Origin of the sequence: Microbacterium sp., assembly GCF_031988965.1 — a bacterium.
Classification (GTDB): Bacteria; Actinomycetota; Actinomycetes; order Actinomycetales; family Microbacteriaceae; genus Microbacterium.
In genome coordinates this window covers 1-43,807 of sequence record NZ_DALZXX010000012.1, presented here as the reverse complement: position 1 = coordinate 43,807, position 43,807 = coordinate 1, and the positions used below count along the sequence as shown (strand labels likewise).

At 68.2% G+C, this 43,807-nt stretch carries 45 protein-coding genes; 19 read left to right on the top strand and 26 right to left on the bottom strand.

From position 1 onward, the window contains the following. The 4 genes from RTM68_RS05145 to RTM68_RS05130 form a co-directional block, all read left to right on the top strand. Positions 1-884: hypothetical protein (locus RTM68_RS05145; RefSeq protein WP_312168901.1), on the top strand; the 884-nt coding region annotated here is incomplete at its 5' end. 4 nt (positions 885-888) lie between these two features. Further along, entirely contained in the window at positions 889-1,221 is a 333-nt protein-coding gene (locus tag RTM68_RS05140; RefSeq protein WP_312168898.1) for a thiamine-binding protein, read from the top strand. 9 nt (positions 1,222-1,230) lie between these two features. Beyond that, positions 1,231-2,451: an MFS transporter gene (locus tag RTM68_RS05135; protein ID WP_312168895.1), complete on the top strand. Its 1,221-nt coding sequence runs from the start codon at positions 1,231-1,233 to the stop codon at positions 2,449-2,451. Positions 2,452-2,479: 28 nt separating this feature from the next. Beyond that, positions 2,480-3,103, top strand: coding sequence for an NUDIX domain-containing protein (locus tag RTM68_RS05130; protein WP_312168893.1), 624 nt, complete (start codon positions 2,480-2,482; stop codon positions 3,101-3,103). Positions 3,104-3,112: 9 nt separating this feature from the next. Here RTM68_RS05130 and RTM68_RS05125 read toward each other — a convergent pair whose 3' ends face one another. Beyond that, positions 3,113-4,321, bottom strand: a complete 1,209-nt coding sequence (locus tag RTM68_RS05125) for a homoserine O-acetyltransferase (RefSeq protein WP_312168891.1) — start codon at positions 4,319-4,321, stop codon at positions 3,113-3,115. Between the two features lie 119 nt (positions 4,322-4,440). Next, positions 4,441-5,763, bottom strand: a complete 1,323-nt coding sequence (locus tag RTM68_RS05120; protein ID WP_312168889.1) for a bifunctional o-acetylhomoserine/o-acetylserine sulfhydrylase — start codon at positions 5,761-5,763, stop codon at positions 4,441-4,443. Between the two features lie 170 nt (positions 5,764-5,933). Here RTM68_RS05120 and RTM68_RS05115 point away from each other — a divergent pair, with 170 nt between their 5' ends. From RTM68_RS05115 to RTM68_RS05105, 3 genes are read left to right on the top strand one after another with little or no spacing between them, the layout of a single operon-like run. Next, the gene (locus RTM68_RS05115; protein WP_312168887.1) at positions 5,934-6,716 is read left to right on the top strand and encodes an SDR family oxidoreductase; all 783 of its coding nucleotides are present in this window, start codon (positions 5,934-5,936) and stop codon (positions 6,714-6,716) included. Positions 6,717-6,719: 3 nt separating this feature from the next. Next, positions 6,720-7,430, top strand: a complete 711-nt coding sequence (locus tag RTM68_RS05110) for a uracil-DNA glycosylase (protein ID WP_312168885.1) — start codon at positions 6,720-6,722, stop codon at positions 7,428-7,430. 4 nt (positions 7,431-7,434) lie between these two features. Then, positions 7,435-8,052, top strand: a complete 618-nt coding sequence (locus RTM68_RS05105; protein WP_312168883.1) for an N-acetyltransferase family protein — start codon at positions 7,435-7,437, stop codon at positions 8,050-8,052. A gap of 40 nt (positions 8,053-8,092) precedes the next feature. On the opposite strand, the gene RTM68_RS05100 is transcribed toward RTM68_RS05105, so the two are convergent. From RTM68_RS05100 to RTM68_RS05075, 6 genes are all read right to left on the bottom strand, one after another. Then, a complete protein-coding gene (locus RTM68_RS05100; RefSeq protein WP_312168882.1) occupies positions 8,093-8,887 on the bottom strand; it encodes an ABC transporter ATP-binding protein in 795 nt (264 codons plus the stop codon). Continuing rightward, the gene (locus RTM68_RS05095) at positions 8,884-9,696 is read right to left on the bottom strand and encodes an ABC transporter ATP-binding protein (protein ID WP_312168881.1); all 813 of its coding nucleotides are present in this window, start codon (positions 9,694-9,696) and stop codon (positions 8,884-8,886) included. Before RTM68_RS05095 ends, RTM68_RS05100 begins: the two co-directional genes overlap by 4 nt. Beyond that, on the bottom strand, positions 9,693-10,562 hold the full coding sequence (locus tag RTM68_RS05090; protein ID WP_312168878.1) for an ABC transporter permease: 870 nt from the start codon (positions 10,560-10,562) through the stop codon (positions 9,693-9,695). Before RTM68_RS05090 ends, RTM68_RS05095 begins: the two co-directional genes overlap by 4 nt. Continuing rightward, positions 10,559-11,509 carry an ABC transporter permease gene (locus RTM68_RS05085; RefSeq protein WP_312168876.1) on the bottom strand — a complete coding sequence of 317 codons (951 nt, stop codon included), beginning with the start codon at positions 11,507-11,509 and terminating at the stop codon, positions 10,559-10,561. Before RTM68_RS05085 ends, RTM68_RS05090 begins: the two co-directional genes overlap by 4 nt. Positions 11,510-11,525: 16 nt before the next feature. Beyond that, entirely contained in the window at positions 11,526-13,040 is a 1,515-nt protein-coding gene (locus RTM68_RS05080; RefSeq protein WP_312168874.1) for an ABC transporter substrate-binding protein, read from the bottom strand. Between the two features lie 92 nt (positions 13,041-13,132). Then, a complete protein-coding gene (locus RTM68_RS05075) occupies positions 13,133-14,053 on the bottom strand; it encodes an alpha/beta hydrolase (protein ID WP_312168871.1) in 921 nt (306 codons plus the stop codon). Positions 14,054-14,224: 171 nt separating this feature from the next. Between RTM68_RS05075 and RTM68_RS05070 the strand changes: the two genes are divergently transcribed. The 3 genes from RTM68_RS05070 (at position 14,225) to RTM68_RS05060 (ending at position 15,947) form a co-directional block, all read left to right on the top strand. After that, positions 14,225-14,701 carry a carboxymuconolactone decarboxylase family protein gene (locus RTM68_RS05070; protein WP_312168868.1) on the top strand — a complete coding sequence of 159 codons (477 nt, stop codon included), beginning with the start codon at positions 14,225-14,227 and terminating at the stop codon, positions 14,699-14,701. Beyond that, positions 14,698-15,408: a tyrosine-protein phosphatase gene (locus tag RTM68_RS05065; RefSeq protein WP_312168865.1), complete on the top strand. Its 711-nt coding sequence runs from the start codon at positions 14,698-14,700 to the stop codon at positions 15,406-15,408. The genes RTM68_RS05070 and RTM68_RS05065 overlap by 4 nt, the downstream gene beginning before the upstream one ends. A gap of 68 nt (positions 15,409-15,476) precedes the next feature. After that, positions 15,477-15,947, top strand: coding sequence for an SIP domain-containing protein (locus tag RTM68_RS05060; protein WP_312168862.1), 471 nt, complete (start codon positions 15,477-15,479; stop codon positions 15,945-15,947). On the opposite strand, the gene RTM68_RS05055 is transcribed toward RTM68_RS05060, so the two are convergent. The 4 genes from RTM68_RS05055 to RTM68_RS05040 form a co-directional block, all read right to left on the bottom strand. Further along, positions 15,905-16,384, bottom strand: coding sequence for a Fe-S oxidoreductase (locus RTM68_RS05055; RefSeq protein ID WP_312168860.1), 480 nt, complete (start codon positions 16,382-16,384; stop codon positions 15,905-15,907). The genes RTM68_RS05060 and RTM68_RS05055 overlap by 43 nt on opposite strands. Further along, entirely contained in the window at positions 16,381-17,184 is an 804-nt protein-coding gene (locus RTM68_RS05050) for an arginase family protein (protein ID WP_312168857.1), read from the bottom strand. The genes RTM68_RS05055 and RTM68_RS05050 overlap by 4 nt, the downstream gene beginning before the upstream one ends. Positions 17,185-17,253: 69 nt before the next feature. Then, positions 17,254-17,997: a PspA/IM30 family protein gene (locus tag RTM68_RS05045; protein WP_312168856.1), complete on the bottom strand. Its 744-nt coding sequence runs from the start codon at positions 17,995-17,997 to the stop codon at positions 17,254-17,256. Positions 17,998-18,055: 58 nt separating this feature from the next. After that, positions 18,056-20,107, bottom strand: a complete 2,052-nt coding sequence (locus RTM68_RS05040) for a TPM domain-containing protein (protein WP_312168854.1) — start codon at positions 20,105-20,107, stop codon at positions 18,056-18,058. Between the two features lie 122 nt (positions 20,108-20,229). Between RTM68_RS05040 and RTM68_RS05035 the strand changes: the two genes are divergently transcribed. From RTM68_RS05035 to RTM68_RS05015, 5 genes are all read left to right on the top strand, one after another. Continuing rightward, on the top strand, positions 20,230-21,069 hold the full coding sequence (locus tag RTM68_RS05035) for a DUF3097 domain-containing protein (protein ID WP_312168851.1): 840 nt from the start codon (positions 20,230-20,232) through the stop codon (positions 21,067-21,069). Positions 21,070-21,112: 43 nt separating this feature from the next. Beyond that, the gene (gene trmB / locus RTM68_RS05030; RefSeq protein ID WP_312168850.1) at positions 21,113-21,838 is read left to right on the top strand and encodes a tRNA (guanosine(46)-N7)-methyltransferase TrmB; all 726 of its coding nucleotides are present in this window, start codon (positions 21,113-21,115) and stop codon (positions 21,836-21,838) included. Continuing rightward, entirely contained in the window at positions 21,835-22,692 is an 858-nt protein-coding gene (locus RTM68_RS05025; RefSeq protein WP_312168848.1) for a CPBP family intramembrane glutamic endopeptidase, read from the top strand. Before trmB ends, RTM68_RS05025 begins: the two co-directional genes overlap by 4 nt. Before the next feature lie 26 nt (positions 22,693-22,718). After that, the gene (locus RTM68_RS05020; RefSeq protein ID WP_312168846.1) at positions 22,719-23,111 is read left to right on the top strand and encodes a DUF1304 domain-containing protein; all 393 of its coding nucleotides are present in this window, start codon (positions 22,719-22,721) and stop codon (positions 23,109-23,111) included. 61 nt (positions 23,112-23,172) lie between these two features. Then, positions 23,173-24,249 (top strand): DNA polymerase IV, encoded by a 1,077-nt coding sequence (locus RTM68_RS05015; protein WP_312168844.1) that lies wholly within the window; start codon positions 23,173-23,175, stop codon positions 24,247-24,249. A 19-nt stretch (positions 24,250-24,268) separates the two neighbouring features. On the opposite strand, the gene RTM68_RS05010 is transcribed toward RTM68_RS05015, so the two are convergent. The 3 genes from RTM68_RS05010 to RTM68_RS05000 all read right to left on the bottom strand — a co-directional run bounded on the left by RTM68_RS05010 (position 24,269) and on the right by RTM68_RS05000 (position 29,517). Continuing rightward, positions 24,269-24,670, bottom strand: a complete 402-nt coding sequence (locus RTM68_RS05010; RefSeq protein ID WP_312168841.1) for a RidA family protein — start codon at positions 24,668-24,670, stop codon at positions 24,269-24,271. 76 nt (positions 24,671-24,746) lie between these two features. After that, positions 24,747-27,263: a X2-like carbohydrate binding domain-containing protein gene (locus RTM68_RS05005; protein ID WP_312168839.1), complete on the bottom strand. Its 2,517-nt coding sequence runs from the start codon at positions 27,261-27,263 to the stop codon at positions 24,747-24,749. A gap of 46 nt (positions 27,264-27,309) precedes the next feature. Next, entirely contained in the window at positions 27,310-29,517 is a 2,208-nt protein-coding gene (locus tag RTM68_RS05000; RefSeq protein WP_312168838.1) for an alpha-galactosidase, read from the bottom strand. A 166-nt stretch (positions 29,518-29,683) separates the two neighbouring features. Between RTM68_RS05000 and RTM68_RS04995 the strand changes: the two genes are divergently transcribed. The 3 genes from RTM68_RS04995 (at position 29,684) to RTM68_RS04985 (ending at position 33,364) form a co-directional block, all read left to right on the top strand. After that, positions 29,684-30,673 carry an ABC transporter permease subunit gene (locus tag RTM68_RS04995; RefSeq protein WP_312168836.1) on the top strand — a complete coding sequence of 330 codons (990 nt, stop codon included), beginning with the start codon at positions 29,684-29,686 and terminating at the stop codon, positions 30,671-30,673. Further along, positions 30,670-31,647 (top strand): carbohydrate ABC transporter permease, encoded by a 978-nt coding sequence (locus RTM68_RS04990; protein ID WP_312168834.1) that lies wholly within the window; start codon positions 30,670-30,672, stop codon positions 31,645-31,647. Before RTM68_RS04995 ends, RTM68_RS04990 begins: the two co-directional genes overlap by 4 nt. A gap of 88 nt (positions 31,648-31,735) precedes the next feature. Then, positions 31,736-33,364, top strand: coding sequence for an extracellular solute-binding protein (locus tag RTM68_RS04985; protein ID WP_312168831.1), 1,629 nt, complete (start codon positions 31,736-31,738; stop codon positions 33,362-33,364). Between the two features lie 101 nt (positions 33,365-33,465). Here the strand turns inward: RTM68_RS04985 and RTM68_RS04980 are convergent, their stop codons facing one another. From RTM68_RS04980 to RTM68_RS04955, 6 genes are all read right to left on the bottom strand, one after another. After that, entirely contained in the window at positions 33,466-34,632 is a 1,167-nt protein-coding gene (locus tag RTM68_RS04980; protein WP_312168829.1) for an ROK family transcriptional regulator, read from the bottom strand. 22 nt (positions 34,633-34,654) lie between these two features. After that, positions 34,655-35,638 (bottom strand): acetylxylan esterase, encoded by a 984-nt coding sequence (locus RTM68_RS04975; protein WP_312168827.1) that lies wholly within the window; start codon positions 35,636-35,638, stop codon positions 34,655-34,657. Then, positions 35,628-38,075, bottom strand: a complete 2,448-nt coding sequence (locus RTM68_RS04970; RefSeq protein WP_312168825.1) for a glycosyl hydrolase family 95 catalytic domain-containing protein — start codon at positions 38,073-38,075, stop codon at positions 35,628-35,630. Before RTM68_RS04970 ends, RTM68_RS04975 begins: the two co-directional genes overlap by 11 nt. Before the next feature lie 98 nt (positions 38,076-38,173). Next, the gene (locus RTM68_RS04965; protein WP_312168823.1) at positions 38,174-39,151 is read right to left on the bottom strand and encodes a zinc-binding dehydrogenase; all 978 of its coding nucleotides are present in this window, start codon (positions 39,149-39,151) and stop codon (positions 38,174-38,176) included. A 38-nt stretch (positions 39,152-39,189) separates the two neighbouring features. After that, positions 39,190-39,612, bottom strand: coding sequence for an organic hydroperoxide resistance protein (locus tag RTM68_RS04960; protein WP_312168820.1), 423 nt, complete (start codon positions 39,610-39,612; stop codon positions 39,190-39,192). A gap of 31 nt (positions 39,613-39,643) precedes the next feature. After that, positions 39,644-40,108, bottom strand: coding sequence for a MarR family transcriptional regulator (locus tag RTM68_RS04955; protein ID WP_312168817.1), 465 nt, complete (start codon positions 40,106-40,108; stop codon positions 39,644-39,646). An 86-nt stretch (positions 40,109-40,194) separates the two neighbouring features. On the opposite strand from RTM68_RS04955, the gene RTM68_RS04950 reads away from it, so the two are divergent. Continuing rightward, complete coding sequence (locus RTM68_RS04950; protein WP_312168815.1) at positions 40,195-40,614, top strand: hypothetical protein; 420 nt, start codon at positions 40,195-40,197, stop codon at positions 40,612-40,614. 23 nt (positions 40,615-40,637) lie between these two features. On the opposite strand, the gene RTM68_RS04945 is transcribed toward RTM68_RS04950, so the two are convergent. The 5 genes from RTM68_RS04945 to RTM68_RS04925 form a co-directional block, all read right to left on the bottom strand. Beyond that, complete coding sequence (locus RTM68_RS04945) at positions 40,638-41,429, bottom strand: polyprenol monophosphomannose synthase (RefSeq protein WP_312168813.1); 792 nt, start codon at positions 41,427-41,429, stop codon at positions 40,638-40,640. Between the two features lie 18 nt (positions 41,430-41,447). After that, entirely contained in the window at positions 41,448-42,071 is a 624-nt protein-coding gene (locus tag RTM68_RS04940; RefSeq protein ID WP_312168810.1) for a class F sortase, read from the bottom strand. Next, positions 42,071-43,228: a glycosyl hydrolase family 8 gene (locus tag RTM68_RS04935; protein ID WP_312168808.1), complete on the bottom strand. Its 1,158-nt coding sequence runs from the start codon at positions 43,226-43,228 to the stop codon at positions 42,071-42,073. The genes RTM68_RS04940 and RTM68_RS04935 overlap by 1 nt, the downstream gene beginning before the upstream one ends. Next, on the bottom strand, positions 43,228-43,467 hold the full coding sequence (locus RTM68_RS04930) for a hypothetical protein (protein WP_312168805.1): 240 nt from the start codon (positions 43,465-43,467) through the stop codon (positions 43,228-43,230). The genes RTM68_RS04935 and RTM68_RS04930 overlap by 1 nt, the downstream gene beginning before the upstream one ends. Beyond that, positions 43,455-43,807 (bottom strand): DUF4397 domain-containing protein (locus RTM68_RS04925; protein WP_312168803.1); only part of this gene is annotated, 353 nt, incomplete at its 5' end. The genes RTM68_RS04925 and RTM68_RS04930, both read right to left, overlap by 13 nt.

Below are 43,807 nucleotides of genomic sequence, written 5' to 3'. Positions count from 1 at the left end.
CACGCCGCGCAGCTGCGTGGTTCTGGACCGCCGCGCTGCTCCTGCTGGGGCCCATCGCGATGTACCGCATCGACGCGATCGCGGTGCCGCTGGCCGTGGTCGGGGGACTGTGGCTGGCCCGTCGCCCCGCCGTCGCGGCCGCTCTGCTCACGATCGGCGCCTGGATCAAGATCTGGCCGGCGGCTCTCGTCCTCGCGGCGGTCGTGGCCTCGCGACACCGCATGCGCATCGCCCTCACCGCAGCCGCTGTGACGGCGGGCGTCATCGGAGCGCTCCTGCTCCTCGGAGCCGACACCGAGATCTTCGGCTTCCTGACAGCGCAGACCGGGCGCGGCCTGCAGATCGAGGCCGTCGCCGCGACGCCGTTCCTCTGGATGGCGCTCGTCGGTGCGGCCCGCATCGAGTACAGCTTCGACATCCTCACCTTCCAGATCGTCGCGCCGGGCGCCGACGCGGTCGCGGCCGTGCTGACACCGCTCATGGTCGTGCTCGTCGGGGTGGTCACCGCGATCGGCGCCATGAAGACGATGCGAGGAGCATCCTTCTCGCGCCTCTTCCCGCCCCTCGCCCTCTCTCTCGTGCTCGCGCTGATCGTGATGAACAAGGTCGGTTCTCCGCAGTTCCAGTCGTGGGTGATCGCTCCGGTAATCCTCTGGTTCGTCGTCGACCGGACGAGGGCCGCGACGTCGGCCGTCATCGCACTCGCCCTGTGCGCGCTGACCTGCCTCGTCTACCCGCTGACCTATGACGCTCTTCTGCGCGCGGATCTCGTCCCCATCGCGATCCTGACCCTCCGCAACGTCCTGCTCGTGGTCGGACTCGTCGTCGGCATCCGTGCCCTCGTCGCCGTGCCGACTCCTGGCCCCACCCACCCCAAGGAGTGAACCCATGCTGATCGCCTTCTCCGTCGCGCCGAGCGGTACCCCTGCCGACGGCTCCGAGCGCTCCGACGCCTCGGTGCACGACGCCGTCGCCGCCGCCGTCAAGGTCGTGCGCGAGTCCGGGCTGCCTCATCGCACGACGAGCATGTTCACCGAGATCGAGGGGCCCGACTGGGATTCCGTCATGGACGTCGTCAAGCGCGCGACCGAGGCGGTGCTGCCGTTCGGCTCTCGAGTCTCGCTCGTGCTGAAGGCCGACATCCGCCCCGGATACACGGGCGAGCTGGACGCGAAGATCGATCGCCTGGAGTCGACGATCGAGGAGTCCGACGGCCGGTAGACTCGACGGGTGAATCCCTCGACTGAATCGAGGGGTGCGGCGAAGTGGGCGCTCCTCTCCCTCGCCATCGGCAGCTTCGGCATCGGCATGACCGAGTTCGTCATCATGGGCCTGCTGCCCGACATCGCGACCGAGCTGCTCCCCACGCAATGGGCCGCCAGCCCGGAAGACGCTCTGAGTCAGGCCGGCTGGCTGATCTCGCTGTATGCGCTGGGCGTCGTCGTCGGTGCTCCGACGATCGCCGGTTTCGTGGCGCGGTTCCCCCGGCACCGGGTGATGATCGGACTCGCGCTCGCGCTGACGCTGTTCAACGCCCTCACCGTGGTGCTGCCGACCTTCGAGCTGGTCGGCGCATCGCGGTTCCTCGCCGGTCTGCCGCACGGCGCCTACTTCGGCATCGGTGCTCTGGTCGCTGCGGACGTGATGGGGCCCGGCAAGCGTGCGAAGGGCGTCGCGTTCATCCTCACCGGACTCACGATCGCCAACGTGGTGGGGGTGCCGTTCGGCACGTTCCTCGGCCAGCAGTTCGGCTGGCGCGCCGCGTTCGCGGTGGTCGCTCTCGTCTTCGCGCTCGCGACGCTGTGCATCGTGTTCTTCGTGCCTGCGCATCCTGGATCGCCCGGTCGGACGATGCGGGAAGAGCTGGGGGTCTTCCGGATTCCGCAGGTCTGGTTCGCGCTCGGAATCGGAGCGATCGGATTCGGCGGCTTCTTCGCGGTCTACAGCTACATCGCGCCGCTCGTCACGGACGTCGCAGGCTCGCCCGAGTGGGCGGTGCCGATCGTCCTCGTGCTGATGGGCCTCGGGATGACCGCGGGCAACATCGTCGGCGGGCACCTCGCCGACATCGATCTGCGCCGCACGCTGCTGATCGGCCTCGCGGTACTGGCTCTCGTCCTCGCTCTCCTGGGCGCGCTGTCCTTCTGGATCGTCACGCTCAGCGTCCTCGTGTTCGTGGTCGGCTTCGTGTCATCGGTGCTGAGCCCCACGATCCAGACGCGGCTGATGGACGTCGCCGGAGACAACCAGTCGATCGCCGCCGCTCTCAACCACTCGGCGCTGAACATCGGCAACAGCCTGGGCGCGTTCCTCGGCGGCGTCGTGATCGCCGCCGGGTGGGGATACACCGCTCCGTCGTGGACCGGCGCGCTGCTCGCGGTCGCCGGTCTGCTCATTGCTCTGGTGTCGTACCGGGTCGACGCGAGACGGTCCGCTCTGGCCTCGCTCTAGTTCGCCACTTGAGCCGTAGAGTGACGGGATGAGTGACACCGACGAGCTCCCGGTCGCGGGAACGGTGGTGCTGCTTCGTGCAGGGGCCGTGGGTGTCGAGGTGCTTCTCATCCGGCGTCCGGACCGCGGATCGTTCGCGGCAGCGTGGGTGTTCCCCGGCGGCAAGGTCGAGACGGGCGACAGATCTCCCGGTGCGGATGAGCAGGACGATGCGCGCCTCGCAGCCGCGCGCGAGACCTCGGAGGAGGTCGGCCTGTCGATCACCGGACCGATGCCCGCGCTGTCCCGCTGGCAGCCGCCGCGCGAGGCACCCGTGCGCATCCGCACGTGGTTCTTCCTCGCGGAGGCGCCCGACAGGCCGTTGTCGCCCTCGCCGGGTGAAGTCGCGGACGTGGCCTGGGTCACCCCTGCCGAGGCTCTGCGTCGCCATGCCGCAGGGGAGTGGATGCTCTATCCGCCCACGTGGATGACGCTGCACGGGTTGAGCCGATTCGCGAGTGCTCGCGATGCGTTCGACGCCGCCGGGACGGCGGAGATGTTCGCGACGCGGATCGAGCGGACCGAGGCGGGCACCGTCTTCGCCTGGGGAGCGCTGCGGCTGGAGACCGGGGCCCTGCCCTGGCGCCTCGTCGACACCGACCGGTCGGGGTAGTCGGAAGGACTAGGCGGCGAGCAGCCTGCGCAGATGCCCTCCGACGGCCTCCGTCTCGATCAGGAATCCGTCGTGGCCGAAGTCGCTGGTGAGCACGACGGCGTCCGGTCCGTCGAGGGTGTTCGGGATGCTCCGGGCGATCCGATGCTGTCCATCCACGGGGAACAGTCGATCGCTGTCGATGCCCAGCACGAGTGTGGTCGCAGACACGGTGCGCAACGCCTCTTCGACGCCGCCCCGGTCGCGCCCGACATCGTGCGAGTTCATCGCCTCGACGAGGGTGACGTAGCTGTTGGCGTCGAACCGCCGAGTGAACTTGTTGCCGTGGAAATCGAGGTACGACTCGACGGCGAAGCGTCCGCCGTGTCCGAGTGGCGAGACGTCGGACTGCCACGAGCGCTGGAATCGCTGGTTCAGTTCGATCGGACTGCGGTAGTTCAGCAGAGCCATGCGACGAGCGAGCGCGAGGCCTCGATGCGGCCCGTCGCCGTCGGCGAGATCGTAGTAATCGCCGCCCTGGAAGCGCGGATCCATGCGGATGGTCCCGAGCTGCACGGTGTTCAGCGCGATCTGGTCGGCCGTGGTGACCGGCGGCGAGGAGAGCACGGCGAGCCGTTCGACGCGCTCGGGATGCGAGATCGCCCACTCCAGGGCATGCATCCCTCCCATGGATCCGCCGATCACGGCCGCCCAGGCGTCGATGCCGAGGGCGTCGGCGAGGCGTACCTGCGCGGCGACCTGATCGCGGATCGTCAGGTAGGGGAAGCGCGAGCCCCACTCGTACCCGGACGGGGCGATGCTCGCCGGACCGGTCGACCCCTGGCATCCGCCCAGCATGTTCGGAGCGATCACGAACCAGCGATCGGTGTCCAGCGGTGCTCCGGGGCCCGTGATGTCCTCCCACCATCCCGCCGTCGGGTGGCCGGCGCCTGCGCTGCCACGCACATGGCTGTCACCGGTGAGCGCGTGGAGGACGAGGATCGCGTTGTCGCGCGACTCGTTCAGTTCGCCCCAGGTCTCGAAGGCGAGACGGATGCTCGGCAGCTCCGCCCCGCTCTCGGTGCGGAAGGCGCCGAAAGTCGCGAAGCGACGGTCTCCGGCGGGATCGCCGTCTTGCCATGCGCCCGTCGCCGGTGGTCGCGCACGGAGCAGCCGGACGTCGGCCTCCGTCACGGGTGCCGAGGGCACCGTGTCCTCGGAAGTCGTCTGCCAGTCCATGACACCCATTCTCGCGTGGTCGGTGACGCCTCGGCCGAAGGTTACGTCTCGGTGTGCCGCCTGCACGCACAGATGCCCCGGACCGGAGTCCGGGGCATCTCGGCGTGCAGGGTCGTGGATCAGGCGCGAGCCGCCTCCGACACACGGCGTGCTGCGGCGAGGGCCTCGTCGAGGTCCGCCTTCAGATCGTCGATGTTCTCGATGCCGACCGAAAGGCGCACGAGGCCGGGGGTGACGCCGGCGGTGAGCTGCTGCTCGGGCGTGAGCTGCGCGTGCGTGGTCGATGCGGGGTGGATGACGAGCGAGCGCACGTCGCCGATGTTGGCGAGGTGGCTGAACAGCGACAGGCTGTTGACGAACTCGCGTCCCGCCTCCACGCCGCCCTTGAGCTCGAACGACAGCACAGCCCCGACGCCCTTGGGAGCGTACTCGTTCGCCTTGGCGTACCACGGCGAGGACGGCAGGCCCGAGTAGTTGACGGACGCGACGTCGTCGCGGTTGTCGAGCCACTCGGCGATGTCCTGCGCGTTCTGCACGTGGCGCTCGATGCGCAGCGACAGCGTCTCGATGCCCTGGATGAGGTTCCAGGCGCTCTGCGGCGCGATGGCCGAGCCCAGGTCGCGCAGCAGCTGCACACGGGCCTTGATGATGTAGGCGAGCGGGTCGCCGACGGCGGCGGTGTAGCTGGCGCCGTGGTAGGAGGGGTCGGGCTCGGTGAGCCCCGGGAAGCGCTCGACGTTCTTCGACCACTCGAAGGTGCCGCCGTCGATGATCACGCCGCCGATGGTGGTGCCGTGGCCGCCGAGGAACTTGGTGACCGAGTGCACCACGATGTCTGCGCCGTGCTCGAACGGACGGATCAGGTACGGGGTCGCGATCGTGTTGTCGACGATCAGCGGGACGCCGCCCTCGTGCGCCACGTCGGCGACGGTGCGGATGTCGAGGATGTTGATCTGCGGGTTGCCGATGGTCTCGGCGAAGAACAGCTTCGTGTTCGGGCGGACCGCGCGGCGCCACTCCTCGGGGTCGTCCTGGTTCTCGACGAACGTGACCTCGATGCCGAGCTTTGCGAGCGTGTACTTGAAGAGGTTGTACGTGCCGCCGTAGATCGAGCTCGACGACACGATGTGGTCGCCCGCCTGCGCGATGTTCAGGACCGCGAAGGTCGACGCGGCCTGGCCGCTGGAGAGGACGAGGGCGCCGGTGCCCCCCTCGAGCGCGGCGAGGCGCTGTTCCAGCACATCCTGGGTCGGGTTCTGGATGCGGGTGTAGATGTTGCCGAACTCGGCCAGGGCGAACAGGTTCGCCGCGTGGTCCGCGCTGTCGAACACGTACGACGTGGTCTGGTAGATCGGCGTGGCACGTGCCTTGGTCACCGGGTCGGGAGCGGCGCCGGAGTGGATCTGCTTGGTCTCGAAACGCCAGGTCTCGGGTGCGGACATGTGTTCCCCCTGGAACTGTGGGACGGTCGATTCGGCTGATGCCGTTGCAAGCGAGAGTACGGACTATCGCTGACTGTCAACAGTGAGCGGGAAATGTGACGTAACAGTGAGCGCCCGCGTTTCCGCGCGCGACGGCCGCCATAGCGCGTCAGAGGTCGTACGGTGGAGCCATGGCTATCAGGCGTGCAGTGGTGACAGGTGCGAGCTCGGGGATCGGGGAGGCGACGGTTCGCGCATTGAGATCTCGCGGGTGGGAGGTCGTCGGCGTCGCACGCCGGGCCGACCGCCTCGCCGCGCTGTCGGCCGAGACCGGTGCGTCGACCATCGCATGCGACCTCACGGATTCGGACTCGGTCGCCGCGCTCGTCGACGAGCTCCGTGCCTCAGGACCGGTGCACGCTCTCGTGCAGGTCGCGGGCGGGGCACGCGGAACGGATCGCGTCGAAGACGGATCCATCGATGACTGGCAGTGGATGTACGACGCGAACGTGCTGTCGAGTCAGCGCCTGGTCGCGGGCCTGCTGCCGCTGCTGCGACTCGCCGCCTCGGAGGACGGACACGCCGACACGCTCTTCGTGACGTCGACCGCGGCCCAGGTGGCGTATGCGGGCGGCGGGGGATACAACGCCGCGAAGGCCGCGCAGTCGATGCTCGTGCACGCCCTGCGCCTCGAGCTCAACGGTGAGCCGATCCGTGTCTCGGAGATCGCACCGGGACTCGTGCACACCGAGGAGTTCACCCTCAACCGCCTGGGCGGCGATACGGTCGCAGCTGAAGCCGTGTACTCGGGCGTCGAGGCGCCGCTGCTCGCCGAAGACGTCGCCGATGTGATCGCCTATGCGCTGGATGCGCCCGGCCACGTGAACCTCGACCTCGTCACGATGCGCCCGGTCGCCCAGTCTGCGAACCATCTGCTCGCGCGCGGGCCGCTGCGCGTGCGCCCGGTCGACTGAGCGGTGACCTCTCGCACGCTGGTCGAGCTCGCCGAGGCGGGGGAGATCGACCGGGGATGGGCGGACGCCCTCGCCCCGGCGCAGGATGTCATCAGTGGACTGGGTGAGCGGCTCCGCGCGGAGCAGGCGGAGGGGCGCGGCTACCTGCCGGCGGGTGAGCAGGTGCTCCGCGCCTTCCGACGACCGCTCTCCGAGGTCCGCGTGCTGATCACCGGCCAGGATCCGTATCCGACTCCAGGGCACCCGATCGGTCTGTCCTTCGCGGTCGATCGCGCGGTTCGACCGCTTCCGCGCAGCCTCGCGAACATCTATCGCGAGCGGGAGAGCGACCTCGGCATCCCTCCGGCGTCGCATGGCGACCTCACGGCCTGGAGCGAGCAGGGCGTGCTCCTCCTCAACAGGGTGCTGACCGTTCGACCCGGGGAGGCGGGATCGCACCGGGGATGGGGGTGGGAGACCGTCACCGAGCTCGCCATCCGGGCCCTCGTCGCGCGGGACCAGCCGCTCGTCGCCGTCCTCTGGGGCAGAGACGCCGCGAAGCTGCAGCCGATGCTCGGGTCGATTCCCGTCATCGCCTCGGCGCATCCTTCGCCGCTGTCGGCGAGTCGGGGGTTCTTCGGTTCGCGCCCGTTCTCTCGGGTCAACACGCTTCTGGAAGAGCTCGGAGAGGCCCCCGTGGACTGGCGCGTCGACGGGGAGCTGCCCCTAAGCTGATCGCATGCAGTTCGAGCCCGGTGATCGCCGCCGCGTCCTGCCGCGCCATCTGCGCCCGCAGTCGGCTCCCGAGGTCTTCTCGTACACGATCCGCGCGGCCAGGTCGGCCGATCTTCCGCACATCCGCGAGATCTACAACCATTTCGTGAGCAACTCGGTGGTCACGCTCGACGAACGTCGCAGCAGCATCCCGTACTGGCGGGAGAAGTTCGCCCTGCTGAGCAAGCTCGATCTGCCGTTCCTCGTCGCCGTCTCGCCGACCGGCGTGGTGATCGGCTACGCGCTCGCGCAGCCGTGGGCAGGCAAGAACGCCTACAGGTTCACCGTCGAGGACTCGATCTACCTGGGGCCGGGCGCCGGCGGGAAGGGGCTCGGTGTCGCACTGCTGCAGGCGCTGATCGACGGCTGCGAGCAGCTGGGCATCAGGGAGATGGTCGCCGTGATCAGCGACACCAAGGCCGAGGCGTCGATCCGTCTGCACGCCAAGCTGGGCTTCGTCGAGGCTGGTCGCATGGGCCGAGTCGGCCACAAGTTCGGCCGCGACCTCGGCACGGTGTACATGCGTCGGGCATTGCGTCCGGCTCGACGGCGACGGCTGTTCGGCGCGGTCTCCGGTCGCTGACCCCGCGCGCGTGCCCCGAGCCGGGCCGATCCGACCGGGGTCAGCCCTCGGAGCCGGGTATCACCGGGATCGCCGCCAGGAGCGTCTTCGTGTACTCATGCGTCGGATGCAGCAGCACGTCGGTCATGGCTCCGCGCTCGACGATGCTCCCGTCCTTCATCACCACCACCGTGTCGCACAGGTTCTGGACCACCCCGATGTCGTGAGACACCAGCACGAGCGTGAGGTCGGTCGTGCGCCGCAGCTCGATGAGCAGTTCGAGGATCTGGGCACGCACCGTCACGTCGAGGGCGGACAGCGGCTCGTCTCCGATCAGGATGCGCGGGCGGTGCACGATGGCCCGAGCGAGGGCGATGCGCTGGCGCTGACCACCCGAGAACTCGTGCGGGTAGCGGTCGCCCATGTCGGGCTCGAGTCCGACCTGGGCGAGCACCTCGCGCACGCGGGAGGCATGATCGCCGTCGATGCCGAGTGCCCAAAGCGGTTCGCCGATGATCTGCGCGGCGGTCATGCGCGGGTCCAGCGATGCATAGGGATCCTGGAAGACCAGGCCGGTCTGACGGCGCAGCCAGTGCAGCGACCGCGCGGGGGCTGAGGCGTCCACCGGCCGTCCGTCGACGGTGACGTGCCCGGCGGTCGGCCGGTCGAGGCCGAGCAGCAGGCGGATGAGTGTGGACTTGCCCGATCCCGACTCGCCGATGATCCCCACGGACGATCCCTCGACGACGTCGAGGTCGGTGGGCGCGAGAGCGGTCTGTGTCCGCGTGCGCTCGAAGACCGATCTCTTCGGCACGACGAACTCGCGGCTGAGTCCGCGCGCCTCCAGCAGACTCATCGTGCGTCTCCCTGCGGTCGCCAGAGCGTGGCGGTGGCGTCGCGCAGGAGACCCTGGGTGACGGGTGAGGCGGGCGCGCTCAGAAGCGTGCTCACGGGCGCGTGCTCGACGACACGCCCGTTCTCGAGGACGACGCCGTCCGTGGCCACCTGCGACAGCACTGCGAGGTCGTGGGTGATGAACACGAGGGACATCCCCTCCTCCTCGACCAGACGCAGCATGAGCGAGAGGATCTCGGCCTGGATCGTGACGTCGAGCGCGGTGGTGGGCTCGTCCGCGATGAGCAGGCGCGGTCGGCAGGCGAGGGCCATCGCGATCGCCACTCGCTGTCGCTGACCGCCGGAGAGCTGATGCGGGTAGCGGTCGACGATGGATTCGGGATCGGGCAGGCGTACCCGTGCCGCTTCCTGAACTGCGCGTGCCCGGGCCTCGCGTCGGCCGATCCCTTCATGGATCCGGATCGACTCGGCGATCTGCCTGCCCACCGTGCGGATCGGGTTCAGCGCGGTGCGCGGCTCCTGGAAGACGATGCCGATCTCGTCTCCCCGGAGTCGCGCGAGCTCGCGGTCGGGGAGCCCGATGAGCTCGGTGCCTTCCCAGCGGATGCTCCCCGAGGCGCGGGCCCCGTCGGGAAGGAGACCGAGGACAGCGAGTGCGGTGAGCGACTTGCCCGATCCGGATTCGCCGATGAGGCCGAGACGACTGCCGTCGGGAACGTCGAAGGACACGCCGTCGACCACGCGTCGCCCGTCGATCTCGATGACCAGGTCGCGCACCTCGAGGCCGTCGGCAGGTGCCTGACGGGTCATGCGACCACCGCCGGGGTGTGGGTCTCGGCGGCGCGGTGCTGCAGCGTCGGGTCGGTCGCCTCGCGCAGCCCGTCTCCGAGCAGATTGAGGGCGAGCACGGTGACCGTGATCGCGAGGCCGGGCCAGATGACCGACAGGGGGTGCACTCCGATGTAGCGCTGCAGGTCGGACAGGAGCAGACCCCAGCTCGGCTCGACCACGGAGGCGCCGAATCCGAGATAGGAGAGACCGGCCTCGGCGAGCACCGCGACGGCCATCGACCACGAGAGCTGCACGATGAACACCGGGGCGACGTTCGGCAGCAGATGCCGGATCAGGCTCTGGCTGCTCGTGAGTCCGGAGGCTCGGGCCGCCACGACGAAATCGCTCTGCTGCACGCGGCGGAGCTCGGGGCGGGTGACACGCGCGATGTTGACGCCGAACCCGATGCCGACCGACCAGATCACGACCCACAGTGAGCCGCCCCAGACAGAGGAGATCATCATCGCGATGATCAGCACGGGGAAGGCGATGAGGATGTCGACGAGCACCGCGACGGTCTCGCGCATCCACCGGGCGGTGAGCGCCCCGAGCGCGGACAGGGCGATGCCCACGAGAGTCGCGATGACACCGGCTCCCACGGTGACGAAGACGGTCGTCCTGGCGCCCGCCATGAGCACGCTCAGGATGTCGCGACCGGTGTCGTCGGTGCCCAGCAGATGGGGCCATCCCGGTGCGGACCACCGAGCACGGACGTCGGAGTACTGGGGGTCGAACGGAGTCCAGAACAGGGAGACGAGTGCCGTGGCGGCGACGATCGCGACCACGATCACTCCGAAGCGGCCTGTGGGGGTCTGCCAGAGACGACGAAGCCAGCGCGGCATCATGACGACTCCCTCTGTCGTGGGTCGATCGTGCGGTGGAGCAGATCGACCAGGAACCCGACGATCAGGACGAAGCCCGTGAGCACGAGCAGTTCGCTCTGCACCTTGACGAGGTCGCGCGTGCCGACGTCGGCGATCAGCATGCGACCGATGCCGGGAAGAGTGAAGAGCTGCTCGATCACGACCGATCCCACGATGATCCCCGCGACCTGAAGGCCCAGCACCGTGATGATCGAGAGCCCGACTGCCGGGATGCCGTGGGAGATCAGAGCCCGGTTCCTGGTCAGTCCTTTCGCGGCGGCCGTACGGACGAAGTCCTGGTTGGCCGCCTGCAGCGTGGCGCTGCGGACGAACCGCATGAGCATGGCGCCCTCGACGATCCCGATGGTGAGCGCCGGCAGCAGCAGCGACTCGATGGCCTTGCCCGGCGTGCTCCAGCCCGTACGCGGGAATCCCTGGGGCGGGAGCCAGCCGAGCCACACCGAGAACACGACGATCAGCATCATTCCCGCCCACACCACGGGAACGGCCGCGAGGGCCTGAGCGCCCACGCTCAGTGCGGTGCCGCCGCGGCGACCGCGCTGCACTGCGGCGAGGATGCCGAACGGCACGGCGATCAGCACGGCGATCGCGAGCGACATGATGCCGAGCGGCACGGTCACCTGGGCCTTGAGGACGAGTTCTTCGCCCACGGATGCTCCCGACAGCAGCGAGGTGCCCAGATCTCCGCGCAGGAGGCCGCCCATCCAGTCCAGATACTGTGCGGGCAGCGGTCGATCGAGTCCGAGGGATTCGCGCAGCGCCTGCACCTCTGCGGGCGATGCCTGTGTTCCGGCGATCAGCTGTGCGACGTCACCGGGGAAGACGCGGAGCGTCAGGAAGATGAGCAGGCTCGACACGAGGAGCCCTGCGACCAGCAGGGCTCCTCGGACGAGCACGTAGCGGATCACGAGGAGCGGATCGCCGTCACTTCTCCGCGGCGACGGTGACGCCGGCGAGGTCGATGCGTGAGTTGATCGAGTCCTCGGGGAACCCGGAGACGAGTGGGCTCACCGCTGTGATCGTCGCACCGTTGTACAGCCAGTCGGCGGCGTGGTCCTCGGACACGATGCGGGCGGCCTCCGCCAGCAGATCTGCCGAGGCGTCGGGGTCGACCTCGGCGAGCGCTTCTGCATACAGGGCCTGGACGTCTGCGTTGTCGTATCCGAAGTAGTACTCGGGGTCGGCGAAGTTGCCGAAGTCGCGCGGCTCGACGTGGAGCACGAAGCTCAGGTCGTAGTCGTGGTTCGTGTAGACGTCTTCGAGCCAGGCCGGGAACTCCACGGAGTCGACCTTCAGGGTCACGCCCACCTTCTGGAAGTCAGAGATGAGCACCTTCGGCACCGTGGTCCCGTAGAAGGTGGGGATCGTGAGCGTCAGCTCCAGGTCTTCCTGGCCGGCTTCGGCGAGAAGCTCCTTCGCCTTCTCGGGGTCGTAGGAGATCACATCGGAGAGGTCTTCGTAGCCGGGGTCGAGCTCCGGGATCGGGCCGTAGAGGGTCGTGCCGGAGCCGACCGCCTCGACGAGCGCCTCATGATCGATCGCGAGCCGCAGCGCCTCCCGCACGCGGACATCGTCGAGCGGCGCCTTGGCGTTGTTGAACGCGAGCGTGGCCTTGTCGGTCGTGCGGCCGGTCGTGAGTGTGAACGAATCCTCGAGTTGCGGTGCGAGGTTGGGATCGACGGCGGTGAGGACCTGCACCCCGCCGTCGAGTGCGGCGTTCACTCCTGCAGAGAAGTCGGGGATGTACTGGAATTCGACCTCGGCGACTCCGGCCGGCTCACCCCAGTAGGCGTCGTTCCGTGCGAACGTGATGGCGCTGCCCTTGCTCCAGCGGCTCAGCGTGAATGGGCCGGTGCCGTTCTCGGCGGTCTTCAGATCGGTCGTGTCACCGGTCTGGAACACGAGCCCGGCGGGCCCGGTGAGCGAGAACAGGAAGTTCTGGTTGGGAGCGGTCAGAACGATCTGCACGGTCGCCGGGTCGGGCGCGGTGATCGAGGCGACGGACGCGAACTCGGCGTTGCCCTGCAGCGTGGCATCCGTGCGCACGGCCTCGTAGGAGGAGACCACGTCGGCCGAGGTGAGCGGCGTACCGCTGTGGAACGTGATGCCCTCATTCAGCGTGAACGTGTAGGTCAGCCCGTCGGGGGAGACCTCGTAGTCGCTCGCGAGGCGCGGGACGATCTCGTTCGCCTCGTCGCGACTGACCAGCCCCTCGTAGATGTTGTCGATCAGGATCTGCTCGAGTGCCGCGCCGCTCGTGCGGCGGATGTCGAGGTTGGTCGGCTCGAGCACGAGCCCCACCTGGAGCGTGGCGTCGGGATCGGGATCGCCGATCGGGGCCGTGGCCTCGGGCTCGGCGGTGCCGGTGCAGGCGCTGAGGATGACGGCGCTCGCCGCGATCGTGGAGATCAGCGCGAGACGTCGCGTGCGTCGGAACATGGAGGTTTCCTCTCGGTGCGGCAGATGCTGTGTGCCGTTGGATCGAGCCTAGGGAAGGACTGAGCAGGGGAGCGCGAATCCGGAACGAATCGTCACAATGCCGATGCCGATGCGGCGATCAGCGCGGACAGTTCGACCGGAGCGGTCTCCTGCACGTTGTGCGTCGCGTCGACGCTGATGACGTCTGCGTGGGGGAGCCGGCGCGCGAACTCCTTCGCATCGTCGGCGGTCACGAAGCCTCGTTGAGCCCGCACCAGGGTCAGCGGAGCGGACGTCTTCGCCAGATCCTCCCATCCGGTCGAACTCAGCGGCGAAGGCGCTGCGACGTCGCCGGCGTCGTGCGCGGCGAGCGTCTGCGCCGCGAGGTGCGCGAAATGGTGCTTCCACTCGATCCGGCTGTCAGGGCGCACGCGCGTGTTCAGGAAGACACCGCGCTCGGTCTCGGGGCGCGTGCCGCCGAACCCCAGCGACATCGCGCGGTCCACGAGCTCGTCACGTGTCTCGAAGTCGGTCGGGCCCGCGTAGAACTCGCGCAGCGCGGCGGGGCCCGCGGAGGTGTCGATCCCGGGAGTGATGTCGACGACGATGAGCGCGGCGACGAGGTCGGGGCGGCGAGCGGCGAGCGCAGCTCCGGTCAGGCCGCCGAGGGACTGGCCCACGATCAGCTGAGGCGCATCCGTCCATTCGCCCAGCGCATCCGCCACGTCGACCGCGAGGTTGCGGGGGGAGTAGTCCGCGTCGTCTCTCCAGGATGAGTCTCCGTGACCGGCGAGGTCGATCGCGAGCACGGGCAGACCGAGGGCGAGGATCGTGGTGTCCCAGGTGTGGGCATTGAGGCCTGCACCGTGGAGGAGCGTGATGCGCGGTGCTCCGGCGCCGTAGCGGATCGCGCTCAGCAGGCGCCCGTCCGGAAGGCGATGCGACACACGTTCGGCAGGGGGAGGGGTCGCTCCCAGCCGCTCGGCCTGCGCGGGAAGATAGCTGAACTCGGAGATGTCGATCGCCACCTGCATATTCTGCTCTGATGCCGGGGTCGCGAGGAAATGCCGAAGCGATATGGCAAGTAACACATCGAAATAAAGAGCATTTGCTGAAGCAAATTACCACGTTGTATTGTCATGTTGATCTCGCTGATGCTTCGGATCGCCCGACGTCCTACTCGTACAACGGAATATCATTGAGGCATGAGCGAGACGCGAGTGCACCTCTCCAAGACCGAGCCCGCCGCCTACCAGGCGCTCGACGCCTTCGCGAGGACGGTCGGGAAGATCTGCGCCGACAACGGCATCGACGATCGCCTCAAGGAGATCGTCATGATCCACTGCTCGCAGCTCAACGGATGCAGCTTCTGCACACGCCTGCACGTCGACCGGGCGCTCGCCGCGGGACTCGACACCGACGTGCTCATGCAGATCGCGACCTGGCGCGAGAGTGACGTGTTCAGTGACCGCGAGCGGGCAGCCCTCGAACTCGCCGAGGCGTTCACCTTCATCGCGGAGGAGGGCATCTCCGACGAGGTGTATGACCGCGTCGGCAGCGTGCTCACCGAGAAGGAATACGCGGCGCTCAGCTGGGCGTGCGTGTCGATCAACGCCTTCAACCGCATCGTGATCGCCGGGCGCTATCCGGTTCCTCCGCGCGAACCGCAGGCCCAGGCATGACGATTCTGCACGTCGACGGAGTCAACAACGTCCGCGATGTCGGCGGCATGCCGGCCCGAGGCGGCCGCATCCGGTCCGGCGTCCTGATGCGCTCCGGACAGCTCTCCGGTGCGAGCACTGCCGGCGCCGAGGCGCTCCGGCAGCGGATCGCGCACATCGTCGACCTGCGTGACGGCGAAGAGGTCGCTGTGGAACCGACCGAGATCCCCGGGCCCGATACGACGCACCTCCCGCTGTTCCTCGGCTCGGTGCGCTCGTTCTTCGAGGAGGACACCAGTCTCGACGAGCTGTACCTGCACCTTCTCGAGGAGAGCGGTGATCGACTGGTCGCGGCGATCCGCATCATCGCCCAGGGGGAACCGACCCTCGTGCACTGCACCGTCGGCAAGGACCGAACGGGTGTCACCGTCGCACTCGCTCTCTCGGCTGTGGAGGCGGATCGCGACGCCATCATCGCCGACTACGCGCTCACCGAATCGCAGCTGCCGCCCGAGCGGTCACGCCGTATCGTCGCCTACCTCCGCGCGCAGCATCCGGAAGCCGTGCACGCAATCGCGCTCGCGACCGAGTCGCCTGCCCCCGTGATGCGCGCGCTTCTCGAGAGTGTCGACGAGAGGTGGGGGTCGGCGGCCGACTATCTGCGCGCCAACGGCATGACGGACGCCGAGCTCGATGCGCTGCGCGAGGCCCTCGTCGAGCCCGCGTAGGCGCACGCGCGATTCGCAGGGGCGACCAAGGTTAGGCAACCCTTCGCCTGGTGTACGATAGAGGCATCATGAGCACCTTCCTCGACACTCGCAGCACGCGCGCAGAGCGCCGCGCTGCACGTCGCCGTGCACATCACCTGGTGACGGCCGACGAGAACTCGCTTCTCGAACTCGAGACGTTCCTCGCCACTCTGCCGCTCTGCGCCTCCGGTCGCGTGTTCATCGAGGTCGCCGAGGCGGCTGACATCCGCACGATCGACGCACCTGCGCGGATGACGGTGACCTGGCTCGCCCGAGGAAATCGTTCGGGTGCCCCCGGGACGGGACGCTCGTGCTCGCCGGGCCAGGCTCTCGCACGCGCGACCTGCGCATGGGCGGATGAGATGCTCTGCGGTGACGAGTTCGAGACCCACGTCACGCTCCTCGGCGGCTACCTCGGAACGGCCGACATCGTCGAGCACCTCACGGGCCCTCTCGGCATCGCACCCGCCACGATCTACGCACCCGAGCGGTTCGGGCTTCTCTCTGCGGACCGCTGAGTCGCGCGGCGGCGCACGTAGTTGCCGTCTTCGAGGCCGGCCTCGATCTCGAAGCGATTGCGCAGCGGGTCGCGGCCCGCGAACAGGTAGAGCACCGGGAGGAGCGCCCCGTAGCGCAGCCACTGAGCCTTGTGCACGGCTTCGTGGCGAAGCACGGCGTCGGTCGGTCGCGCATCGCCCGTGAGAAAGCACCCGCCCACGCACACGCCGCCGCGGTTGAACGTCCACTGAGGCATGCCTCGGAAGACCCACAGCCCCGCGCGCTTCTCGACGGGCCCCGTGCTCCACAGCGATCCCCAGGTCCAGCCGACAGCGGTGCCCCACCAGTAACCGAGGCGGCTGAGGGGAGAGCGCAGCAGGAATGCGGGGATGCGCAGATCGGATCGTCTGCCTTCCGTGAGGATGCGATCGGCCGTCGCGCGCCAGTCTTCCGTCATGCCACGGCTCCGACGAGGCGCAGCAGGGCCCCGAGATCGTCGACGGCGTCTGCGGGGGACCGCGGGGCGAATCCCGCGATCGTCGCGCCCGCGAGGGGCACCCGATCGCGGAGTGCGCGGACAGCCGCGCCCACGGCGGAGGGGGAGAGTCCGAACGGCACTGCGGAGGAGACTCCGGTGAGCTCCGCGGGATCCAGCACGTCGACATCGATGTGCACCCAGACCCGTCGGGCGCCGGTGGCTTCGACCGCGTCGGCCAGAGCGTCGATCCGGTCCAGATCGTTCACCGACAACTGAGCGAGGTCATCGAGAACCTCGACCTCGGCGTCGTCGAGGTTGCGCATGCCGACCGTGACGACGCGATCGCGTGGCACGCCCGGCGAGAGCACGAGCTGCGGTTCGCCTTCGCCCAGCACCGCCCGCAGAGCCATGCCTGCGAAGGCTCCGGATGATGATGTCTCGGGAGTGTGCAGATCTCCGTGGGCATCGAACCACACGACGGCGAGATCGTCCGTCCCACCCGGCAGGGCGGCGAGAGCGGCGACGGTCACGCTGCAGTCTCCGCCGATCACGATCGTGTCAGCGGTGGATGCCTCGGCGACCTGCTCACGGGTGCGGAGCAGCGAGCTCAGCCGCCGAACGCCGGTACCGAGCGATTCGCCGGCCTCGACGGGCACGTCGAGCACGGTGGTCGCCGCTCGAGGCAGGTCGCCTGCGATCGCGGACGCGCCGTCGACGAGGAGCATCGCGCGAGCGGCGGGCGAACCCTGCCACTGCGGGACGACGAGGAATCGCACCATGGAGTGCCTCCAGCTGTGAACGAGCGGATGCCCCGGAGCACTCGGCTTCCGGGGCACCCGCGCGAGGTGTCAGGAACCTTCGATGGCGCCGCGGGGAGCGGAGCCGCCGGCCTTCAGCTCGGCGAGCCGGGCCTCGACCTCGGTGAGTTCGCCGAGGTCTTCGAGGCTCTCGAACTGAGCGTCGAGGCTGGATGCGGCGAGCTCGATCTTGCCCTGGGCGATCGCCTCCTGGCGACGGACCTTGTCTTCGAAACGACCCAGCTCGCTGGTCGGGTCGAGAACGTTGATCGACGACACGGCGTCCTGCACCTTGGTCTGCGCCTCTGCGACCTTGGCGCGGGCGAGCAGCTCGCTGCGCTTGTTCTTCAGCTCGCCGAGCTTGTCCTTCATTCCGTTGAGGCCGGACTTGAGCTTGTCGACGATCTCGGTCTGGGCGGCGATCTGCGGCTCGGCACCGGTGGCCTCGCGCTCGGCGCTGATCTGGCGCTGGAGTGCGATCTTGGCGAGGCTGTCGAACTTGTCGGCGTCTGCCGCGTTGCCGCTGGAGCGCATCTCATCGGCCTTGCGGCTCGCAGCGAGGGCCTTGTTGCCCCACTCCGTGGCCGACTGGACGTCTTCCTCGTGGTCGCGCTCGAGAAGCCGCAGGTTGCCGATCGTCTCGGCGATCGCGGACTCGGCGTCGGCGATGCTGTTGGTGTAGTCGCGGACGAGCTGATCGATCATCTTCTGCGGGTCTTCCGCAGAGTCCAGGAGCGAGTTGATGTTCGCGCGGACGAGGGTCGAGATACGTCCGAAGATGGACTGCTTGGTCATGCGTGGTTCCTTTCAGAGGGTCGGACTCGATGTCTGTGGGTCGATGTGGGTTCGCGGTTCAGAAGCGTCGTCCTCCCGAGCGGCCGCTGCGGCCGCTGGAGCTGCGACTGCTCGAGCGGCTGCGCCCTCCTCCGCCGAATCCGGAGCTGCGGAAACCGCCACCGCCGCTGGACCTCCAGCTGCTGCTGCGTGATGAGCCTCCGCCACCGCCGGACAGGAGGCCGCCGATGATTCCGCCGAGGATGTCTCCGCCGAGACCGGAGCCGCCGGAGCTGCTTCCGCCGAAAACGCCGCCGCCTCCCCACCCGTCACTCTCGTAGCGGCTCGGGTTCATCGCCTCGACATCCGCCTGCGCCGAGGCGGTCGCCTGGCGCGCGAGGTCGAGCGCTCGACCGGCCTCGGTGAGAGCGGCCTCCGGGTTCGAGGAGCGGAGGTTCAGGGCCTGGGTCAGACTCGCGTCCGCCTGGGACAGTCTCGTCCGTGCTGTCGATCCGACCGTTCCGCGTCGCGTCTCGATGTACTCGCGTGCCGCACGGATCTCGGATCCTGCCTGGGCGAGCGTCTGCTCGAGCATCTGCTGTGCGCGGCGGGCTCGCTCGACAGCCTGAGTGCCCTGCGCGATCACTCCGTCGATCTGCGCGTTCGCTGCTGTGAGAGCCTCGAGCACCCGTTGCGGGCTGCGCCCCGTGCCGGTGAGAGACGTTTGTGCCTGCTCCAGCTGCTGTGCGGTGGCTGCGGCGACGGCGGAAATGGTTCCGCCCGCATCAGGAAGCTGCTGAGCGGTCACGATGTCGGCCTGCAACTCGGCTATGAGCGCCTGCGCCTGTGCGTCGATGTCGGCCAGTTCCGTGCCCAGCGCGCTGATCGCCTGCACCAGCTGGTTCGCCTGGGCGATGGACTGCTCCGCGGTGCGGATGGCGAATGCGGCTTCGCCACTGCGGCCGGCTGCGATGGCCTGTTCGGCGGCGAGGATCGATCGGTCCGCGAGAGCCGTCCGTTCCCGCGCCTGGGCGGGATTGTCTGCGACCGTGCTCACGGCCGAGGCGTCGAACGTGGCGGAGAGAGAGCGCAGCGAGGCATCCGCGGTCCCGAGCACAGGGTCGAGCGCTGCTCGCTCGGCTCGGACGCGCTCGAGTTCCTGCGGAGCGGTCTGTTCGAGTCTGCGCAGCGCGTCGAAGGCCTCGGTGTTCTGGTCGAGGATGTCGTCGATCTCGTCGCAGAGCCGGATGATGCGGATGTGCCATTCCCGGCGATCGTGGACAGTGTCTTCGATCTCGTCGTCGAGCTTCTGCTTGAGGTCGAAGGCCTCGGACATCTTCGTCTTCGCGGCCTCGACCGCTCCGCTGAATTCGGCGGTCGATGCTTCACCGAACTGGGCCACGGCGAAGCCGAGCTCCTCGCGACTCGAGGTGATCGCATCGTCGGCCTGCACGAGCGCGGTGCCGGCCTGCGTCTGCACCTGCTCGTCGGTGAGGGTCGAGAAGGGATCGTTCGGGTCGGGCTTCTCGGGCATCGCCCCACGCCGTCGGATCTCCGCGTTACGCCGCGATCGGCGGATCAGGGCGACGATCAGCCAGACGATCAGTGCGAGCGCGATGACCGCGACCACGATGAGAGTGGCTCCCAGAGCGCCCGCCCCGCCGTCGCCTTCGATCTCGTCGGCAGCGAGGGTGATCGCGCCGGCCCAGTCCTCCTGCGAGGCGAGCTGCTGGATCTTCTGCTCGACGTCGTCGAGCTTGCCGTCGCTCAGGGGGCCGTCTGCGGCCGCGGAGATGTAGTAGCTGCGTCCGTCGACCGCGATCGCGAGGAGGTACTGGTCGGAGCCGAGGTTGTTGTTCTCGGCGACCGTGTCGGCCCATGCGACCTGGTCGGACGGAGACGTGAACTCGTCGACGAAGACCACGAACAGATCTGCGGAGGAGTTCTCGCTCAGGGTCTGCAGTCGCGCTTCGACGGCGTCTTCGTCCGTCGCGTTCAACACGCCCGCATCATCGGTCACGAAGCCGGAGTCGAGGGTGACGGGGTCTGTCGCCGAGGCCGCGGATGCGGAGAGGATTCCGGCCGCTGCCGCCATCGTGAGTGCGGCCAGCGCGAGCCACCGTGTCTTCATCGTGTTCCCTCCGACCGGCAGCCGAGCCCCATGTCACGAGTCTATGCACACAGTCCGACACGCGACAGCATCCGGAGGGCGATCACCGTTCGCCCTCAGCGGAGGCACATACGCTGGAGGGCATGGACGACAGGTACGGATCGGATGTGCTCGCGGCGGGATGGCGGGAGCGCGCGGCGAAGCCGGTGCCGAACGTGCCCGCCGAGATCGATCTCGTCGTCGAGGTGGCGGACGACGGGTACTGCGGCGCGGTGACCCGCGTGCAGGGCGGGAACGTCGAGCTCGAGGATCGACTCGGGCGTAAACGGCTCTTCCCGCTCGGCGGTGGGTTCCTCATCGACGGCTCGCCGGTGCGCCTCATCGTGCCCGCGCCGAAGGAACAGGGCGCACGGCGCACCGCATCCGGATCGTTCGTGGTCGCCGACCAGCGTGCGCGGATCGCTCTGCCCAGCCGCATTCTCGTCGAGGGCAAGCACGATGCCGAGCTCGTCGAGAAGGTGTGGGGTGCCGATCTGCGCGTCGAGGGCGTGGTCGTCGAGTTCCTGGAGGGCGTGGATCTGCTCGACGAACTGCTCGCCGCGGAACCTCCGACTGCCTCGCGTCGCTACGGCGTCCTCGTCGACCACCTCGTTCCGGGCTCGAAGGAGTCTCGCATCGCCGAAGCCGTCGCTCGAGGTCCGCACGGGCGGCACGTGCGAATCGTCGGGCACCCGTTCGTCGACGTCTGGCAATGCGTCACGCCCCGTGCGCTGGGGATCGCGAAGTGGCCCGAGATCCCTCGAGGGACGGATTGGAAGACGGGGATCTGCCGGGCGTTCGGCTGGCCGTACGAGACGCAGGGTGACACCGGCCGTGCCTGGCAGCACATCCTGTCGAAGGTGCACACGTATCGGGATCTCGAACCGGCGCTGCTGGGCAGGGTCGAGGAGCTCATCGACTTCGTGACCGCTCCAGCCGGGTGACGACGGGTCCGTGACCCGGGGCGGCGCCGACTACCCTGGAATCATGCCCGAACCCCGCACCTTCCGCGATGAACCGGTGTCCTTCGTGCGCCGGAGCGGCCGGATGTCCGACGCGCAGGAGCGCGCCTTCGACGAGCTCGGCCCGCACTACCTCCTCGATGTGCCGCGCGACGTCGCCTGGACGTCGGTGCACCCCGAGGCCCGGCTCGACCCGACGTCCGAGTACGGCCGCGATGCGGATCTGTACGTCGAGATCGGCTCGGGGCAGGGGCACGCGATCGTCGCGGCCGCCTCGTCGCGGCCGGATGACGACTTCCTCGCGGTCGAGGTGTTCCGTGCAGGCCTCGCCCGCACGATGCTCGACGCCGACCGTGAAGGTGCCCGCAACATCCGCGTCGTCGAGGCGAATGCGCCCGAGGTGCTCTCGTCGTATCTGCCCGAGGCTGCGGCAGCGGAGGTCTGGATCTTCTTCCCCGACCCGTGGCACAAGAAGAAGCACACCAAGCGCCGTCTCGTGCGCCAGGGATTCGGCGAGACCGCCGCGCGGGCACTCCGCGACGGAGGCCTGCTGCGCCTCGCCACGGACTGGGAGGACTACGCCCTGCAGATGCGCGAGGTTCTCGACGCCGACCCTCTGTTCGAACGCGCCTTCGACGGCGAGTGGGCCGAGCGGTTCGACGGTCGCGTGATGACCGCGTTCGAACGCAAGGGGATCGCCAAGGGACGCGACATCCGCGACCTCGTGTATCGGCGGAAGTCCCGCGCGTGACCGACGTGCGGCGCGCGTCGACGACCTGGCCTGACGTGGTCCCGGCGCTGCTCGTCTGCGCTGCGGCACCCGCATTCTTCGTGGTGCAGATCCCGTGGCTCGGCTGGGTGCTGCTCGCGCTCGGCGTCGGGGGAGCCTGGCTCATCGGTCGGAGTCGCTCTGCACCCTCCGATCAGCTCGTCGACGGACCGCGTGCCCCGTCGCTCACGCGAGACCTCTCCCTGATCGCGCTGGGGATGCTCATCGTGAGCGTCATCCCGCTGGCAGCGGAACTCGACAACCTCGCGATGCTCCGGTTCACGCTCGCCCTCGGCGGAGCCGTGGCCGTGCCGTACATCGTGTCGCGCTTCGTCTTCCGCGACCGGGCGATCAGCTTCCCGTGGCGGACCCATCGGCGCTGGGGTCGCCTGCAGTGGGGCTGGCTCGTGGCGGTGCTCGTGCTCGGCTGGCTGATCCTGCCGTTCTACTTCATCACGAGCGGTGTGTATCAGAACTGGCCCGTCGTCGACACACCTGATCTCATCGCCCGGCTCTTCGTGGGCGTCGGCGCGGTCGGAATCTGGGACGAGCTGTTCTTCATCTGCACGGTCTTCGCGCTGCTGCGGCGGCACTTCCCCGACGTCCTCGCGAACATCCTGCAGGCGATCGTGTTCGTCTCGTTCCTGTGGGAGCTCGGCTACCGGGAATGGGGTCCCCTTCTGACGATCCCGTTCGCGTTGCTCCAGGGCTTCATCTTCCTGCGGACCCACTCGCTCGCGTACGTCGTGACGGTGCATCTGCTCTTCGACGCCGTCGTGTTCGCGGTTCTCGTGCACGCTCACAATCCCGGGCTGCTTCCGATCTTCCTCGTCTGACACCCGGCGGCCGATACGATCGGAGCATGCTCATCGTCGGACTCGTCCTCGCCGCGGCCGCCGCGGCCTTCCACGTCTTCATCTTCGCGCTGGAGTCCTTGAAGTGGACCGAGCCCGAGACGAGGAAGATCTTCGGAGTCCCGACCGAGGCGGACGCCCTCACGATGAAGTCGCTCGCCTTCAACCAGGGTTTCTACAACCTGTTCCTCGCGCTGACCGCTCTGCTCGGAGTCGGGTTCGTCATCATCGGCCTGTCGACCATCGGCCTCACCCTCGTCTTCGCCGGCACCGGGATGATGCTCGCGGCCGCCCTGGTGCTCGTGCTGTCCGATCGCACCAAGGTGCGTGCCGCCGCGATGCAGGGGACACTGCCCCTGCTGGCCGTGATCGCCACCGCCGTCGGCGTCGCGATCGTCTAGCTCGACCTCCTCAGCGCGCTCGCGGGGTGACAGTCCGGCCGACAACCCCCACACTCGATGCATGACCTCTTGGGTGCTGCACGTGGACATGGATCAGTTCATCGCCGCGGTCGAGGTGCTGCGCAGACCCGAGCTCGCGGGTGTGCCGGTGATCATCGGCGGACGTGGCGATCCGACGGAGCGCGCGGTCGTGTCGACCGCCTCCTACGAGGCACGCGCGTTCGGCATCGGCTCCGGGATGCCGTTGAAGATCGCCGCGCGGAAGGCCCCGGAGGATGCCGTGTTCCTGCCGGTCGATCACGAGGCGTACGAATCCGCGTCGGCGGAGGTGATGTCGGCGCTGCGCGCGCTGCCCGGCGTGGTGCTCGAGATCATCGGCTGGGACGAGTGCTTCCTCGGCGTCGAGACCGAGGATCCGGATGCGGTGGCGCGCGCCGCTCAGGTCGCGGTTCTCGAGGCGACCGGACTCCACTGCTCCGTCGGCATCGGCGACAACAGGGTCAGGGCGAAGATCGCCACCGACTTCGGCAAGCCTCGCGGGGTCTTCCGTCTCACGGAGGAGAACTGGTTCGAGGTGATGGGAGACCGGTCGACTCGCGAGCTGTGGGGTGTCGGTCCGAAGGTGCAGAAGCGACTCGCCGCGCACGGCATCGTCACGGTGCGAGAGCTCGCGGATGCCGATCGAGACCAGCTCGTCGTCGAGTTCGGGCCGCGCATGGGCGTCTGGTACCACGGACTCGGATCGGGGATCGGGCCGACCACGGTCGACGACACGCCCTGGGTGGCGCGCAGCCACAGTCGGGAGACGACGTTCCAGCAGAACCTCACCACCGCGACGGAGGTGCAGGCCGCGCTGTCGGAGCTCGCCGGTCACGCGTTCGACGACTGCGCAGCGGACGGGCGTCCTGTGGTGCGCGTCCACCTGAAGGTGCGGTACGCGCCGTTCGAGACCAGGACGTTCGGTCGCAAGCTCTCCACACCGACGACGGAACGCGACGAGGTCATCCGGGCCGCACTCGCACTCGGAGGCACGCTGGATCCGCAGCGCGAGGTCAGGCTGCTCGGCGTCCGCGCCGAGATGGCGATGCCTGAGGTCGGTGAGACTGCCGAGCGGACACCGGTCAGAGGCAGGATCTGATTCGCAGGGTCGACCGCCCTCACTCGCGGATGACCGCAGCGACGGCGCTCACCTCGATCAGTGCCCCTGGCACGCCCAGCCCTGCGACGAGAGCAGCCGTCACCAGGGGAGGAGCACCGTCGCGCGCGAGAGTCGAGGCGACGGCGCCGTAGGCGGCGCGCAGGTCGGAATCCTGATGGATGAGGATGGTCCAGCTGATGACGTCGTCGAGGCCGGCGCCCGCGGACTCGAGTGCGACGCGCGCGTTCTGGACGGCTCGGAGCGACTGCTCTGCGGCATCCGCCGAGACGAGGGCCCCGTTCCCGTCGACGCCGTTCTGGCCGCCGACGTAGATCGTGGTCGCCCCCGGAGGGACGACGGCCACATGGCTGAAAGCGGGGCTGACGACCAGCCCCGCGGGTTGAGTGAGTGTGATGTCCATGACGCCGAGTATGCGCGCGACATCGGACATCAGGGGGTGTGCGGGGCGGATCCGGGCGCATCCGCCCCGCACGTGTTCAGTTCGCCTTCTTGACCGTGTACTCGAACACGTCGGCTCGGAGCACCTCTCCCGAGGTCTTCACGATCGTGATCGTGTGCTCCTTGTCCTTCAGGCCGGATGACGAGAACAGCACCTCGTTCGACAGGCGCGTCGCGTTGGCCGTGTCGACGGTGTCGACCTTCGTGCCGTCGAGGTAGACGTCTACTGTGCCCTGATCGGGAGCCTTCGGACCGATCCACGAGACCGCGGTACCGCGGAATGCGAACGACACGGAGGATCCGTCGGCCGTGGTGGCGTGGACATCGCCGAGGTGATCACCCGCGAACCCGAAGTCCAGCGTCGCATCGCCGACCGGCAACGTCGCGAGATACGACGATGCGAGGGTCACCGTGCTGCCTGCGACCGCATAGTCGGCGTCCCGCACCAGCGGCGTGCCGCCCGCGCTGATCGACGTCAGCTGGCTCGGATCGCGCAGCACATCGACCGCGATATCGGCCGGAGCGGCCTTGTTGAAGGCGCCGGAGGTCGCGCTGAGCTGGCTGTCGAGCGTGACCACGAGCTTGTCGAGCAGCATGTACGAGCCCGACTTCTTCACAGCACGCAGCGTGTGGGTGCCCGGCGCGAGGTCAGAGACGCTGTACACGGTCTGCTGCGACAGCCGGCCGTCGGCAGGGTCGAGGTGCGTGCTCACGGTCTCGACCAGTTGCCCGTCGAGATAGATCTCGACATCACCCTGCGATTCGTGCTTCTCCGTGACGTATTGGATGCCCGTGCCCTGGAAGGTGTATTCGAAGGCCGCACCGTTCGCCTCGGTGAAGTGCACATCGTCGGCATGATCACCGAGACCGCGGTTGTTGCTGTACCCCCACGATCCGCTGTAGGCGATGCGCGAATCGTCGTCGTTGAGGGTCACCTGCAGACCGCCCTCGGGGGGTGCGGGCACCCCGCCGCCGGGGGTTTCGGTGACCGCGACTGTGAACGGCTGCGTGGTGGCCGCGACCTCGTTGCCCGAGTTTCGCACCCACTCGCCGTCGTAGGAGGCGCGGAGCGAATCGTCGTTGACCGTGACCACAGACTGCTTGCCCGGCGTCACCTTCAGCAATCGCACGCCGTGGATCGGCACGCTCTCCGCAGTGAAGCCGCCGTCGGCATCGCCCAGGTTCTTGCCCGCCCAGAGATCGCGGACCATCGCGGATCCCTCGAGGCCGATGTCCGCCCAGTTCACGGTGATGTCGGCATCCGCGCGCCCGAGGTTGTACAGCGCCACCGTGTAGGTGCCGTCGCGGTTCAACGAGTACCAGACCTGATGCTTGGTCGCGGTCGAGACCGGGCGAGCCGGGATGCCCGCCTGGTTGACGGCGATCACCTCTCCGTTCGTGACCAGTTCGAGGCCGTACTCGTCGAGGTTCGTCAGATCGTTGCCGAGGTAGAACGGTGCTGCCGAGGTGGCCCAGAGGGTGGCCGCCGTACGGCGTTCGTCCTTCGTGAGCCCGTCCATCCGTCCGTTCCCGACGTTGAGCGAGTCCAGGTCGTTCCATCCCGCCGGGCCGCCGTGGCGCCACCAGTCGGAGAGACGAGGGAACAGGCGCGCGACGTTGTCCCAGGTGGTGAGCGCCTCATCGCCGCAGTAGCACTCGACGTCCCAGTCGACGCGCCAGCCGTCGGCGTACTGCTTCCAGTAATCGGCGTAGGCGATGTCGACCGCCCAGGAGAGCTCGAACCAGATGTCGTTGCGCTTCAGCGCCTGCGACCACGCGGCCACCTCTTCGCGCGCATCCATCGACAGATCGCTGATGCCCGAACCCGGGGTCACGCTGTCGAACTTGATGAAGTCGACGCCCCACTCGCCGAGCAGGTCGGCGATCGAGTCGATGTACTTCGTCGTGCAGGGGTTGTCGAAGTCGAGGCGGTACCCGAATCCCCAGTAGTCGCCCTGCTGGAGGGGCTGCTTGAGCAGGTTCTCGGTCGTACAGCCGGGAGCACCGAAGATCGGGAGCGCCTTCTGCGCGGTTTCGAGACTCATCCCGGGGATCAGGTAGAGGCCGACCTTCTGGTCGTTGGCGTGCACGTGATCGATGACAGCGTCGAGTCCGTCGGGGTACAGGGTCTCGCTGGGAATCGGTCGACCGTACTCGTCCTGGCCGCCGTTCCACCCGGCATCGATGTTGATGTACTCGTATCCGAACTTCTGCAGCTTGTCGTGCATGGCGTCGGACTGGGCCATGATCTGGTCGGCGGTGATCCACTGACCACCCTCGTAAACCTGCATGCTGTAGCTGCTCCAGCCCATGTAGGGTGCGGCTGAGAGGTCGGAGATCCCGTCCTCGGCCGGCGCAAGTGCAGGTGCCGGTGCCGGTGCCGGTGCCGGTGTCGCCTCAGCGGTGGACGTCGCTTCGGGCGTCGGAGTGCTGGTCGGGTCCGGCGCGGGCGTCGCCGCCCAGGATGCACCGGGAGCGAGAGTCAGCGCGAGCGCGGTGGCGGCGAGGGCTGCCGCCCCCTGCGCGAATCGCGTTCTCGATCGATGGGTGTTCATTGCGTTCCTCTCATTCGACTGCTCTGTCGGGGGGGTGGGGAGGGGGTCAACCGCCGAGGCGATGGAACTCGATGAGCATCGCCTGCTGCGGGTTCAACGTCGGCAGCGGGACGCCCGCGCCGACCAGCACGGAGCCCGGGAGTTCGAGTGCATCCGCTGCCGCGTGGACGATCCACGCGGGGTCGTCGCCCTGGTGACGACTGGCGCCCCCGAGGTCCTCGCGAACCCGCACCGAGTACAGTGCCTCAGCAGCGAGCCCCGGAAAGCGGACCCGTCCGGATTGGCCGGCGGCGGACGTCGCTGTGCGGCTCCACGTGAACAGCGCCGCAGACCCGTCGTGAGCGACGATGCCGGAGAGAGCCGTCGCCTCATCGGCGAGATCGGCGTTCGCGACGTGACCGCTGTGCAGCAGGTTCCGGAACTCGCGGTACATGGCCGCCCAGCGGGCGATCACCCCGAGTTCGGCGTCGTCCACGGCTGTCAGATCCTGCTCGATGCCGGCGTGGGCGGTGAGCGCGGTGGTCAGACGGAACGAGAGGTCTGTGGTGCGCGCTGTCGTATGCGCGCGTGCTGCGCCGAGGTGCGAGCCGATCAGCTCGGGAGGCACGACCATGCGGGTCCAGCGTTCGATCTGCGTCCGTTCGACGGGATCATTGCAGTCCGATGCCCACACGCGATCCGTGCGATCGAGGATGCCCAGATCGATGCGTCCGCCGCCTCCCGAGCACGTCTCGATCTCGAGGTGCGGGTGGCGACGACGCAGCTCGTCGAGGAGTCGGTAGAGGGCGAGTGTCTGACGGCGTACGCTCGGCCGATCCCCGTCGTCGCCGCGACTGACCGCCTCGAGGAGGTCACGGTTGTGGTCCCACTTCAGGTAGTCGATGCGGTGCTCGCGCACGAGTGCATCGATGCGTTCGAGAAGATACTCGTAGGCCTCGGGGCGGGCGATGTCGAGGACGTACTGCGATCGGGATGTCGGCCCGAGACCTTCGGCGGGGCCGAGCACCCAGTCCGGGTGGGCGCGAGCCAGATCGGAGTCGAGGTTGATCATCTCCGGCTCGAACCACAGGCCGAACTGCATGCCGTGCGACCGAATCAGGTCGACGAGCGGATCGAGCCCGTCGGGCCAGACACTCCGGTCGACGTACCAGTCGCCGAGCCCGGCATCCGCCTCGCGGCGCCCCAGGAACCATCCGTCGTCGAGCACGATGCGCTCGACGCCGACCTGGGCCGCTTTCTGGACCAGCGCCGTGAGACGCGCGAGATCGTGGTCGAAGTACACCGCCTCCCAGGTGTTGAGCACGAGGGGGCGCGGCGAGCTGGGATGGCCGGCTCGCGCTCGCAGGCGACGGTGCAGCCGATCGGAGAGCGCGTCGAGCCCACCGTCGGACCAGATGAAGAGGGCGGTCGGAGCGTCGTACCGCTCACCGTCACCGAGGATGACTTCGCCGGAGTGCAGGTCTTCGCCGGCTCCGAGCACCGAGGAGAACGATCCCGCGCCTTCCGTGAACCGTTCGGCGAGATAACGCTGCTCACCGCTCCATGCCAGGTGCACGGCCCAGACCTCGCCGTGCCGGAACCCGAAGCCGGGTGTGCCCGCCGCGAGCAGGAAGGGCGAGTCGTGGCCCGGCTTGCCGCGGTGCGCGGCTCGAAGATGAGTACCGAATCCGAAGGGAGTTCGCTGCGGTGATCGCTCGCGGCACCACTTGCCCGTGAAGTCGAGGATCTCGGTGGCGCGCTCGGGGAGCGGCAGGAGAGCGAGGATTCCCTCGAGGGTGTACGAGGTCGATCCGATGCGCGGGCTGAGACGTGCATCCCTTACGACGGCTGTGTCGACCGAGAGGACACCGTGCTCATCGAGGCGGTAGTGCAGCGTGGTGCGGAGCCCCGAGACCGCGTCTTCGAACTCCAGTTCGATGTCGCCCCCGTCGACCGCGTCGTTCACCTCGACGATGTGTCGCACGAGCTGTGGCCGGGGGGTCGTCGCCCGGCCCTGAGCGTGCCCGGCGATCGCCGGCGTGCCCGACCACCCCTCGTACTCGGTGGGCAAGACGGAGAAAGTGCGCGGCGAGTCGGGGGAGTTGTTCAGCTGCGCGGGTCCCGCGGTCAGCAGGAGCGCGGATGCGATAGTCGATGAGGAGCCGCCGAGGTCGGCGCCCCAGTGCAGGATGCGGGGGATCGGCTGAGCGATCTCGAGGACGAAGGAGACGCCGGCGGCGCGGAGTGCGACAACGGTGTCGGCACGGGAAGTCATGGGATGAGACCCTCCGGATAGTTACTTGACAACGTCAATAAACCACGTTTGTGAAGGGTGTGCAAGCGCGGGCCCGAAATCGGGTCCGGCGAAATCGGGCGTTTACATTTCGCATTTGCCGTGGTTTTATTACGACGTAAAGTAATCCTGCCCGAGGAGGGCGATCATGAAGCTCAGTGCTGAGCAAGCACTCTCCGAGGAGGTCTCGAAGCCGAGTCCTCCCGGCGCCACCGCGCGTCGATCTACTGTCCGCACTCGATTCGCTCGCAGCCTGCGCCGCTACTGGCAGCTCTACCTGCTGCTGCTGATCCCCGTGATCTGGTTCATCGTGTTCCGGTACGTACCGATGGCGAACGCCATCATCGCGTTCAAGAACTACAACCCGATCGACGGGGTGTGGGGGAGCCCTTGGGTCGGGTTCGACAACTTCGCGAACCTCTTCCGCAACCCGGTCTTCCCCCGGCTCGTCGGCAACACCTTCATCCTCGCCGCCTACACCCTGATCGCGAGCTTCCCGCTGCCGATCATCCTTGCCCTCGCGCTGAACGAGGTGCGCCTGCGCTTCTTCACACGCACGGTTCAACTGGTCACGTATGCGCCCTACTTCATCTCGACCGTGGTGGTCGTCTCCATGACGATCCTGCTGCTGTCGCCGCGCGTCGGTCTGCTCGGACGGACGCTCAGCTTCTTCGGCGCCGGACAGGTCGATCTGCTCGCCGACGCGGACTTCTTCCGCCACATCTACGTCGCGACGGACATCTGGACGACCACGGGGTACTCCGCCGTGATCTATCTCGCCGCTCTCGCCTCGGTCGACACGTCGCTGTACGAGGCCGCCAAGATCGACGGGGCCTCGCGACTGCAGAAGATCTGGAACGTCGACATCCCGGCTCTGCTGCCCACGGCCTCGATCATCCTCATCCTCGGGGTCGGCAACATCATGGCGATCGGCTTCGAGAAGGCCTTCCTCCTGCAGAACGCCCTCAACCTCTCGACGTCGGAGATCATCCCGACGTACGTGTACAAGACAGGCATCCTCAACGCGAACTTCAGCCTCGGAGCGACGATCGGGCTCTTCAACGCCGTGATCAGCCTCGTGCTGCTGCTCGTGGTGAACACGGTGTCCAAGCGAGTGACGGGAAACGGACTGTGGTGACCACGATCGACACCGAGGCCCTCCTGACACAGGAGAGCGACGTCGCGAAGAACCGGTCGCGTCGGCCCAGACGGGATCCCCTCACGCGGGGAGTGAAGGTCAAGGAGACGAAGGCCGACCGGGTCTTCATCATCGCCGCCTACATCCTGCTCTCCGTCTTCCTGTTGGTCGTGCTGCTGCCGCTGCTCAACATCGTCGCGAGCTCGTTCTCGAGTCCACAGGCCGTGTCATCGGGGCGGGTGCTCTTCTGGCCGGTCGACTTCACCTTCCGCGGCTATGCCGAGGCTCTGGCCAACCCGTCGATACTCCGCGGATTTGGCAACTCGCTCTTCTACACGGTCGTCGGCACACTGATCAGCGTGCTCGGCACCGTCGCGATCGCGTACCCGCTCTCTCGCGCTCAACTCTTCGGACGCAAGGTCATCACCGGCGGGGTCGTCTTCACGATGCTCTTCACCGGCGGCGTCATCCCGATGTATCTCGTGGTGCAGTCGCTCGGGCTGCTCGACACGCGGTGGTCGATGCTGCTGCCCAATGCGATCGGCGTCTGGCAGGTGATCATCGCGATCGTGTACTTCCGGTCGTCCGTGCCCGACGAGGTCTACGAAGCGGCCCAGCTCGACGGCGCGTCTGAGCTCCGCATCCTCTGGACGATCGTGGTGCCGCTCGCGAAGCCGCTGCTCGCGGTCATCGCCCTCATGTACGCGATCATGCAGTGGAACTCGTACTTCGACGCGCTGCTGTATCTGCGCAACGCCGACCTGCAGCCGCTTCAGCTCGTGCTGCGGGGCCTGCTCATCCTCAACGACGCGGGCGGCGGCGGCGACGTCGCAGAGCAGCTGCGGCGCCGCGAACTGGCCGATCTGCTGCGGTACTCGACCGTGGTCATCGCGACGGTGCCGATGCTCGTCGCCTATCCCTTCGTCGCCAAGTACTTCAACAAGGGGATCATGGTCGGCGCCGTCAAGGGCTGATCCGCAGGACCCCGAATCCACCCCCTCACCACATCCGCGTATCACTCACATCCACACCCCCATGAACCGGTCAAAGGAGATTCCGGCAATGAACAGACGCATCACACGAGGCGCGATCGCAGCGGTCACGGTCGTCGCGACGGGGCTGGCGCTCGCCGCCTGCACGTCGCCCAGCGACGACAACGGCCAACTCGTCGCCTTCGGTCCGCAGGGCGACAACGGGTCGCTCGCGGAGAACGAGTTCACGCAGCTGCTCGAGAAGAAGTTCGACATCGACTTCGACTGGCAGACGACCACCTACGACGGCAGCGTCGCAGGCGAGAAGCGACAGGTGTCGCTCGCGAGCGGGGATTATCCTGACGCATACTTCCTCGTGCCGTGGGTCGATGCCTTCTCTCGAAGCGAGATCCTGAAGTACGGGCAGCAGGGGGTGCTCTTACCGCTCGAAGACCTCATCGACGAGTATGCGCCGAACCTGAAGGAGCGTTTCGCGGAGAAGCCCGACTGGGAGCAGTCGGTCACCGCCCCCGACGGGCACATCTACGCCATCACACAGTGGACGGAGTGCTATCACTGCAGCTATCCGTCGAAGCTCTGGATGAACACGACGTGGCTCGACAAGCTCGGTCTCGAGCAGCCGACGACCACGGAAGAGCTGCGCGAGGTGCTGCGCGCCTTCAAGAACGACGATCCCAACGGCAACGGTCGTCCCGATGAGGTGGCGTTGAGCGCCTCGGCCTCGGAGCCCGTCATCAACTACTTCATGAACGCGTTCACCTACGCCCCGTACGGCTCGCCCTCGAGCCCGCCGCCCATGGTGCTCGACGGTGACAAGGTCACTTTGTCGGCGACGACCGACGGATGGCGCGCCGGCCTGCAGTACATCTCGTCTCTCGCCGACGAGGGACTCATCGACACCGCGTCGTTCACTCAGAACGGTGAGGCGCTGCGGGCCCTCGGCGACAACGCCGACGGTGAGATCCTCGGTGCCGCGGCTGTTCTTCACCCGTACGAGATCGTGACCGCCGATTCACCCGACGGCCGCGACACGCACTACGACGCGGTGCCCCCGGTCAAGGGGCCCGACGGCACGCAGTTCGCCACTTACCGTTCGCCGGTCAGCCCGCTCGGCATGTTCGCGCTGACGAACAAGTCGACCGAGGAGGAGCGCATCCAGGCCATCAAGGTCATCGACTACCTCGTTACGGAGGAGGGCGATCGTCTCGGCGCGATGGGTCCGGAGGGCGAGGCGTGGGTGCCGGCGGTCGAGGGCGATGTCGCGCTCGACCCCGAGCTCGACCCGACGTTCAAGCCGCTCACCTACGACGAGACATCGAACGCCTCATGGCGCTCGATGGGTCAATACTGGGACTCACTCGAGTACCGCAACTCGCAGGTCGTTCCGGAGGACGTGTATTCGCCGGACGGATACGAGCGTCGACTGCTCAACGCCTCGCAGCAGTACGAGCCCTACGCTCCCGACGAGAGCATGCTCTTCCCCGTCGAGAAGCTGTGGCCCGACCCCGACACCTCGGCGGAGCTCGCCGAGCTGCAGACGAACATCGCGACCTACATCACGCAGGCGCAGGCGGAGTTCGTGACCGGTCAGCGCGACATCGACGACGACGCGGCGTGGGATGCCTACGCCTCCGACCTCGAGGGCCTCGGCCTCGCGAGATACCTCGAACTGCAGCAGGATCTGTACGACGCGCTCTGAGCGCTGACACACCGATGCGCGGGGTGGATGCCACCCCGCGCATCTCCGTCTGCCCGTAATCGTGCGGTCGCGCCGCACACGCACAGCGGATCGTCCGCGGTTCAGCGGACCAGTGCTTGGATGGCGGTCGCGGCGGAACCGCGTGCCCAGTCCTCGAACGTGTGCGGACGCGTGACGATGCGGCAGCGCACAGCCGCGCCGAAGGCGTGGCTGTCGAATGCGTCGCGGAGCGTCTTCTCGAACAGGTCGAAGTCGGACACGCCTTCGCCGCCGATGATGACGAGCTCGGGTCCCGTGAGGTTCACGAGCGTCGCGATCGCCGTGCCGATGAGGCGGGCGGCTTCTCGGAAGGCCGATTCCGCGCTCGGGTCTCCCGCATGCGCGAGCGCCACGGCCTCATCGATCGAGACCGGTCGGCCGAGAGCCGCCGAGACCGTCGCTTCGATGGCGCCGGTGGAGGCCGCCGCCTCGACGCACCCGCGGCGACCGCAGGGGCAGACGAGCGCGGCATCCGCGAGTGGCAGGTGGCCGATCTCGCCGGAGACGCCGAAGGCGCCGCTCACGACCTCACCGTTCAGGTGCAGGCCGCTGCCGATGCCGCGGCCGATCGTCACGATCGCGAAGGACGCGGTACCGAGGCCGATGCCGAACCAGTGCTCGCCGATCGTGAGGGCGTGGACGTCGTTCTCGATCGTGACCGGCCAGGGGATCCTCGACTGCAGCAGGTCTCCCAGAGGGATGTCGACCCAGCCCATGATGTTGGACTCCCGCACGACGCCGGTGGTGCTGTCGACGTCACCGGACACAGAGACGCCGATACCGGCGATCGACGTCGCGCCCACTCCCAGGCTCTTCTCGAGATCGGCGACGACATCGACGATCGCATCGATCACCGTGTGTGGATCGTCGGCGGGCAGGGAGCGGCGAGTGCTCGTGAGCACGGTGGTAGCGAGGTCGGTCGCGACGGCGATGATCTCGTCGACGTTCACCTTCACTCCGAGCATCACCATCGACTCGAGCACGATCGACACCGGACTCACCGGGCGTCCGGGAGTGCCGTCGCGATGCGAGGCGGGAGGCGCGTCGACGAGCCCGGCGGCGACGAGGGGCGCAACCGCTTTCGTCACGGCCGCCTGGGAGAGGCCCGTCTGTCGCGCGATGTCGATGCGACTGATCGGACTGCGTGTCAGGATCGTCTCGAACACCCTCGATCCCGCGTCGGACGCCGAGCGGATGAGGGTGGTGCGCGCTGCGGTGTCGTGATCCATCAGGTCCTTCGGGTCGTGTCGGCTATCGTAGCGAATCGGCCGCGACCCGGTCCGGCGCGACGTCGACGAGGTGTGTGGCGGCGAACTCGAGAGCGTTCTCCTCGTCGAGGTCGCCGCCGGCCTCATGCCCGTTGTGCGGCCACACCACGATCCGCTTCTGGCCTCCGTAAGCGCTGAACGCGGGCAGCACCGTCTCCGGTGGTGCGATGCCGTCGAGAAGTCCGGTGCTCAGCAGCGCGGGGGCCGTCGCCCTTTTCGCGTGGTTGACGCCATCGAAATAGCGAAGCGTGTCGAGCGCTGCGGCCGCGTCGCCGCGACGATCAGCGAAGTGCTGTGCGAGCAGTGTGTAGGGATGCTCGCGACTGAGCGTCGCAGCTGCGTTCAGCTCGCAGAGGAAGGGGGCCTGGATGATGGCCACCGCGATCTCGGGGACCAACCCGGCGATCGCGAGCGCGATCCCTCCGCCCTGACTCGCTCCCACCGTGCCGACACGGGCCGGATCCACCGCCGGTATCGCTCGGAGAGCATCGACCGCCCTCACGGCGTCGGCGTAGACGCGCCGGTAGTAGTACTCGTGTGGGGAGCGGATGCCTCGGGTGAGGAAGCCCCCTGCTGAGGGCCCGCCATCGGCATGGTCGTCGTCGGTGTCGCCGTGGCCCTGCCCGCGGGCGTCGACCACGAGGTGCGCGTATCCCGCCGATGCCCAGCGCAGGTCGCGCAGCGCATGGCCGCGGCCGTTGCCGTAGCCGAAGAACTGCACGAGGCCGGGCAGAGGCTCGCTCACACCACGCGGCATCCGCAGCCAGGCGCGGATCGGTGTTCCCCCGAATCCGCGGAACGACACGTCGAAGATGTCGAGCTGGGTCAGCAGCGACGGATGCGGTGTCACGGTGAGATCGAGTGGGAACCTTCTGGTCTGCGCGATCGTGTCGGCCCAGAAGTCGTCGAAGTCGCTCGGCTCCGTCTGGGCGGTCGGCAGGTCGACGACGCCGATGTCACCGTGCATGCTCGCCCTCCGGGGAGAGGTGATCGGAGATGAGCGGTGAGGAGCCGGCGGATGCCAACGCCGCTGCGACATCGGAGGTGGAACCGGCCGGGATGTCGACGGAGACATGACGTTCGCCATCGGTGACCACGACGCTCCTGTTGACCCCGCCGGGGTTGTGCAGAACTGCCGCAGTCGTCATCCCTTCGTCCCAGGCGAGGTCGAGGATGAGCCCGGGGCGCACGCCGATGCCCTGCACGTCTCCGCGGCGCCATGACTTCGGCACGGCAGGGAGCAGATACACGCGACCGGAATGGCTCTGCACGAGCATCTCGACGATCGCGGCGGGGAAGCCGAGATTGCCATCTATTTGGAAGGGCGGATGCGTGCTGAAAAGGTTCGGCAGCAGTCCTCCCCACTCCGAGCCGTCGACCGGTCCGTGACGGGTCGCGTCGCCGTCGAACGGCGTCAGTGCTTCGTCGAGCAGTGACGCGGCGACCTCGCCCTGTCGGGCCCGCGCGCGCAGCGCGATCTTCCACGCCCAGGACCACCCCATGGCCCCCGGGCCGCGAGCATCGATCAGGCGGACGGATGCGTCGAACAGCTCGGGAGTTCCCTCGGGGGTCACCTCGTCCAGTGGATACAGCCCGACCACGGGGGAGAGGTGCCGGTGCAGCGGCTCGTGCTCCACGACCTCGTCGGACCACTCGAGCAGTCGGCCGTCGGACCCCACCCGCAGCGGTGTCAGCGCCGCCAGCGCCCCACGGATCTCAGCCTCGAGTGGATCGTCGATCTCGAGGTCGTCGATCGCGACGAGAGCACGTTCGAGCAGTGCGCGGACGAGGCTCACATCAGAGGCGGCGGTCAGGCCGAGTGCGGTCGGGTGGCCGTCGGCCGCGACATAGGAGTTCTCCGGAGCGGTCGACGGGGACGTGTGGAGACGTCCGTCAGCGTCGGAGACGAGCCAGTCGAGACAGAACTCCACGGCTCCGCGCGTGACGGGCCAGATCCGTTCACGGAGAAGCGTCAGGTCTGCGGTGAACTCATACGCGTCCCAGAGGTTGTGTGTGAGCCATACTCCGCCCATCATCCAGATGGCCCAGCTGGCCGCCCCATGACCGTCGCCCACGGGGAGGGTCCAGCCCCAGACGTCGCTGTTGTGGTGAGCCACCCAGCCGCGACATCCGTAGAGCTCACGTGCGGTGTCCGCGCCCGATCTCGCCAGGCGCTCGACGAGTGCGAGGAGCGGCTCCATCACATCGGGGGCCGACAGTGCCGGAGCGGACCAGTAGTTCATCTCGGTGTTGATGTTGATCGTGTAGTTCGACGACCAGGCGGGCTGCAGCTGGTCGTTCCAGATACCCTGCAGATTCGCGGGCGGGCTGCCGGCGCGCGAACTCGATGCGAGCAGATACATGCCGTACTCCGCCGCGATCGTGGCGCGGAGCAGCGGATCCGGTCCGTGCAGCACGTCGCGATCGACGCTCCACGCCCCTTGTCGTCGCCCGCCGATCGCGAAGCGCGCACGCGTGGTGCGCCGGCGATCGGAGATGTGTGCGGCGAGCAGAGCATCGGCACCGAGCCGAGCCGCGAATTCCGCTCTCCGGCGCGCCCGATCTCGGATGTTTTCGCGCGATAGGGTCCGCCAGTCGCCCTCGGCATCCTCCCACCACGACTCGGCGCGCGACGATGTGGACAGGGCGATGAGAAGTCGGCGGGCTCGGCGGACGACGAGGCGTGCACCCGTTCTGTCGATCTCGCCATCCGACTCGAGGGCAACGGCGACCGCAGCGAAGGCGTCGTACTCGTCGTTGTCGTCGACGGCGTAGCGGAGGGGAGGGCTGACGGACGTCTCGTGCAGAGGGGCGCCGTCGACCGGTGCCTGCACATCGAGCAGCAGCGCGCCGATGACATCGACGGGGGCCCCTCGGAGGGGGGAGTCGAGCTCGAGCGCGACGTCGAAATCGACGTCAGCGGTGAGGTCGATGATCAGAGCCTGAGCCGGCGCCGAGACCCAGGAGCGGCGCGTGACGCGCCCGCCCGGCACGCGAAGGGCCTCAGTCAGAGTCGCGGAGTCGAGGTCCAGTATCCGCGCGGGGTCGCGGTCATCCGCTACGGCTCCCATGATCCCGACGTGCAGATCCGCGAGCGGCAGGAATTCCTGCGAGTACGGCCCCTCGAACGCCATCAGAAGGTCTTCGGCGAGCCTCACATCACCTCGTGCGAGCGCGTCGCGCACAGCGGCGAGGCGCTCGGGGCCGGCGCCGGATGCCCGCACTCGGGCGAGCGCACGAGCGGGGCCTTCGGGGGTGCCCGACCAGAGGGTCGAGTCGTTGAGCTGATACCGGCCGCTCGGTCCGCCGAACGCCATAGCGCCGATACGGCCGTTTCCGAGCGGGACGGCCTCTTCCCAACGCGTGGCGGGGGCGTCCCAGGTGAGGCGCAGTGTGTCGGTCATCGCACTCCGGTGTGGTCGATCCAATCGCGAACACCGTCAGCGTACGAGGAATTAATTACCAGTGTCAAGTAATTGAGACCGACACACCGCGCGCTCGATCAGAACCGCAGGAGGACCTTGCCGACCCGGCCGGCGGTGTTGCTCGCACGGACCGCTTCCGCGGCGTCGGCGGCGTCGAAGACTCCCGAGACGGGGAGGGTCAGGGTTCCCTCGGTCACGCGCTGGATGAGCTCGCCGAACAGTGCGCCGCGGGTCGCGGCATCCATCGTCTGGATGACCTTGCTTCCCCAGAATCCCTTGACGGTCGCCTGCTTGAAGATCACGTCTCCGGAGGCGATCTCCATGGTGGGGGAGTTCATCGCCCCGAAGGCGACGAGCGTGCCGCCCTCGCCCAGAAGCGAGAGCACGTCGCCTGCCGACGGTCCGCCGACCGAGTCGATGCCGAAGGCGACGTGGGCGCCGCCGGTGATCGCGGACACCTGCTCGCGCCAGTCGTCCTGGTCGGTGGCGACGACGTTCTCGATGCCCTGGTCGCGCAGCTCATCGACGCCTGCCGCACGACGGACGAGGCCGAGCACGTTGACGCCGCGGGCGGCGCCGAGCTGTGCCAGCATGCGCCCGACGGCGCCGTTCGCCGCGTTCTGGATGATCCAGTCGCCCTGCTTCGCGTCGAGGAACTGCAGCAGACTGATGGTGCTGAACGGCATCGAGACCAGCTGCGCGGCGCTCTCGTCGTCCAGCGATTCCGGCACGGGGATCAGCCCGGCGGCGTTCGCCACCACGTACTCCGCCCACGCGCCGAACGTACCGCCCGTCGCGACCCGCTGACCGACGGTGAGGTTCTCGACGCCCTGGCCGAGTGCGTCGACGACGCCGAGCGCTTCGGTGCCTGACGCCGCGGGCAGCTCGGGCTTGAAGCCGTAGGTGCCGCGGATCGTCCACAGGTCGTGGTTGTGGATCGGCGACAGCACGATCTTGAGGCGGACCTGGCCGGGGCCGGGCTCAGGGGTCGGCCGATCGGCGACCTGGAGGACGTCTTCGGGTGCGCCGAAGGTGTCGTGGATGAGTGCGCGCATGAGGTCTCCTTGTGGGATGGGTGGGCGGGCGGAGTGGGTCAGTCGTCGGTGACGGTGATCTGGACGTCGATGTTGCCCCGGGTCGCGTTGGAGTAGGGGCAGACCTGGTGGGCTGCGTCGGCGAGGGCCTGAGCCTGCTCATGCGGCATCTCGGGGATGACGACCTCGAGCTGCACGGCGAGGCCGAATCCGCCTTCGCCGTTCGAGCCGATCTGCACGCGCGCCCCGACGGACGAGTCGGCGATCTTCACCTTCTGCGTGCGGGCCACCGTCTGCAGGGCCGAGTGGAAGCAGGCTGCGTACCCCGCGGCGAACAGCTGCTCGGGGTTGGCGCCGTCGCCGCTGCCGCCCATCTCCTTCGGGATGGCGAGGTCGAGGTCGAGACGACCTTCGCTCGTGGCGACGCGACCGTTTCGGCCGGCTCCGGTGGCGAGTGCTTCGGCGGTGTAGAGAGCATCCATCGTGTGGATTCCTTCCGGGTGGGGGTGGTGGTCAGTGTGCGGCGGTCGAGGAGTCGGATGCGGTGCTGGAACCGGAGCGCTGAAGTCGTTCAGTGAGCTCCTTCAGTTCGGCGATCAGGCGGCGGCGGTCGACGTCGTCCCGCATGCCGGCGATCTCTGCGACGCGCACGTGCACGGGAGCGACGTCGGTGCGCAGCATCCGGCCCGCCTCCGTGAGGGTGACGACGACGACACGCTCATCGTCGGCGCGGCGGGTCCTGGTCACGTAGCCGGCCTGCTCGAGACGGCGCACCAGGGGAGACAGGGTGCCGGAGTCGAGCTGCATGGCGTCGCCGAGGGATCCGATCGTCTGATCGCCCTCGATCCACAGGATCGCGAGGACCAGGTACTGCGGGTACGTGAGTCCCCAGGGGGCGAGCAGGGAGCGATACGCCTGCGTCGTCGCGCGGGCTGCGGAGTACAGCGAGAAGCACACCATCTCATCGGTCACGGCCATGCTCCAAGTATTGCACCCGATTAAATTGTGCACAATCTAACTCAGAGGATTCATAGGCGCGGCACCTCGGCGCTACCCTGAGAGCCGTGCGCATCCGTCCGATCGACCTCGTCGACGTCTTCGTCTATCTCGTCGTGCTCGGAGTGTTCGTCCAGTTCTTCCCCGAGGTGATCTCGGAGTCGTTCGTCCTGTCGCTCCTCACCGCTGTGCTCCTCAAAGTCGTGCTCGAAGTCGTGATGCTCGTGAAGAAGCGCACCGTCGCCCGCATCCGCGACGCCCGCTCGGTCTGGATCCGCGTGGTCAACATCGTCTCGCTCCTCGTGCTCATGCCCGGCAGCAAGTTCGTGGTGCTGGAGCTCGTGGATCTGCTCTTCGGCGACGCCGTGTACCTCGGCGGCTTCTTCGCCGTCACAGGGCTGATCGTCGTCCTGATGCTCGCCAGGGGAGGGGTGCGCAGGGTGTTCGCACCTCGCGCCGGTTCGACGGACATGACGTCGGGTCGCTGAGTCGCCGCGCTCGTCGATCCCGCTCAGGGACGGATCGGGGGAAGCACGCGGTGCGACAGAGCCCGGACCGAGCGGAGGCGCTGGCCTCCGCGCAGGAACAGTCCGATCGCGGTCAGCCGTCGCCGCAGTCCCCACCATGTCACGAGGGCCAGGGACTCAGAGACGATCGCGCCGCTCATCTTGGACTCGCCGTGCACGCGCTCGACGAAGGTGATGGGGACCTCGACGACGCGGAGGCCGCGCTCGAGGGCTCTCCAGAGCAGATCGACCTGGAAGCAGTACCCCTGCGATGCCACATGGGCGAGGTCGATGCGGCGCAACGCTGCGGCGCTGAACACCCGGTACCCGCCGGTGGAATCGCGAACGTCGATGCCGAGTGCGAGGCGAGCGTACAGGTTTCCGCCCCGGCTCAGCACCTCGCGATGACGCGACCAGTTGATGACGCGTCCTCCCGGCACCCATCGGGATCCGAGCACGAGATCATGGTCGATGAGCTGCTCCACGAGCCGCGGAAGCTCCTCGGGGCGGTGCGAACCGTCGGCGTCCATCTCGACGAGCGCCCAGTAGTCGCGGTCGAGACCCCAGGTGAAGCCGGCCAGGTACGCCCCGCCCAGGCCGTTCTTCTCCTCCCGGTGCAGGACGTGCACCTCCGGGTGGCGTTCAGACAGTGCATCAGCCAGGGCGCCGGTGCCGTCAGGCGACGAGTCATCGACGATCAGGATGTCGGCGTCCGCCGCCGCGAGGACGCGATCGACGATCGACTCGAGATTCTCGATCTCGTTGAAGGTCGGGATGATGACGAGCGTCTCATTCATGGTGATCCTTTCGCGGGGTCAGTCGCGGAGTTCCGCGAAGACGATGAGGTTGTCGAGGTAGTGGCCGGTGGAGCTGTCGAAGGCTCCTCCGCAGGTGATGAGCCGGAGTTCCGGGGCGGGGACGTTGCTGTACACCGCATCCGTCGGGAACTCCGCCTTGGCGGACTGCGTCGATCCACTGACCACGAAGGTGTGGACCGAGGCGTCGGCCAGGGTCACGACGATCTCGTCGCCGACGGCAAGCGCACCGAGGTCGGCGAACACGGCGGGTGCGGTCGGCGAGTCGATGTGGCCGGCGATGATCGCCGGTCCGACGTCACCGGGCGCGACTCCGCCGGAGTACCAGCCGGCGAGATCGAAGTCGACCGGGGCGGAGAGGCGTCCGCTCTCGTCGATCGTCAGATCCTCCAGAGTCGAGTCGACGCCGATCACGGGGATCTGCACGCGCGTGGGTGGGGCGGCGGCCGCCGCCGGCTCCGGGGTCGAGGGGTCCTGCAGAACGCCCGCCGAGAACCCATCGGCGGGACTCGGCGAGGAGGGTATCGAGGATGCCGCATCGGTCACGCCGCAGGCGCTCAGAAGCACCGCGAGCATGAGAGCTCCCGCGGCGACGGCGGACCTGATCGCGCTGCGTCCGGACATCAGAGCTCGCCTGTTCCGCAGCCGCCGAGTGCGTCATCGGTGAGCATCGCGGTCGAGAGCATCACCCACGCCGCCCCGTAGTACGTCGGGTACTCGGCCGCGAGGGCAGCGCCGCTCTCGAGATCGGTCCGGACGGCGGCGTCGTCACCTGCCGCGTGCGCCGAGGCGGCACGGGCGGTGAAACCGAGTGCGGATCGCTCGTCGACCAGCGCGCCGCCGCCCAGATCGAGTCGCGCCGAGACATCCGGCTCGCGGTCGAGCGTCGCGTACGGGAGGCCGGCGAGTGCCACGTCACTCGGCGTGCACGATTCCGCGTAGCGGAGGAGGAGCCGCGGAGCATCGAAGGCGTACTGCACGGGGTCGCCCTCGCCGAGGGGGCCGGGCATGGGTTCGATCAGGCCGTCGTAGTGCACCTGAGCCCAATCCGGCGGCAGGTCGGTGGCGCTCAGGATCTCATCCGTGACGGCCGCGCTGCCGGCCTGCAGCTCGGCCCATCGCGGGTCTCCCGTGGCAGCGCCGAGAAGCTCGAACGCCACCGGTGAGGCATAGCTCGGGTTGTACGCGTAGGGCTCGCGGTCGGCGGCCCACAGCCCCGGAAGCAGGATGCGCCCGCGATCCGTCTCGACGGTGAGGCGATCCGCGATCACCGTGGCGAGCTCGGATCCGGCGGCCCGCAGATCCTCCCGATCGAAGAGATCGCCCGCGAGGATCAGGGCGCGTGCGGCGTCGAGATCGGCATCCGACGCAGGTTCGTCATCGACGATCGAGCCGTCGTCCCACCGCCAGGCCATCAGCCCGTCCGGGCGCACGAGCTCATCCTGCGTCCACTCCCAGATCTCGTCGAACCGCTCCTCGTCTTCGGCGATCACTGCGGCGAACAGACCGTAGGCCTGGCCCTCGCTCACGGTGTCTCCGCCCTCGTCGTGCCGGACGACTCGACCGTCCTCGACCCAGTCGTCGAGGAAAGCGGACGCGAGCGCGGGAGCGTCGAGCTCCGGCGCTGCCGTCGCCGCCGGAGGAAGAGCGGTGGAGGTGGCCTCCGGCCGTGCCTGCGGAGGCGCGTGATCGGAGGTGCTCACGCCGACCGCGACCACAGCGGCGCCGGCTGTCACCAGCACCGCCCCGGCGGCGACGGCGACCAGCGTCCTGCGGCGCATCAGAGCGTCCCGCCGCGGAACTTCGCGAGAGCGCCCGACTTCGACGGCACGGAGGAGAGGTATCCGCCGCCGGTGTCGACGCCACCGTCGGGCACATCGCCCACCGACGCGCTGTCGAGGATCGGCAGGATGGTGAGACCGCCGCTCGCGGTGTCGAGGACGAACAGCGTCGTGACGCTGCCCGGAGCGACCGACACGTCGGCGGTATCGGAGACTCCGCCGCCGCTCAGGTCGAGCATCCAGTCGCCCGCGGGGATCTCGGCGTATCCCGTCGCGGACCCGGCCTTCGCGTCGCGGGCGATCGCGTCGCCCTCGTGACATCGACCTCGGGGGTGACCGTCGATGCCTGGATGAGGCGGATGCGGGCTGCACCGGCTGCGGGTTCGGTCAGATCGTCGTCGAACGCCCGCACCTGCAGGTCGTCGGTCGGCCCGTACGCGGCGACTGTCGTCGCGGTGCCGCTCTCGACCTTCACCGTCTCGGAGATCACCGGGACGCTGGAGCCCGATGCGCCGGCGGGGACCATGCTCACCGTGTAGCTGCCTTCGGGAAGTTCCTGATAGGCGGACACGTCTCCGT

Excerpts from the sequence above, each read along its gene's own strand:
- RTM68_RS05035 (WP_312168851.1), top strand. The coding sequence starts at position 20,230 with ATGGACGACAGGTACGGATCGGATGTGCTCGCGGCGGGATGGCGGGAG.
- trmB (WP_312168850.1), top strand. The coding sequence starts at position 21,113 with ATGCCCGAACCCCGCACCTTCCGCGATGAACCGGTGTCCTTCGTGCGC.
- RTM68_RS05075 (WP_312168871.1), bottom strand. The coding sequence starts at position 14,053 with ATGCAGGTGGCGATCGACATCTCCGAGTTCAGCTATCTTCCCGCGCAG.
- RTM68_RS05005 (WP_312168839.1), bottom strand. The coding sequence starts at position 27,263 with ATGAACACCCATCGATCGAGAACGCGATTCGCGCAGGGGGCGGCAGCC.
- RTM68_RS05055 (WP_312168860.1), bottom strand. The coding sequence starts at position 16,384 with ATGACGGAAGACTGGCGCGCGACGGCCGATCGCATCCTCACGGAAGGC.
- RTM68_RS05120 (WP_312168889.1), bottom strand. The coding sequence starts at position 5,763 with ATGTCCGCACCCGAGACCTGGCGTTTCGAGACCAAGCAGATCCACTCC.
- RTM68_RS05130 (WP_312168893.1), top strand. The coding sequence starts at position 2,480 with ATGAGTGACACCGACGAGCTCCCGGTCGCGGGAACGGTGGTGCTGCTT.
- RTM68_RS05040 (WP_312168854.1), bottom strand. The coding sequence starts at position 20,107 with ATGAAGACACGGTGGCTCGCGCTGGCCGCACTCACGATGGCGGCAGCG.
- RTM68_RS04965 (WP_312168823.1), bottom strand. The coding sequence starts at position 39,151 with ATGCGCGCACTCATCCACGACACCTTCGGCGCACCCGAAGACGTCCTC.
- RTM68_RS05070 (WP_312168868.1), top strand. The coding sequence starts at position 14,225 with ATGAGCGAGACGCGAGTGCACCTCTCCAAGACCGAGCCCGCCGCCTAC.
- RTM68_RS05045 (WP_312168856.1), bottom strand. The coding sequence starts at position 17,997 with ATGACCAAGCAGTCCATCTTCGGACGTATCTCGACCCTCGTCCGCGCG.
- RTM68_RS04985 (WP_312168831.1), top strand. The coding sequence starts at position 31,736 with ATGAACAGACGCATCACACGAGGCGCGATCGCAGCGGTCACGGTCGTC.
- RTM68_RS04955 (WP_312168817.1), bottom strand. The coding sequence starts at position 40,108 with ATGGCCGTGACCGATGAGATGGTGTGCTTCTCGCTGTACTCCGCAGCC.
- RTM68_RS05020 (WP_312168846.1), top strand. The coding sequence starts at position 22,719 with ATGCTCATCGTCGGACTCGTCCTCGCCGCGGCCGCCGCGGCCTTCCAC.
- RTM68_RS05015 (WP_312168844.1), top strand. The coding sequence starts at position 23,173 with ATGACCTCTTGGGTGCTGCACGTGGACATGGATCAGTTCATCGCCGCG.
- RTM68_RS04975 (WP_312168827.1), bottom strand. The coding sequence starts at position 35,638 with ATGCACGGTGACATCGGCGTCGTCGACCTGCCGACCGCCCAGACGGAG.
- RTM68_RS05080 (WP_312168874.1), bottom strand. The coding sequence starts at position 13,040 with ATGTTCCGACGCACGCGACGTCTCGCGCTGATCTCCACGATCGCGGCG.
- RTM68_RS04970 (WP_312168825.1), bottom strand. The coding sequence starts at position 38,075 with ATGACCGACACACTGCGCCTCACCTGGGACGCCCCCGCCACGCGTTGG.
- RTM68_RS05105 (WP_312168883.1), top strand. The coding sequence starts at position 7,435 with ATGCAGTTCGAGCCCGGTGATCGCCGCCGCGTCCTGCCGCGCCATCTG.
- RTM68_RS04940 (WP_312168810.1), bottom strand. The coding sequence starts at position 42,071 with ATGTCCGGACGCAGCGCGATCAGGTCCGCCGTCGCCGCGGGAGCTCTC.
- RTM68_RS04945 (WP_312168813.1), bottom strand. The coding sequence starts at position 41,429 with ATGAATGAGACGCTCGTCATCATCCCGACCTTCAACGAGATCGAGAAT.
- RTM68_RS05125 (WP_312168891.1), bottom strand. The coding sequence starts at position 4,321 with ATGGACTGGCAGACGACTTCCGAGGACACGGTGCCCTCGGCACCCGTG.
- RTM68_RS04960 (WP_312168820.1), bottom strand. The coding sequence starts at position 39,612 with ATGGATGCTCTCTACACCGCCGAAGCACTCGCCACCGGAGCCGGCCGA.
- RTM68_RS05115 (WP_312168887.1), top strand. The coding sequence starts at position 5,934 with ATGGCTATCAGGCGTGCAGTGGTGACAGGTGCGAGCTCGGGGATCGGG.
- RTM68_RS05140 (WP_312168898.1), top strand. The coding sequence starts at position 889 with ATGCTGATCGCCTTCTCCGTCGCGCCGAGCGGTACCCCTGCCGACGGC.
- RTM68_RS05010 (WP_312168841.1), bottom strand. The coding sequence starts at position 24,670 with ATGGACATCACACTCACTCAACCCGCGGGGCTGGTCGTCAGCCCCGCT.
- RTM68_RS04980 (WP_312168829.1), bottom strand. The coding sequence starts at position 34,632 with ATGGATCACGACACCGCAGCGCGCACCACCCTCATCCGCTCGGCGTCC.
- RTM68_RS05065 (WP_312168865.1), top strand. The coding sequence starts at position 14,698 with ATGACGATTCTGCACGTCGACGGAGTCAACAACGTCCGCGATGTCGGC.
- RTM68_RS04930 (WP_312168805.1), bottom strand. The coding sequence starts at position 43,467 with ATGCTCGACCTGAGCGGCGGCGGAGTCTCCGATACCGCCGACGTGTCG.
- RTM68_RS05095 (WP_312168881.1), bottom strand. The coding sequence starts at position 9,696 with ATGACCCGTCAGGCACCTGCCGACGGCCTCGAGGTGCGCGACCTGGTC.
- RTM68_RS05090 (WP_312168878.1), bottom strand. The coding sequence starts at position 10,562 with ATGATGCCGCGCTGGCTTCGTCGTCTCTGGCAGACCCCCACAGGCCGC.
- RTM68_RS04995 (WP_312168836.1), top strand. The coding sequence starts at position 29,684 with ATGAAGCTCAGTGCTGAGCAAGCACTCTCCGAGGAGGTCTCGAAGCCG.
- RTM68_RS05060 (WP_312168862.1), top strand. The coding sequence starts at position 15,477 with ATGAGCACCTTCCTCGACACTCGCAGCACGCGCGCAGAGCGCCGCGCT.
- RTM68_RS05050 (WP_312168857.1), bottom strand. The coding sequence starts at position 17,184 with ATGGTGCGATTCCTCGTCGTCCCGCAGTGGCAGGGTTCGCCCGCCGCT.
- RTM68_RS05100 (WP_312168882.1), bottom strand. The coding sequence starts at position 8,887 with ATGAGTCTGCTGGAGGCGCGCGGACTCAGCCGCGAGTTCGTCGTGCCG.
- RTM68_RS05000 (WP_312168838.1), bottom strand. The coding sequence starts at position 29,517 with ATGACTTCCCGTGCCGACACCGTTGTCGCACTCCGCGCCGCCGGCGTC.
- RTM68_RS04935 (WP_312168808.1), bottom strand. The coding sequence starts at position 43,228 with ATGCGCCGCAGGACGCTGGTCGCCGTCGCCGCCGGGGCGGTGCTGGTG.